The organism is Bacillus sp. SYZHCR11 (assembly GCF_057196865.1).
In genome coordinates this window covers 516509-571744 of the sequence record NZ_JBXUND010000002.1, presented here as the reverse complement: position 1 = coordinate 571744, position 55236 = coordinate 516509, and the positions used below count along the sequence as shown (strand labels likewise).

65 protein-coding genes and 1 pseudogene (2 of these 66 only partly in view) are annotated in these 55236 nt (G+C 46.7%); 44 read left to right on the top strand and 22 right to left on the bottom strand.

The genetic code is table 11. The annotated features are described in order from the left end of the window. From AC2CGA_RS09565 to AC2CGA_RS09530, 8 genes are all read left to right on the top strand, one after another. Positions 1 to 129, top strand: the final stretch of a protein-coding gene (locus AC2CGA_RS09565) for a response regulator aspartate phosphatase (RefSeq protein ID WP_003151195.1). Its footprint begins 1002 nt before the window's first position; only the last 129 of its 1131 coding nucleotides appear in the window; its start codon lies beyond the left edge, outside the window; it ends in the stop codon at positions 127 to 129. Positions 130 to 251: 122 nt separating this feature from the next. After that, positions 252 to 731 (top strand): hypothetical protein, encoded by a 480-nt coding sequence (locus AC2CGA_RS09560; RefSeq protein WP_003151196.1) that lies wholly within the window; start codon positions 252 to 254, stop codon positions 729 to 731. Positions 732 to 804: 73 nt separating this feature from the next. After that, on the top strand, positions 805 to 993 hold the full coding sequence (locus tag AC2CGA_RS09555) for a CsbD family protein (RefSeq protein WP_003151197.1): 189 nt from the start codon (positions 805 to 807) through the stop codon (positions 991 to 993). Positions 994 to 1345: 352 nt separating this feature from the next. Continuing rightward, positions 1346 to 1663 carry an urease subunit gamma gene (gene ureA, locus AC2CGA_RS09550; RefSeq protein ID WP_003151198.1) on the top strand — a complete coding sequence of 106 codons (318 nt, stop codon included), beginning with the start codon at positions 1346 to 1348 and terminating at the stop codon, positions 1661 to 1663. Next, entirely contained in the window at positions 1660 to 2034 is a 375-nt protein-coding gene (ureB, locus tag AC2CGA_RS09545) for an urease subunit beta (protein WP_003151199.1), read from the top strand. The genes ureA and ureB overlap by 4 nt, the downstream gene beginning before the upstream one ends. Next, positions 2031 to 3740 carry an urease subunit alpha gene (gene ureC / locus AC2CGA_RS09540; protein ID WP_024085908.1) on the top strand — a complete coding sequence of 570 codons (1710 nt, stop codon included), beginning with the start codon at positions 2031 to 2033 and terminating at the stop codon, positions 3738 to 3740. Before ureB ends, ureC begins: the two co-directional genes overlap by 4 nt. A 140-nt stretch (positions 3741 to 3880) precedes the next feature. Further along, positions 3881 to 4285: an Rrf2 family transcriptional regulator gene (locus AC2CGA_RS09535; RefSeq protein ID WP_003151203.1), complete on the top strand. Its 405-nt coding sequence runs from the start codon at positions 3881 to 3883 to the stop codon at positions 4283 to 4285. A 37-nt stretch (positions 4286 to 4322) separates the two neighbouring features. Then, positions 4323 to 4634, top strand: coding sequence for a hypothetical protein (locus tag AC2CGA_RS09530; RefSeq protein WP_025853587.1), 312 nt, complete (start codon positions 4323 to 4325; stop codon positions 4632 to 4634). Positions 4635 to 4658: 24 nt separating this feature from the next. Here AC2CGA_RS09530 and xynA read toward each other — a convergent pair whose 3' ends face one another. Beyond that, positions 4659 to 5300, bottom strand: a complete 642-nt coding sequence (gene xynA / locus AC2CGA_RS09525; protein WP_003151206.1) for an endo-1,4-beta-xylanase XynA — start codon at positions 5298 to 5300, stop codon at positions 4659 to 4661. Between the two features lie 293 nt (positions 5301 to 5593). On the opposite strand from xynA, the gene AC2CGA_RS09520 reads away from it, so the two are divergent. Next, on the top strand, positions 5594 to 5773 hold the full coding sequence (locus AC2CGA_RS09520) for a hypothetical protein (protein WP_014305995.1): 180 nt from the start codon (positions 5594 to 5596) through the stop codon (positions 5771 to 5773). Between the two features lie 37 nt (positions 5774 to 5810). On the opposite strand, the gene AC2CGA_RS09515 is transcribed toward AC2CGA_RS09520, so the two are convergent. Together AC2CGA_RS09515 and cls are read right to left on the bottom strand one after the other, a co-directional pair. Further along, on the bottom strand, positions 5811 to 6197 hold the full coding sequence (locus AC2CGA_RS09515; protein ID WP_003151208.1) for a DUF5362 family protein: 387 nt from the start codon (positions 6195 to 6197) through the stop codon (positions 5811 to 5813). Between the two features lie 135 nt (positions 6198 to 6332). Further along, positions 6333 to 7781 (bottom strand): cardiolipin synthase, encoded by a 1449-nt coding sequence (cls, locus tag AC2CGA_RS09510; protein ID WP_003151210.1) that lies wholly within the window; start codon positions 7779 to 7781, stop codon positions 6333 to 6335. A gap of 220 nt (positions 7782 to 8001) precedes the next feature. On the opposite strand from cls, the gene AC2CGA_RS09505 reads away from it, so the two are divergent. Further along, positions 8002 to 8439, top strand: a complete 438-nt coding sequence (locus tag AC2CGA_RS09505; RefSeq protein WP_484480179.1) for a DUF5392 family protein — start codon at positions 8002 to 8004, stop codon at positions 8437 to 8439. Between the two features lie 31 nt (positions 8440 to 8470). On the opposite strand, the gene AC2CGA_RS09500 is transcribed toward AC2CGA_RS09505, so the two are convergent. Both AC2CGA_RS09500 and AC2CGA_RS09495 read right to left on the bottom strand, forming a co-directional pair. Next, positions 8471 to 8920 (bottom strand): DUF5362 family protein, encoded by a 450-nt coding sequence (locus tag AC2CGA_RS09500; protein ID WP_003151216.1) that lies wholly within the window; start codon positions 8918 to 8920, stop codon positions 8471 to 8473. Next, positions 8917 to 9414, bottom strand: a complete 498-nt coding sequence (locus AC2CGA_RS09495) for a GNAT family N-acetyltransferase (RefSeq protein ID WP_014305994.1) — start codon at positions 9412 to 9414, stop codon at positions 8917 to 8919. The genes AC2CGA_RS09500 and AC2CGA_RS09495 overlap by 4 nt, the downstream gene beginning before the upstream one ends. 132 nt (positions 9415 to 9546) lie before the next feature. Here AC2CGA_RS09495 and spoIIQ point away from each other — a divergent pair, with 132 nt between their 5' ends. Together spoIIQ and AC2CGA_RS09485 are read left to right on the top strand one after the other, a co-directional pair. Next, on the top strand, positions 9547 to 10416 hold the full coding sequence (gene spoIIQ, locus AC2CGA_RS09490; protein WP_484480178.1) for a stage II sporulation protein SpoIIQ: 870 nt from the start codon (positions 9547 to 9549) through the stop codon (positions 10414 to 10416). Between the two features lie 91 nt (positions 10417 to 10507). Next, positions 10508 to 10930, top strand: a complete 423-nt coding sequence (locus tag AC2CGA_RS09485; RefSeq protein ID WP_014305992.1) for a VanZ family protein — start codon at positions 10508 to 10510, stop codon at positions 10928 to 10930. A gap of 16 nt (positions 10931 to 10946) precedes the next feature. Here AC2CGA_RS09485 and AC2CGA_RS09480 read toward each other — a convergent pair whose 3' ends face one another. After that, on the bottom strand, positions 10947 to 11522 hold the full coding sequence (locus tag AC2CGA_RS09480) for an undecaprenyl-diphosphatase (RefSeq protein WP_015387585.1): 576 nt from the start codon (positions 11520 to 11522) through the stop codon (positions 10947 to 10949). Between the two features lie 164 nt (positions 11523 to 11686). On the opposite strand from AC2CGA_RS09480, the gene ftsW reads away from it, so the two are divergent. Continuing rightward, entirely contained in the window at positions 11687 to 12841 is a 1155-nt protein-coding gene (ftsW, locus tag AC2CGA_RS09475) for a putative lipid II flippase FtsW (RefSeq protein WP_003151221.1), read from the top strand. A 52-nt stretch (positions 12842 to 12893) separates the two neighbouring features. On the opposite strand, the gene AC2CGA_RS09470 is transcribed toward ftsW, so the two are convergent. Both AC2CGA_RS09470 and AC2CGA_RS09465 read right to left on the bottom strand, forming a co-directional pair. After that, positions 12894 to 13244, bottom strand: coding sequence for a P-II family nitrogen regulator (locus AC2CGA_RS09470; protein ID WP_003151222.1), 351 nt, complete (start codon positions 13242 to 13244; stop codon positions 12894 to 12896). A 17-nt stretch (positions 13245 to 13261) separates the two neighbouring features. Next, positions 13262 to 14473, bottom strand: coding sequence for an ammonium transporter (locus AC2CGA_RS09465; RefSeq protein WP_003151223.1), 1212 nt, complete (start codon positions 14471 to 14473; stop codon positions 13262 to 13264). A gap of 252 nt (positions 14474 to 14725) precedes the next feature. Between AC2CGA_RS09465 and AC2CGA_RS09460 the strand changes: the two genes are divergently transcribed. The 3 genes from AC2CGA_RS09460 to AC2CGA_RS09450 all read left to right on the top strand — a co-directional run bounded on the left by AC2CGA_RS09460 (position 14726) and on the right by AC2CGA_RS09450 (position 18271). Then, positions 14726 to 15292 carry an isochorismatase family protein gene (locus tag AC2CGA_RS09460; protein ID WP_003151227.1) on the top strand — a complete coding sequence of 189 codons (567 nt, stop codon included), beginning with the start codon at positions 14726 to 14728 and terminating at the stop codon, positions 15290 to 15292. Beyond that, positions 15289 to 16653, top strand: a complete 1365-nt coding sequence (locus AC2CGA_RS09455) for an MFS transporter (protein WP_043867498.1) — start codon at positions 15289 to 15291, stop codon at positions 16651 to 16653. Before AC2CGA_RS09460 ends, AC2CGA_RS09455 begins: the two co-directional genes overlap by 4 nt. A gap of 163 nt (positions 16654 to 16816) precedes the next feature. After that, positions 16817 to 18271 (top strand): NCS1 family nucleobase:cation symporter-1, encoded by a 1455-nt coding sequence (locus tag AC2CGA_RS09450; RefSeq protein ID WP_014305990.1) that lies wholly within the window; start codon positions 16817 to 16819, stop codon positions 18269 to 18271. Positions 18272 to 18306: 35 nt separating this feature from the next. Here AC2CGA_RS09450 and AC2CGA_RS09445 read toward each other — a convergent pair whose 3' ends face one another. After that, on the bottom strand, positions 18307 to 19503 hold the full coding sequence (locus tag AC2CGA_RS09445; RefSeq protein ID WP_057080288.1) for an MFS transporter: 1197 nt from the start codon (positions 19501 to 19503) through the stop codon (positions 18307 to 18309). 24 nt (positions 19504 to 19527) lie between these two features. Next, positions 19528 to 19941 (bottom strand): MarR family winged helix-turn-helix transcriptional regulator, encoded by a 414-nt coding sequence (locus AC2CGA_RS09440; protein ID WP_014305988.1) that lies wholly within the window; start codon positions 19939 to 19941, stop codon positions 19528 to 19530. 331 nt (positions 19942 to 20272) lie between these two features. Between AC2CGA_RS09440 and spoIIID the strand changes: the two genes are divergently transcribed. From spoIIID to AC2CGA_RS09420, 4 genes are all read left to right on the top strand, one after another. Next, positions 20273 to 20554, top strand: coding sequence for a sporulation transcriptional regulator SpoIIID (spoIIID, locus tag AC2CGA_RS09435; RefSeq protein ID WP_003151236.1), 282 nt, complete (start codon positions 20273 to 20275; stop codon positions 20552 to 20554). Between the two features lie 179 nt (positions 20555 to 20733). Next, complete coding sequence (mbl, locus tag AC2CGA_RS09430) at positions 20734 to 21735, top strand: cell shape-determining protein Mbl (protein ID WP_003151237.1); 1002 nt, start codon at positions 20734 to 20736, stop codon at positions 21733 to 21735. Between the two features lie 159 nt (positions 21736 to 21894). Further along, on the top strand, positions 21895 to 22692 hold the full coding sequence (gene flhO / locus AC2CGA_RS09425) for a flagellar hook-basal body complex protein FlhO (RefSeq protein WP_484480177.1): 798 nt from the start codon (positions 21895 to 21897) through the stop codon (positions 22690 to 22692). 24 nt (positions 22693 to 22716) lie between these two features. Further along, positions 22717 to 23538, top strand: coding sequence for a flagellar hook-basal body protein (locus AC2CGA_RS09420; RefSeq protein WP_046341500.1), 822 nt, complete (start codon positions 22717 to 22719; stop codon positions 23536 to 23538). Positions 23539 to 23555: 17 nt separating this feature from the next. Here the strand turns inward: AC2CGA_RS09420 and AC2CGA_RS09415 are convergent, their stop codons facing one another. Next, entirely contained in the window at positions 23556 to 24620 is a 1065-nt protein-coding gene (locus AC2CGA_RS09415; RefSeq protein ID WP_003151240.1) for a tetratricopeptide repeat protein, read from the bottom strand. A 195-nt stretch (positions 24621 to 24815) separates the two neighbouring features. Here AC2CGA_RS09415 and fabZ point away from each other — a divergent pair, with 195 nt between their 5' ends. Then, on the top strand, positions 24816 to 25241 hold the full coding sequence (gene fabZ / locus AC2CGA_RS09410; protein ID WP_003151242.1) for a 3-hydroxyacyl-ACP dehydratase FabZ: 426 nt from the start codon (positions 24816 to 24818) through the stop codon (positions 25239 to 25241). 56 nt (positions 25242 to 25297) lie between these two features. Further along, complete coding sequence (mscL, locus tag AC2CGA_RS09405) at positions 25298 to 25693, top strand: large conductance mechanosensitive channel protein MscL (protein ID WP_003151243.1); 396 nt, start codon at positions 25298 to 25300, stop codon at positions 25691 to 25693. 45 nt (positions 25694 to 25738) lie between these two features. On the opposite strand, the gene AC2CGA_RS09400 is transcribed toward mscL, so the two are convergent. Continuing rightward, positions 25739 to 26149 (bottom strand): YwpF-like family protein, encoded by a 411-nt coding sequence (locus tag AC2CGA_RS09400; protein ID WP_003151245.1) that lies wholly within the window; start codon positions 26147 to 26149, stop codon positions 25739 to 25741. Between the two features lie 172 nt (positions 26150 to 26321). Here AC2CGA_RS09400 and AC2CGA_RS09395 point away from each other — a divergent pair, with 172 nt between their 5' ends. The 4 genes from AC2CGA_RS09395 (at position 26322) to AC2CGA_RS09380 (ending at position 28960) form a co-directional block, all read left to right on the top strand. Then, positions 26322 to 26675, top strand: coding sequence for a hypothetical protein (locus tag AC2CGA_RS09395; RefSeq protein WP_003151247.1), 354 nt, complete (start codon positions 26322 to 26324; stop codon positions 26673 to 26675). A gap of 97 nt (positions 26676 to 26772) precedes the next feature. Continuing rightward, a complete protein-coding gene (locus AC2CGA_RS09390) occupies positions 26773 to 27114 on the top strand; it encodes a single-stranded DNA-binding protein (protein ID WP_003151249.1) in 342 nt (113 codons plus the stop codon). Positions 27115 to 27323: 209 nt separating this feature from the next. Further along, positions 27324 to 28106, top strand: a complete 783-nt coding sequence (glcR, locus tag AC2CGA_RS09385) for a transcriptional regulator GlcR (RefSeq protein ID WP_003151250.1) — start codon at positions 27324 to 27326, stop codon at positions 28104 to 28106. After that, positions 28103 to 28960 carry a Cof-type HAD-IIB family hydrolase gene (locus AC2CGA_RS09380; RefSeq protein WP_046341445.1) on the top strand — a complete coding sequence of 286 codons (858 nt, stop codon included), beginning with the start codon at positions 28103 to 28105 and terminating at the stop codon, positions 28958 to 28960. Before glcR ends, AC2CGA_RS09380 begins: the two co-directional genes overlap by 4 nt. A 112-nt stretch (positions 28961 to 29072) precedes the next feature. Here AC2CGA_RS09380 and AC2CGA_RS09375 read toward each other — a convergent pair whose 3' ends face one another. Continuing rightward, the gene (locus AC2CGA_RS09375; RefSeq protein WP_015387589.1) at positions 29073 to 31847 is read right to left on the bottom strand and encodes a DEAD/DEAH box helicase; all 2775 of its coding nucleotides are present in this window, start codon (positions 31845 to 31847) and stop codon (positions 29073 to 29075) included. Next, the gene (locus AC2CGA_RS09370; protein ID WP_003151257.1) at positions 31834 to 33444 is read right to left on the bottom strand and encodes an SWIM zinc finger family protein; all 1611 of its coding nucleotides are present in this window, start codon (positions 33442 to 33444) and stop codon (positions 31834 to 31836) included. The genes AC2CGA_RS09375 and AC2CGA_RS09370 overlap by 14 nt, the downstream gene beginning before the upstream one ends. A 203-nt stretch (positions 33445 to 33647) precedes the next feature. Between AC2CGA_RS09370 and AC2CGA_RS09365 the strand changes: the two genes are divergently transcribed. The 12 genes and pseudogenes from AC2CGA_RS09365 (at position 33648) to AC2CGA_RS09310 (ending at position 43835) form a co-directional block, all read left to right on the top strand. Further along, positions 33648 to 33791, top strand: coding sequence for a YwzD family small protein (locus AC2CGA_RS09365; RefSeq protein ID WP_003151259.1), 144 nt, complete (start codon positions 33648 to 33650; stop codon positions 33789 to 33791). Between the two features lie 215 nt (positions 33792 to 34006). After that, positions 34007 to 34753: a protein-tyrosine kinase activator TkmA gene (tkmA, locus tag AC2CGA_RS09360; protein ID WP_014305983.1), complete on the top strand. Its 747-nt coding sequence runs from the start codon at positions 34007 to 34009 to the stop codon at positions 34751 to 34753. Next, entirely contained in the window at positions 34740 to 35429 is a 690-nt protein-coding gene (locus tag AC2CGA_RS09355) for a CpsD/CapB family tyrosine-protein kinase (protein WP_025853583.1), read from the top strand. Before tkmA ends, AC2CGA_RS09355 begins: the two co-directional genes overlap by 14 nt. 45 nt (positions 35430 to 35474) lie before the next feature. After that, positions 35475 to 36239 carry a tyrosine-protein phosphatase gene (locus tag AC2CGA_RS09350; RefSeq protein WP_139885464.1) on the top strand — a complete coding sequence of 255 codons (765 nt, stop codon included), beginning with the start codon at positions 35475 to 35477 and terminating at the stop codon, positions 36237 to 36239. 199 nt (positions 36240 to 36438) lie between these two features. Beyond that, a complete protein-coding gene (locus tag AC2CGA_RS09345) occupies positions 36439 to 37764 on the top strand; it encodes a UDP-glucose dehydrogenase family protein (RefSeq protein ID WP_015387591.1) in 1326 nt (441 codons plus the stop codon). A gap of 63 nt (positions 37765 to 37827) precedes the next feature. Beyond that, a complete protein-coding gene (locus tag AC2CGA_RS09340) occupies positions 37828 to 38616 on the top strand; it encodes a YwqG family protein (RefSeq protein WP_003151271.1) in 789 nt (262 codons plus the stop codon). Between the two features lie 281 nt (positions 38617 to 38897). Beyond that, positions 38898 to 39332, top strand: a complete 435-nt coding sequence (locus AC2CGA_RS09335; RefSeq protein ID WP_003151273.1) for a coiled-coil domain-containing protein — start codon at positions 38898 to 38900, stop codon at positions 39330 to 39332. Beyond that, entirely contained in the window at positions 39332 to 39592 is a 261-nt protein-coding gene (locus tag AC2CGA_RS09330) for a YwqI/YxiC family protein (protein WP_003151276.1), read from the top strand. The genes AC2CGA_RS09335 and AC2CGA_RS09330 overlap by 1 nt, the downstream gene beginning before the upstream one ends. Before the next feature lie 19 nt (positions 39593 to 39611). Beyond that, positions 39612 to 41588, top strand: coding sequence for a T7SS effector LXG polymorphic toxin (locus AC2CGA_RS09325; protein ID WP_043867492.1), 1977 nt, complete (start codon positions 39612 to 39614; stop codon positions 41586 to 41588). Next, a complete protein-coding gene (locus AC2CGA_RS09320) occupies positions 41585 to 42097 on the top strand; it encodes a hypothetical protein (RefSeq protein WP_043867491.1) in 513 nt (170 codons plus the stop codon). The genes AC2CGA_RS09325 and AC2CGA_RS09320 overlap by 4 nt, the downstream gene beginning before the upstream one ends. A 266-nt stretch (positions 42098 to 42363) precedes the next feature. Next, positions 42364 to 43013: pseudogene (locus tag AC2CGA_RS09315) on the top strand (hypothetical protein). Between the two features lie 105 nt (positions 43014 to 43118). Then, positions 43119 to 43835, top strand: a complete 717-nt coding sequence (locus tag AC2CGA_RS09310; RefSeq protein ID WP_484480176.1) for an endonuclease V — start codon at positions 43119 to 43121, stop codon at positions 43833 to 43835. Between the two features lie 86 nt (positions 43836 to 43921). Here AC2CGA_RS09310 and AC2CGA_RS09305 read toward each other — a convergent pair whose 3' ends face one another. Beyond that, on the bottom strand, positions 43922 to 44803 hold the full coding sequence (locus tag AC2CGA_RS09305) for a LysR family transcriptional regulator (protein WP_015387598.1): 882 nt from the start codon (positions 44801 to 44803) through the stop codon (positions 43922 to 43924). A 122-nt stretch (positions 44804 to 44925) separates the two neighbouring features. On the opposite strand from AC2CGA_RS09305, the gene AC2CGA_RS09300 reads away from it, so the two are divergent. Then, positions 44926 to 45471 carry a flavodoxin family protein gene (locus tag AC2CGA_RS09300; RefSeq protein WP_043867489.1) on the top strand — a complete coding sequence of 182 codons (546 nt, stop codon included), beginning with the start codon at positions 44926 to 44928 and terminating at the stop codon, positions 45469 to 45471. After that, positions 45468 to 45686: a hypothetical protein gene (locus AC2CGA_RS09295; RefSeq protein ID WP_015387600.1), complete on the top strand. Its 219-nt coding sequence runs from the start codon at positions 45468 to 45470 to the stop codon at positions 45684 to 45686. Before AC2CGA_RS09300 ends, AC2CGA_RS09295 begins: the two co-directional genes overlap by 4 nt. Positions 45687 to 45712: 26 nt before the next feature. Here the strand turns inward: AC2CGA_RS09295 and chrA are convergent, their stop codons facing one another. Genes chrA through chrS form a run of 3 tightly spaced genes read right to left on the bottom strand, consistent with a single transcriptional unit; the run spans position 45713 to position 47326 of the window. Further along, entirely contained in the window at positions 45713 to 46249 is a 537-nt protein-coding gene (chrA, locus tag AC2CGA_RS09290) for a chromate resistance efflux protein ChrA (protein ID WP_014305969.1), read from the bottom strand. Further along, the gene (gene chrB / locus AC2CGA_RS09285) at positions 46246 to 46836 is read right to left on the bottom strand and encodes a chromate efflux transporter subunit ChrB (protein ID WP_115996766.1); all 591 of its coding nucleotides are present in this window, start codon (positions 46834 to 46836) and stop codon (positions 46246 to 46248) included. Before chrB ends, chrA begins: the two co-directional genes overlap by 4 nt. Before the next feature lie 13 nt (positions 46837 to 46849). Next, positions 46850 to 47326, bottom strand: a complete 477-nt coding sequence (gene chrS, locus AC2CGA_RS09280) for a chromate efflux transcriptional regulator ChrS (protein WP_003151298.1) — start codon at positions 47324 to 47326, stop codon at positions 46850 to 46852. 207 nt (positions 47327 to 47533) lie between these two features. Here chrS and ggt point away from each other — a divergent pair, with 207 nt between their 5' ends. After that, a complete protein-coding gene (gene ggt, locus AC2CGA_RS09275; RefSeq protein ID WP_063174490.1) occupies positions 47534 to 49111 on the top strand; it encodes a gamma-glutamyltransferase in 1578 nt (525 codons plus the stop codon). A gap of 11 nt (positions 49112 to 49122) precedes the next feature. Here ggt and AC2CGA_RS09270 read toward each other — a convergent pair whose 3' ends face one another. From AC2CGA_RS09270 to AC2CGA_RS09260, 3 genes are all read right to left on the bottom strand, one after another. Then, positions 49123 to 49467, bottom strand: coding sequence for a DUF4181 domain-containing protein (locus AC2CGA_RS09270; protein ID WP_025853574.1), 345 nt, complete (start codon positions 49465 to 49467; stop codon positions 49123 to 49125). A gap of 164 nt (positions 49468 to 49631) precedes the next feature. Continuing rightward, on the bottom strand, positions 49632 to 50252 hold the full coding sequence (locus AC2CGA_RS09265) for a flavin reductase family protein (RefSeq protein ID WP_003151304.1): 621 nt from the start codon (positions 50250 to 50252) through the stop codon (positions 49632 to 49634). A 156-nt stretch (positions 50253 to 50408) separates the two neighbouring features. Beyond that, on the bottom strand, positions 50409 to 50939 hold the full coding sequence (locus AC2CGA_RS09260; RefSeq protein WP_079004926.1) for a CotG/ExsB N-terminal domain-containing protein: 531 nt from the start codon (positions 50937 to 50939) through the stop codon (positions 50409 to 50411). 140 nt (positions 50940 to 51079) lie between these two features. Here AC2CGA_RS09260 and AC2CGA_RS09255 point away from each other — a divergent pair, with 140 nt between their 5' ends. The 3 genes from AC2CGA_RS09255 (at position 51080) to AC2CGA_RS09245 (ending at position 53906) form a co-directional block, all read left to right on the top strand. Next, entirely contained in the window at positions 51080 to 52174 is a 1095-nt protein-coding gene (locus AC2CGA_RS09255; protein ID WP_024085889.1) for a CotH kinase family protein, read from the top strand. Positions 52175 to 52296: 122 nt separating this feature from the next. Then, positions 52297 to 53190, top strand: coding sequence for a hypothetical protein (locus AC2CGA_RS09250; RefSeq protein ID WP_003151310.1), 894 nt, complete (start codon positions 52297 to 52299; stop codon positions 53188 to 53190). Between the two features lie 41 nt (positions 53191 to 53231). Next, a complete protein-coding gene (locus AC2CGA_RS09245) occupies positions 53232 to 53906 on the top strand; it encodes a hypothetical protein (protein ID WP_014305963.1) in 675 nt (224 codons plus the stop codon). Between the two features lie 45 nt (positions 53907 to 53951). On the opposite strand, the gene AC2CGA_RS09240 is transcribed toward AC2CGA_RS09245, so the two are convergent. Further along, on the bottom strand, positions 53952 to 55236 hold the 3' portion of the coding sequence (locus tag AC2CGA_RS09240) for an arsenic transporter (RefSeq protein ID WP_139885369.1). Its footprint extends 50 nt past the window's final position; 1285 of the gene's 1335 nt are visible here — the last part of the coding sequence; its start codon lies off the right edge, out of view; it ends in the stop codon at positions 53952 to 53954.

The following is a 55236-nucleotide window of genomic DNA, read 5'->3' as shown; positions in this document are numbered from 1 at the left end:
GATTTCGCCTTGGAGGCCGCCGTTTACACAAGCGCACATGAGCAATATAAAGAAGCGGCGTATTTTTATGAAAAAGCGATTCGCATGAGAGAAAACATTCAAAAAGAACAGTGTTTATACGATATATAATTTTTCTTAACCATCTGATCAGCAGATGGTTATTTTTTTATGCACATCAGGACGTTTGATCATAGAAAAAATCGGAAAAATCGCAAAAGAGGGAAAAAAGTACGATGGGAAGGAGGGATTTGTTGTTCGGATTTAATGATATGATAAAGTTTTTCGTTTCATTTCTCATCATTCTCCCGATGGTGTCTGTCATCCATGTGTCGGGACACAGCTTTATGGCCATGCTGTTCGGAGGCAAGGCGTCGTTGGATATCGGAATGGGGAAACGTCTTTTAAAAGTAGGGCCGATTCAGGTTCGGCGTATCTACTTCATAGATTCTTTCTGCAAGTTCGGCGAATTGCGGATAGATAACCGTCTGACGAGCGCGCTCGTCTATTCCGGAGGCTGTCTGTTTAATCTCGCTTCTATCTTTTTAATAAATCTGCTGATCATAAAAGATTTCCTAGAGCCAAACTTATTTTTTTACCAATTTGTCTATTTTTCGACTTATTATGTTTTCTTTGCTCTTCTGCCCGTGCAATACGGGGATAATAAGCTGTCAGACGGATTGGCCGTTTACAAAGTGATCCGCTACGGGGAACGCTGTGAAATCAATAATTGAGAGTTGAAATGTTTGCTATCAGGCTGAAAGGGAAGAAAACAAGTACACAAAAACAAAAGGAGCTGAAGAGACCATGAGTGAAGATAACGGTTTAAAAGACAAAGTAAAAGGCGGCATGAACAAAATGAAAGGGGAAGCAAAGGACAAAGCAGGCGACATGGCAAACAAGTCCGACTTAAAAGCGGAAGGGAAAAAAGACAAAGCGAAAGGCAGTCTGCAAAAGGGTGTCGGTAAAACGAAAGATAAACTCAGTGATGATTAATTTGATCGTGAAACACAGCAAAAGCCCAAAATATTTTGGGCTTTTTGTTATGAGAAATGACAAAAATTCCAGTTCGTTTGGTTAATATTCACTAAATTTTTAAATATTCTATAAATTCCCCGGCGATTTCTTTATAATATTCACAAAGAATGTAACCTTTCTTCACATTTAATTAAACGTTTGTTGAAGAAAAAAATGAGAAATCGGTCATTTCTGCAAAAGGAATCGGGCCGTTCACTGTCGAATAACTTTTATCACTTAACATTTCATGAGGTGAAGGGGGTGGCGGCCGCCTGCATCGTTTCGGTTGACCATGCGGATTGTGTTTGACTATCACTAAGGGGGAATACAGATGAAACTGACACCGGTTGAACAAGAAAAATTGCTTATTTTTACGGCGGGAGAGCTCGCTAAGCAGCGGAAGGCGCGCGGCGTTCTGCTGAATTATCCCGAAGCCGCCGCATATTTGACCTGTTATCTGATGGAAGGCGCGAGAGACGGAAAAAGCGTTGCTGAGCTGATGGAATCCGGCCGCAATGTATTGACTGAAAAAGACGTTATGGAAGGCGTTGCGGAAATGCTGGACAGCATTCAGGTGGAAGCGACGTTCCCGGACGGGGTTAAGCTTGTCACCGTTCATCAGCCGATCAAAGCGGAGGTGAAGTCATGAAGCCGGGAGCGATTCAAGTCGCAAAGGGGACCATCACCATTAACGAAGGCCGGAAGACGCTGGAGGTGTCAGTCACCAATAACGGAACGCGGTCAGTGCAGGTCGGATCGCATTTTCATTTTGCCGAAGCCAACGGCGCCCTTTCCTTCAATCGGGACAAAGCCATCGGCATGCGCCTTGATATCCCGTCAGGCACATCTGTCCGTTTTGAACCGGGAGAAGAGAAAACCGTCACGCTCGTGGAAATCGGAGGGCGAAAAACGGTCAGAGGTCTCAACGGCATGGCCGATACGTACATGGATGAGCGGGGAAAAGAGAAGACGCTGTCAAATCTTAAAAAAGCCGGATGGATGGAGGAGGCGATCCGATGAAAATGTCGCGTGAGCAATACGCAGAACTGTTCGGACCGACAACGGGAGACAAAGTCAGACTCGGAGATACGGATTTATGGATTGAAGTCGAAAAAGATTTCACGAATTACGGGGAAGAAATGATTTTCGGCGGAGGGAAAACAATCCGGGACGGCATGGGGCAGAACGGGCGTATCACCGGGAAAGACGGAGCGCTTGATCTGGTCATTACAAACGCCGTCATCCTGGATTATACCGGAATCGTCAAGGCGGATATCGGGGTGAAGGACGGCCGGATTGTCGGCGTCGGGAAAAGCGGCAACCCTGATATGATGGATGGGGTGGACCCGCACATGATTATCGGTGCCGGAACAGAAGTCATTTCCGGCGAAGGGAAAATCGTAACGGCCGGCGGGGTGGATACGCATATCCACTTTATCTGCCCGCAGCAGATGGAAGTCGCGCTTTCTTCAGGCGTGACTACGCTTCTCGGCGGCGGAACAGGTCCTGCGACGGGAAGTAAAGCGACGACTTGTACATCCGGTGCATGGTACATGTCGAGAATGCTGGAAGCGGCCGAGGAGTTTCCGATCAATGTCGGTTTCTTAGGAAAAGGAAATGCATCCGATAAAGCGCCGCTGATCGAGCAGGTGGAAGCAGGCGCAATCGGCCTGAAGCTGCATGAAGATTGGGGATCAACGCCAAGCGCCATTAAAGCTTGCATGGAAGCAGCGGATGAGGCGGACATTCAGGTGGCGATCCACACAGACACGATAAATGAAGCGGGCTTTTTAGAAAATACGCTTGATGCGATCGGCGACCGGGTTATCCATACATATCACATAGAGGGAGCCGGCGGAGGCCATGCACCGGATATTATGAAACTCGCATCTTACGCCAATATCCTGCCGTCCTCTACGACGCCGACGATTCCATATACCGTCAACACGATGGACGAGCATCTTGATATGATGATGGTCTGCCATCATTTAGATTCAAAAGTGCCTGAAGACGTGGCGTTCAGTCATTCACGCATCAGAGCGGCCACCATTGCGGCGGAGGATATTCTGCACGATATCGGCGCGATCAGCATGACGTCATCTGACTCGCAGGCGATGGGCAGGGTGGGAGAAGTGATTATCCGGACATGGCAGGTGGCCGATAAAATGAAAAAACAGCGCGGCGCTCTATCGGGAGAAAACAGCAATGACAATGTGCGCGCCAAACGCTATATCGCCAAATACACGATCAACCCGGCTGTCACTCACGGTCTGAGCCATGAAGTCGGTTCCGTTGAAAAAGGAAAGCTCGCCGACCTCGTACTATGGGACCCGGTTTTCTTCGGCGTCAAACCTGAACTTGTGCTCAAAGGCGGCATGATTGCCCGCGCCCAGATGGGAGATCCGAATGCTTCCATTCCGACGCCTGAGCCCGTGTTTATGCGGCAGATGTACGCATCATACGGTAAAGCAAACCGCAATACCTCTATTACATTTATGTCCCAGGCCGGTATCGCAAACGGTGTGCCGGAAAAGCTCGGCCTTGAAAAAATGATTTCTCCCGTACGGAATATCCGTAAGCTGAGTAAGCTCGACATGAAGCTGAATGACGCGATGCCGAATATACATGTCGATCCGAAAACCTATCAGGTGTTCGCCGACGGAGAAGAGCTGGCATGCCAGCCCGTCAGCTATGTTCCGCTAGGACAGCGTTATTTCTTATTTTAATCCCTCTCCGGCCGGTTTCCCGCCGGCCTGTTTACCCTCTATTGCCAACTTGATTTCATCCTGCCGCCCGTTTTAGTGTATATTAGTAGTTGACAAACAAATGAAATGTAACTATTTTGGTTACAATGGTGGTGAAAAACATGATTAACAGCCGTCTTGCTGTGGCCATTCACATTTTATCGCTGATCTCAACGGATGAACGGGCGTCATCGGACATGATTGCGGGCAGCGTAAACACCAATCCCGTCGTAGTGCGGAGAACGATCAGCCAGCTGAAAAAAGCGGGTATTCTGACATCCCGGGCGGGTGTTCCGGGAGCCAGCCTGAAAAAAGATCCGTCGGAGATCACCCTCTTAGAGGTTTACAGGGCGGTGCAGAATAAGGAAGAGCTTTTTGCGGTTCACGACAATCCGAATCCCGACTGTCCGGTCGGCAAAAATATTCAGCGCGCGCTCGATGAGACGTTCGGAAGCGTACAGCGGGCAATGGAGAATGAACTTGCGAGCAAGTCCCTTTATGATGTAATGAATCATCTCTTTTGTTAAAAAGAGATGGGTTCATGCCGCTAGACGTGTAACGAAAATGGTTACAATGGATAATGAGGAAATCACGGTTTTGGCTCCATATTCAGACAAGCCTGGATGCGGGATTGCGATCTGTTTAATGAAGAAAACCTCCGAAACTAAAGGAGGTGGTAACCGGGATATTTTTATTTTGCTTAAGGCTTATGTGAAGGTGTCTGTTGGAAGCGGGTTACCAAAAAAAGACGGAACTCTTATTTTAATACGCGCTAAAAAAACTGATGGAGAATATCCTGCCTCCGGTAATGCCAAAACCGTTCGCCTCTTCACAATCATTATAAAATTTCTCAAGGAACGATCAGCAGCCCGTTAGCTGCCCCTCATTAGAGATGAGCTGTTACCACACTGTTACATTAGAACTTCCGCTGCTTTTATATCCTTCTGTCGCTAAGACTTGATAAGCCCAATTACTGCCCAGATTCATTCCATGGCTCTTCCATGCGTTAACATGATTGCTGAAAGTGATTGCAGCGTTGCTTCCGGTCGGTCTCTTCGACTGGCGGACACTCCAGTACTGCGTAAAAGTAGTGTTATCGCCATCAATGGAAGGTGCGTTATAACGTGTCGTTGTATATATGTCATATGTACCTCCATCACTCTTTACAGTACCTTTATACGTTCCGGTAGGTCTGTAAGTACCCCATGAATCCACCACATAATATTCGATGAGGGGCGATCTCGTCCAGCCATATAAAGTCAAATATCCATTGCCGTTCGGCGCCCAAACACCGGCATTATAGTTTATTGTTCTAAATGGCGAGCCTGTAGTCCAGCCTTTACCAACAACGAAATTCCCGGTATTAGACCAATTAACACTGTAATTTCCGCCAGAGCCATTGACTGCGTTTACTGTCCCGCCCCCGTCAGTCCAATTTTGCCAGTAATCTGTGCCAGCTGCAGAGGCGGTTGCCGAAAACATGCTGATACTCATGAAAGCTGCCGTTAATCCCACTAAGAATTTCTTTTTAAACTTAAACATATGTTACCTCCTATACTATTTTTTCTGACTTTGACATGAGGCAGCACTCGTAAATATTTAACGAACGCCAACGCTTTTGATCGTTCCTTTCAATATAATAGCATGAATACATGGGTGAATATTAAGAACAATTGTAATTTAATTACAAAGACCCAAAAAATTGTATGATGAGTGGTCTTGTACCGCCATAGCCTTATTTCGCAGAACTGAGTGATTTCAGTTAAAACTCTGAGGAAACGTTTCATCTGAAAAGACATTTTCGATTTGATGGGGACACATGGGCCGAAGCCGGAATGTCCGAAAGAATATCTGCAGACAGCGCTTCAGCAGGCGAGAATTTACAAGACCTTGAGAGCACGGAGTCCATGACCCGAACGGAAAGCGCGCTGGAGCATACAGCGTCAATGCTGTTCGCCGCCGTATTGGCAAATCCGAAGCAGAAAAACTTTACCGTTGTCGGAGAAGCGGAATAAGAAAAAATCCCGGGCGGATGCGCCGGGATTTTCCTTTTTAATATGTATTGGCATCAATATTATTAAACGCGTCGTCCACGATGCCGAGCGTCATGAGGACAATGAAAAGAACGATACCGAGAACGGACAAGCCGACCGTCACGATCAGATAGATCCCCTGCATTTTCACGAACTTTGCATAATTCTCCAGCATATGTTCCTCTGTCAGTTCATTGAACTGCGCCGCCATCTGTCCCGCTTCATTTGCCGAGCGCATCAGAAAAATGCCGGCAATGATCTGCAGAACGCCGGGAATGGCTCCGATTAAAAAGAAAAACGCGCCCGAAAGCGCCGCAAACGCGCCTATAATAATAAACAAAATACCTGTCGCTTTCCCCCATTTCGAAATAGAAATAAGCGAACGATTCACTGATTCAGGTTTCAAACCATGGCACTCCTTTACAAAAAAATACTCACTTTTCATTTATACACTATTCGGTCATTCTTTTGAATATAAAATGTGTTTTTTCAAGCCGTGTCCGTTTTTATATCAGAAAATTCCCGAGAAACATCCCGGGAATTACAAAATCGGCGACAGAAGCCTTGAAATCGATTCTTTAATGCGGATCCGCAGCGAACGCTCCTGATATTCTTCATACGTATATTTTCTGGAGACGAGCAGATCTTCTTTAAATGAGGAAATGAGTTTTTTCGCGATGGTGACGTCATAAATAAAGGCGTTGACTTCAAAATTAAGTCTGAAGCTTCTGACGTCGATATTCGCCGTACCGACTGAAGCCGTCTCATCATCGACGACAATCGTTTTTGCATGAATAAAGCCGTTATCGTAAATGTAGACTGAGGCTCCGGCTTTCAAAAGATCGCCGATGTAAGATAAAGTCGCCCAGTAAACGAAAGCGTGATCCGGTTTGTTCGGGATCATGATTTTGACGTCAATGCCTGACAGACAGGCGATCCTGAGGGCATCCAAAAGACTTGAGTCAGGAATAAAGTAAGGCGTCTGAATCAGGATCGACCGTTTGGCCGTTGAGATCATCTTGATATAGCCGTTTTTAATTTGTTCCCATTCTGAATCCGGTCCGCTCGTGACAATCTGCATCCCGACATTGCCCTTCGGCTCGCATTCCGGAAAATGATTCGGAACGTAAGTGAGCGTATGGTGATGGGAGGCTTGGTTCCAATCGAGAATAAACCGTGTCTGAATGGCGTGTACCGCCGTGCCTTGAAGTCTGAGGTGCGTATCGCGCCAGTAGCCGAATTTAGGATTCAGGCCGAGATATTCATCTCCGACGTTAAAGCCGCCGACATAGCCGGTTTCGCCGTCAATGATGACGAGCTTGCGGTGATTCCGATAATTGAGCCGCAAATTAATCGGACGAAGCCTGGAAGGAAAAAAGACTTCCACATGGCCGCCGGCGTCCCGCAGCGGTTTGAAGAATTTTTTTCTGAGTGATCTTGAACCGAGTTCATCATATAACACTCTGACCTTTACGCCTTCCCGTGCTTTTTTCACTAAGGCATCGCGCAATTTTTTTCCCAGTTCATCACCTTTATAAATATAGTATTGAAGGTGAATGTGATCTTTTGCGTTGGAAATGTCCTTCATTAAGCGTTTGAACTTATCGCGCCCGTCCGTTAAAATCTCCACCGAATTATCCTCTGTAAAGACTGCGTGGTTGTTCATGACAAGCATATAGATGAGGTCTTTATTATCCACAGTCGCCCTGTTGTTAAATTGGAATTGCCTCGACTTCAGATCTTTCAGCTGAAACTTCAGCAGCTTTTCTATTCCGATTTTTTTACGGTCTTCCCATTGAAACAGGTGCTTGCGTCTCAGGTTATGGCCGAATAACAGGTATAAAATAAACCCTAAAATGGGAATAAAAAAAAGAACCAAGAGCCAAGCCCATGAAGCGCTGGCATCGCGTCTTTCTTTGAAAATCATGATGACGGCCAAAAGTATATTTAAAACGAAAAAAAATCCGAATAAAATAAATGAAATGCTCACTTTGCAACCCCGCTATATCATATTTATCAAGACTGTGCCCATTAGTATTCCGACAAGTGCAGCAATCTGATTCCCATTTCAAATTATAACATTGACATTTTGAAAGAATAAAGAGCCGGAATCAAAGATGAATGCAGTTTTCTTTCAAAGAAAGTTCCGGGTGCGGTAAAATATGCATATATGAAAAAGAAGACAAAAATGACAGCAAAGGGGAGAGGGCATGAAGCTGGAGCATGCGGAACAATTGCCGGGATTCATAAAAAAAGAAATTCAGAAAATACAAATCGCCATCGCGCCGCTGATGAAAAAAAGCATCATTTACCGTTTTCTTGCTTTCCCGATCGCCGCTTTTAGTCTGTTTCATCTGGCATCGCTTTTGATTCAGGCCCCTTCCGGGAGAGGAGCTCTCGTATCGGCCGGCATTTTTGCCCTCCTTGCGGCTTTGGGTCTTGCGTTTTTTAATGAAGCCGGCTATCAGCGGAAACAGGTGCAAAAAACGATCCGCCTTTATATGCTGAACAGAATCAGAAAAAGCGATATTCTGTCCGAGGAACGGAAAAGCGCCTACACCCGGCTGATTGCCGAGGAGCCGTCTGCGATGAAGAGCTTTATTGAATTTTTAACGGAAGAAGACCGGAAAAAAGAAATGCTGTATTAAAAAAGAGCTGACGCGCGATCAGCTCTTTTTGTCATTCAAACACAGGGTCGTTCTCATAGTAATATGAATCAGGCGTGTCATACGTATCAGTGCTGTAATAAGCCATAATTCCGATGACAGCGAAGATGACGACTAAAATAAAAGCGAGAATGCCCAATACCACACTGGATGCCGCGTAAAAAAACTGCATTTTGATAAATGACGCGTAATGTGCAAGCATATTTTCTTCCGCGTTTTCTTCTAGTCCTTCCTGAAGGGCGGCAGCCGCTTTTGCCGAGCGCATCAGCATGACGCCGGAAATGATGAGCAGAACACCCGGAATGGCTCCGAGCAGCGTTACAATGGCTGACAGAGCGGAAAGAGAACCTGTGATGATCAGAAACACGGCGGTGATCTTTCCCCATTTGGCGATGTCGGCAAGGGAACGGGCTTTTTTATTGAGCGGCTGGTTTTCGTCTTTGTCTTTATCGATGGTGATCATGACAGTTCTCTCCCTAAAATGTTCAAGTCATATCGTTTTCCGTCCATTTCGGCGATACCCGGGAATACGCCCCATTCGGTAAAACCGAATTTTTCAAACAGCTTAATGCTCGGCACATTATGTCCGAAGATAAAAGCCATCAGGCTGCGGATGCCGATTGCCGGAGCGAGTGCCAGGGCTTCTTTCAGCAGAAAGCTTCCTGCTCCTTTGCCGCGGCAATCCTGATGCAGATAGATGCTGATCTCCGCCGTTTTGTCATAGGCCGGACGGCCGTAAAACGTTTCAAAGCTGATCCAGGCCGCCACTTTGCCGGTTTCATCTTCCGCGACCATCAGCGGGCGCCGGTCCGTGTGCCGTAAAAACCAATCCATCCGGTCTGCGGGCGTCACTTCTTCCGTATCAGCCGTTACCATTCGTGAGGCAATCGTCGAGTTGTATATGGCCACCACCGCATCTAAATCCTCCAATACGGCTTTGCGCAGGGTTAAATTCATATTCCGGGATCTCCCTTCACATTTCATTACATAATTAAGTGCAATCTGCACATACTACTTCCAAAAAAGTTTTTTATGGATGTGTATATATTTTCAGAAAAGTGTTCAGAATGTTGCTGAGGTGATGAACAAATGAGAGAGGAAGAAAAGAAAACTTCTCAAGTCAAAAAACTTCAGCGGTTTTTTCGCAAACGCTGGATATTCCCTGCAATCTACTTAGTCAGTGCGGCCGTCATTTTAACAGCTGTCCTTTGGTATCAATCCGTTTCGAATGATGTGAAGGACAATCTGACGAACAACAGCGGAAACTCCGCGTATGACAGCGGCAAAGACGATGCCGTCGAAGTAGGCAAGTCAATGGAAAACGTCGCAATGCCGGCTGCTCATTCTGAAAATGTTTCTGTTGTGAAAAAGTTTTACGAATCTGATGCCGCAAAAAAAGAGAAAGAAGCAGCACTTGTTAACTATAATAACACGTACAGCCTCAGTAAAGGAATTGACTTAGCTGAGAAAGACGGAAAATCATTTGATGTTTCTGCTTCTCTGAGCGGTACGGTTGTTAAAGCTGCTAAAGACCCGGTACTGGGGTATGTGGTTGAAATTGAACACTCAGACGGCCTGTCTACTGTCTATCAGTCTTTATCTGAAGTCAGCGTGGATCAGGGCGACAAAGTAAAGCAGAACCAGGTCATCGGTAAATCCGGAAAAAATCTTTACAGTGAAGAAAGCGGAAATCACGTGCACTTTGAAATCCGCAAGGACGGCGTAGCGATGAACCCGCTCAATTTTATGGACAAGCCGGTAACATCTATTGAAAAAGCGGCGGCTGAAGAGAAAAACGCTGTGACAGAAGAAACGGAAGGGTCAATTCAGCAGTCTTCCGAGAAAAAAGATGTGACGCCTAAAAAAGAAACCGAAGAAAAACCAGGTGACAAAGAAGACGGCACAAAAGACAAGACAGATGGTAAAGATGACGGCTCAATGAAAGATTCGGGCAAGTAATCTTGATCCCAAAGCGTCTATCAGCTCTGATAGGCGCTTTTCATATTGCTGCATGTGCCTTTATACTAATAGAAAACGAAGGAGATTCTGAATGAATAAATGTCTGGCGGCCGGGTGGCTCGTCTTTGTTTTCGTTTCTGCTTTGACTGAAAGCTTTCACGACATGATTGTGTCGCAGACGGTGTCCTTCCGTTTCACGTCCCATCCGGATGTGTCCGGTTTCTTTGTGTTCGATATGGCGGAGCTCGCCATACCGGAAGCGGCGATTCAAAAGCTCGGGCACGCGTTTTCATTTTTTGTGCTCGCCTATTTGTTTTTCAGGGAGCGCAGGCGCATGAAGAGGGCGGTGCTGTATGCATTGGCCGCCGCTTTCCTGACAGAAATCGTCCAGCTCTTTTTCGGCAGAAACGGATGCCTCCGCGATGTGCTGATTGACAGTCTCGGCATTGCCGCATTCTGTGCTTTACAAAGGAAAAAGCATACAGCCAAACATACAAAAACCGGCAGTCTGTGACAGATGCCGGCTTTTTTTATATATTATGGTTTGTCGATTTGCTTTTATGAACGATACTTTCATAGATTCGCACGATCAGATCGACAATCGGACGAAGCACATTTGAAAATCTGAACAGCAGGAATCCGACAATGAGGGAAACGATAATGCTTCCGAGCACATCGATCGGATAATGATGGCCGACCCAAATTCTTGAGAAGCCGGTCAAAAGGCCGAAAATCACAAGCGGCCAGCCGAGTTTTTTGTTGCGGAACAGAATCGCAATTGAAATCGCCAAAGCGCCTGTCGTATGGTCACTCGGAAATGAAGCATCCGCGGCATGAGGGATCAGCGTATGAACCGTATGCTCGACAAAGGGGCGCTGCTCGACATAGACTTTCGTGATGAGGTAGTTGATGATAAGCGCCGCAACACCCGTGAAGCCCGCGTACAGGGCGTTTTGTCTGCCTTTTGTGCTTCCGAACAGCCACATGGCAAGCAGGAAAAGGGCGTAGGCGTAAATGGCGTATTCCGTTATAAATACCATGATAGAGTCGAGAATAGCACTATGGTGCGACAAACCATTGATCGCTTTAAATAGTTCGTAATTCACAAATATCACCTTTTATCTTTATTTTATATGAACAGTGTAATGCTTTTTTCTATGAGACACAATTGGTATTAAAAATAATCATAAAAAAGTAAACAGAATGAAACGTGACTGTATTACTGTGCGTCAAGTATGCGGGAAAAGAATAGCCGAAGGAGTTTTGTCCGTTGCTGAAACGTTTGAAAAACGCCGATCTGCCGCTTGTGTTTGTCATTATGCTGCTTTGCGGATTCGGCTTGTTAATGGTGTACAGCGCCAGTGATGTGATGGGGTCTCAGCGGTACGGAGATCCATCCTATTTCTTCCATAAACAAAGTGCCTCTTTACTGATAGGATTATGCTTATTTCTATTTGCCGCCTGTCTGCCGTATAAGCGGTATGCGCGGCTTGTACCGCTGTTTGTGGTCGGTTCGCTGGTATTGCTGCTGCTCGTATTGATACCGGGAATCGGGCTGGAGCGGAATTTTTCCCGCAGGTGGCTGGGAGCGGGCCCGCTTGTCGTACAGCCGTCTGAATTGGCGAAGATCGCCATGATTTTGTATTTCGCTTCGATTTATACGAAAAAGCAGCCGTACATTCATCAATTTGTGAAAGGGGTTCTGCCGCCTTTAGTAATTTTGGGGACCGCTTTTCTGCTCACTTTGGCGGAGCCTGATTTAGGGACGGCTTCCTTAATCCTGGCGGCGTGCGGGTCGATTTTATTATGTGCCGGCTTGAAAAAGCGCCATCTTTTCGTGCTCGGCGCGACGGCGGTGTCGGGGGTTGTTTATCTCGCATTTTCTGCATCCTATCGTGTGAAGCGCCTCGTTTCCTTTACCAATCCGTTTGGTGACGCGAACGGGGACGGCTATCAGCTGATTCAATCCTATTTTGCTATTTCCGGAGGCGGGTTTTTCGGAAGAGGGCTTGGAAACAGTGTTGAAAAAATGAACTATCTGCCTGAGGCGCATACCGATTTCATTATGGCCGTGATCAGTGAAGAGCTGGGGATATTCGGTGTTCTGATCGTTTTGGGATTATATTTTGCGTTAATGCTTCTCGGCGTAAAAACGGCCGTGCGGGCTGATGACCCGTTCGGGAAGCTTCTTGCCATCGGAATTACGTTTCAATTAATGTTTCAGGTTGTCTTGAATTTGGGAGCGATGAGCGGACTCCTCCCGGTTACGGGTGTGCCGCTTCCGTTTATCAGCTATGGCGGTTCTTCATTGATTATGACGCTGTTTTTGTGCGGCATACTGGTCAATATCAGTACATATGCGAAAAAACAAACCGTACGGCATAAGCGTCCTGCCCCGCATGAAAAAAAGGCTTCTTCTTTTTAATGAAGCGAGAAAAAACGCCCGGGATATTTCTGTCTCCGGGCGTTCTGTCTGTTTATAAAGCTCCTGGTCCTTCTTCTCCGGTGCGGATATTAATCGTGTTTCCGATTTCATAGACGAATATTTTTCCGTCTCCGGGCTCTCCCGTTTTCAGCACTTTTTTCGCCGTTTCCACGACTTGATCAACGGGGACCTTGCTGACAACGATTTCCACTTTCAGCCGTTCATACACATTGCTTTCAATTTTGACTCCGCGGTACAGTTCGGTGTGAGCTTTTTGAAGGCCGCAGCCGTGTACGTTGGAGAAGGTCAGCGATGTGACTCCGATTTTACCGAGTTCCTGTTTCAATGTTTCAAACTTAGCCGGACGCGTAACGATTTCTACCTTGAACATTTGACCGCTCATCTAAGCCACTCCTCACTTTATAAGTCCTGATATGCTTTTTCCCCGTGCATCGTTAAATCAAGCCCAAGTGACTCTTCTTCTTCGCTGGCGCGGAGGGGAATGAACAGACCTACAATTTTAATGATAACGAAAGTGACAATAAATACAAATACATAGGTTGCCGCAATGGCTGCAATCTGCTTCCAGAGCAGTCCCGGATCGCCGTAAAACAGTCCGTTTGCCCCGCCGTCATTGACGGAAGTGGTGGCGAATAAACCGGTCGCGATGCCGCCCCATGTCCCGCCGATTCCATGCAGGCCGAAAGCGTCAAGCGCATCATCGTATCCGAAAGTCTTTTTGAGCCAATACACGCCCCAGAAGCAGACAAGCCCGCCGATGAAACCGATTACGATGGAAGAGAACGGCGTAACGAACCCGGCAGCCGGCGTAATGGCGACAAGCCCGGCAATAGCGCCTGACACAGCACCCAGCATGGTCGGTTTTTTATTCAGCATCCATTCGATTAAAATCCAGCCGATAATTCCGGCTGCAGCCGCGGTGTTTGTGTTAATGAAGGCAAACATCGCGATACTGTCAAGCGTGAGGGCGCTGCCGACATTGAAGCCGAACCATCCGAACCAAATGAGCGCCCCGCCCAAGAACGTGTAAATTAAGTTGTGAGGCGAAGCCGCCGTGCCGTCCTTGCGTTTCCCGAGCACAATCGCCAGCACGAGCCCGGCGACCCCGGAAGAAATGTGGACGACGTTTCCGCCTGCGAAGTCAAGAGCGCCCATTTGGCCGATCCAGCCGCCGCCCCATACCCAGTGCGCAACGGGCGTATATACGAGGGAAGCCCATAAAAAGGAAAATACAAGAAAAGCACTGAATCTCATGCGTTCAGCAAATGCTCCGGAAATAATGGCCGTCGTCAGTACGGCAAACGTCATTTGGAACATCATGAATAATGAATGCGGGATCGTATCACTATAACTTCCGGGTTCAAAGCCGACCCCCTTCAGTCCGGCCCATTCAATCCCGCCAAGCCATGTATTCCCGGGGGCAAAAGCAAGTGAATATCCGTACAAAACCCAAACGACGGATACGATGGCGAGGGAAGAAAAACTGTGCATCGCCGTGCTGAGCACGTTTTTGCTTTTTACCATTCCGCCGTAAAACAAAGCCAGCCCGGGGGTCATCAGCCACACGAGTAAAGCGCAAAAGAACATAAATACTGTATCGCCCATCTGCATGTTGTATTCCTCCGTCTCATTCAAAATGTAATCGTGATTAATTCATTATTATAGAGAAAAAAGGACGATAAAACATTTTCGTGTAAGGTTATCTGACATGGTTTTTTGCGTTCATAATGTCGCTTTTTCAAGGGGGTGTCATGCGACTTTATATCCATAAAAAGAGCGCCGGAGCATGGCGGAAGAAATCCTGTCCGGGAAAGAGTAAAATAAACGGGGTGAGAAACACTAACTGCATCAGGAGGAATCATTATGACAACATCATTGAATCTGCAATTTGAAAAAACGGCTTTGGTCCTTATTGATTTACAAAAAGGCATTGTGCCGATGGATAAAAGCGGTACCGTTGTGCCGAACGCGAAAAAATTAATTGATGTGTTCCGGGAAAAAGGCGGATTTATCAGCTTTGTGAACGTAGATTTTCATGACGGAGCGGATGCACTGAAGCCGCTGACGGATGAAGAGGCGGCGGGCCATTCGGCTCCGCCGGCGGATTGGGCTGAATTTGTGCCTGAAATCGGAGTGAAAGAAAACGATTATACGGTAACAAAACGGCAGTGGGGCGCGTTTTTCGGCACGGACCTGGACCTTCAGCTCAGAAGACGGGGAATCGACACGATTGTGTTATGCGGGATTGCGACAAACATCGGTGTGGAAAGCACGGCGCGGGAAGCTTTTCAGCTCGGGTATCAGCAAGTTTTCGTAACTGACGCGATGGCGACATTCAGCGATGAACAGCACGAAGCGACACTCAAGTTTATCTTCCCGAAAATCGGCAGAAGCCGGACGACGGAAGAATTTATCGCACAGACAAAATGACAATCTCCAAAAAAAGCCGCGTCCTGTTCTTGACGGCCGTGGCTTCGGGGACGATGCTGAACCCATTGAACTCGTCGATGATTTCTCTTGCGCTTCACAGTATTCAGCATGAATTTCACCTGTCGTTTACAACGGTGTCCTGGCTGATATCGTCCTTTTATCTTGCCAGCGCGGTGGCGCAGCCTGTTACCGGGAAGCTCGGTGATATGCTCGGCAGGAAGAAGCTGTTTTTGATCGGGCTTCTGCTTGTTGCCGTCTCGGCGGTCGGCGCACCGTTTGCGCCGACTTTTATGACATTGCTGATCATGCGGCTTTTTCAATCGATCGGAAGCAGCGCGATATATCCGTCCGGCGTCGGATTGATCCGTTCAAATATACAGGAGAAGCAGGCTTCGGCGCTGGCCGTCCTGTCAATCTTTGCATCAGCCATGACGGCGCTCGGTCCGACTCTCGGCGGTTTTCTGATCGTTTGGGGAGGGTGGCCGGCGATCTTTTTCGTCAATCTGCCGTTTATCATCCTCAGCTTTTTTCTCGGAATGTATATGTTTCCGAAAGATGAAAAACGCGAGATCGGCGGCTTGAAAGGCGTGCTCCGCCAGCTTGATACAATCGGGATACTTCTGTTTGCCGGAGCGATTATCCTTCTCCTGTCGTTTTTATTGTCCTTCGGTACGAAGCCTCACTATACAGAAGGCGTATTCGGGCTTTTGTTCGTCGGGCTGTTTATCTGGCGCGAGCTGAAAACGGAGAAGCCGTTTATTGATGTCAGGCTGTTTAAAACGCATCGGAAACTATCGTCGGTGTATATTCAATTTATTTTGCTGAATATATTCTTTTACTGCATCTTTTTCGGGCTTCCGAGCTATTTTCAGGATGAAATGCATTTGTCCGTTCAGACAAGCGGATTGATTATGCTGTTTATGTCGGGCATGAGTATTCTGGTGTCGCCTTTGACCGGAAAATGGATAGATAAAAAAGGGCTTCTTCAGCCGATTGTTGCCGGAACCTGCCTGACCGCGATCGGAGCGGTGCTGTTAACGTTTTTCTTCCTTCAGGCGCCCATGATAGGAAAAGGGATGATCCTGTCCGTGCTTGGTGTCGGCTACGGCTTCGGAAATGTCACGTTTCAGGCGGCCATGCTGAAAACGAGTCCCGCCGACATGGTCGGAACAACGTCCGGCTTGTTTCAGACCTGCCGGTATCTCGGTTCGATTTTGTCTTCTGTCATTTTGGGCATTCTTTTCGGGAAAGAAATTACCGCCGCCCATTTTCATATGCTTGGGACGATTCTTATCGTTGTCGGCGCCGTAAGCCTTTTGATGGCGTTCCGGTTTTCGGTTCTCCTCAAAAAAGCCTCTTAACAGGCGCGAAAAAAAGAGACGGGCTCTCCCTGTCTCTTTTTTTGTGTAATGTGCTCAAAAATCAAAACGATTATTGTCGACAGCGACCAATGTTATTTGCGGAATTTTCAGTTATATTTTTTCACATGTGATGTAAGGAAAACGTACATGCGGGAGGGAGAAAATGACAAAAATAACGAGTGATCGGCTGAGCAACAAAGATTTACTGCCTTTAGAAGACGGCGAACGGACATGGAAGGCGGTGAATTTTGCATCCATCTGGATGGGTTGTATTCATAATATCCCGACCTACGCGACTGTGGGCGGGCTCATTGCGATCGGCCTTTCTCCGTGGCAGGTGCTCGCCATTATCGTGACGGCGTCACTGATTTTGTTCGCCGCTTTGGCCTTGAACGGCCATGCCGGAACGAAATACGGCCTGCCTTTTCCGGTCATTATCAGGGCTTCTTACGGAATATACGGCGCTAACATTCCGGCGCTTCTCAGGGCATTTACAGCCATCATGTGGCTCGGAATTCAAACATTTGCCGGGAGCACTGCCTTACACATTCTGCTTTTGAACATATGGCCGGGCTGGGGGAGTCTCGGCGGAGATTGGAATATATTCGGGCTTCATCTGCCGGGCTTTCTGTCGTTCATTTTCTTTTGGGGCATTCATCTGCTTGTGCTGCGGCACGGCATGGAATCGATCAAAAAATTTGAAGTGTGGGCGGGCCCGCTTGTTTATCTCGTCTTCGGCGGCATGGTCTGGTGGGCGATAGATATTGCCGGCGGGCTCGGTCCGATTTACTCACAGCCGGGAAAGTTCCATACATTTTCTGAAACGTTTTGGCCGTTTGCCGCCGGAGTGACGGGCATTATCGGAATATGGGCGACGCTGATTCTGAATATCCCTGACTTCACCCGGTTCGCCGCGTCGCAAAAAGAACAGATTCGCGGCCAGTTTTACGGGCTGCCGGGAACGTTTGCGCTGTTTGCGTTTGCAAGCATCACGGTGACATCCGGATCACAGGTAGCATTCGGAGAACCGATTTGGGATGTGGTGGAGATTTTGGCGCGGTTTGATAATCCTTTCGTTATCGCTCTTTCGGTCATCACACTTTGCATCGCCGCCGTCTCGGTTAACGTGGCGGCAAACATCGTGTCACCGGCCTATGACTTGGCGAATGTCCTGCCGAAGTATATTACATTCAGAAGGGGAGGGTATTTGACCGCCGTTTTGGCTCTGTTCACAATACCGTGGAAGCTGATGGAGAGCGCCACGAATGTATATGCGTTTCTCGGACTCATCGGCGGGATGCTCGGACCGGTGGCCGGGGTGATGATGGCTGATTATTTTATCATCAGAAAAAGGCAGCTCTCAGTTGAAGACCTTTATTCAGAAACCGGACAGTACACTTATTACAAAGGCTATAATTACCGGGCCTTTGCCGCGACGTTTCTCGGCGCGTTTATTTCTTTAATCGGAATGTACGTCCCGGCGTTCGCCGGCATCTATGATATCTCCTGGTTTGCGGGTGTCATTTTGTCATGTCTCGGTTATACGGCGCTTATGTACATTCATCCTCCTTATGCAAAAGCGGAGGGACGAATCGTGCGGGAAAGAGCGGCCGAATAAAAAAAGCCGGGGGCTGCCCCCGGCTTTTTGTCATATCAGTCTGCGATTGAAACGTTTCCGTCCGCTTCAAGCGGCGTTCTTTTTTTCTGGCTCCAGCCATACAGGAGCAAAGCAATCAGGACGAACAGCCCCGCTGCCAGATAAATCGAATGGAATCCGGCCGAAGCGACGAAGAGGCCGAATACATATGACCCGCCGGCAATCCCGCTGTCAAAGAAAGTGAAGAAGGTCGCCGTCGCAAAGCCTGAACGGTGTCCGGGCGAATTTTGAATCGCCAGCGTCTGCATACACGGTACGATAGAGCCGTATCCGAGACCGATTACGGCACCGGACAAGAGAAGCATGAAGGCGCTGTTTGTCATCGCCAGCATGCAAAGCCCCGCGGAGAACACGATAATCGACGGATAGATGACGATTCCCGGCCCCACTCTGTCAAACAGCTTTCCTGTGAAAGGACGGGCGGCCATCATCGTCACGGCGAAACAGACGAAGAAATAGCCGCTGACATCCAACAGGTGGATCGTCTTTGCATAAACGGATAAATATGAAGTCACACTTGAATAACAGAAAGAAATGGACAACCCGACAATCGCGATTTTAAGCGCGCCTTTTTCAAACATGTCGGAGAAAGAAAAACGGAACACAGTCGTTCCGCTGTTGTTTTGATCCGGCACACGAATCATAAAAGCAATCAGCAAGCCTAAAGAAACAAATACAGCAAAAAGCGTAAAGAACACCGGGAACGATATGACTTTCACAAGGCTCAGTCCGAGAAACGGACCGATCGCCATGGCAAGGTTCATAGACATCGCAAAATAACCGAGCCCCTCGCCGCGCCGCTTGGCGGGAATAAGGTCAGCGGCAATTGCGCCTGTGACCGTCGTTAAAATGCTGAACCAGATGCCTTGGAAAAAACGCAGTCCGAGCAGCAGATAGAAATTGTGTATCGGCAAATACAGATAAGAAGACAGGGCGAACAGCGCCAGAGATACAATCGTCATTCTTTTCTTACCGAACCGTTCAATAATCGCCCCTGAAAAAGGACGGGTGATAATAGCAGATAACAGGAACAGGCTGATCAAAAGCCCTCCTTGCGATTCACTGCCGCCAAGCTCCTGAATCATATAGATAGGCAGCACGGCCAAAAATGTATAAAAGAACACAAAGACAAATAAATTTACGAGTACGACCATAATAAAATCTTTGGTCCAGATCGAGTCAGATTTACTCAAAAGTACAGCACTTCCCTTTCTTTATTATTTCGTTAAAAACACATTCAGAAACTCAGAAAAAGCTTCCTTATCTCCATCTTGGAAATCCGCAAGCATGTCTTCCTCGAACTTCAGCATCTCTTGATTGATGCTGTTGTATTTCAATTCAGCTTCCTTCGTCAGGACGACGAGCTTTTCCCGCTTGTCTTCTCCCTGTTCCCGCTGAATCCAGCCGTTTTCTTCAAGGCGTTTGATCGTTCTGGTAACGGTCGGCGCCTCTACGTTCAGATAGGACCAGATTTCTTTTTGGGTCATCGGTCCGATCGTTTTTAAGCAATATAGGATTGACCATTGAGAGGAGTACAGGCCGAATGGTTCCAGCCGTTCATTGGCTTTCTTCGTAATCAGGCGGGCGCATTGATTGATTTGGTGAATGAGGCGTCTGTTGACGTGGATCATTTCCGTTCTCCTTTTCAAAAAACTTACCTAAGTAACTAATTGTGCTGTTTCATTCTACAGCAGGATCGCGCGGATGTAAACCCCCCGTTCAAAAAGCAGAAAATTATGACCCGCCCCTTGTCCTTATTGAGTTTTTAGCATATTCCCAATTCATTGCTAATACACTGTTACAAACCTATCAAAGAGAGTGTTTGAGGTGAGGGATCGTGGGCATATTTCTAAAACCTTCTTATATAATCGGACAACGAAGAAGCTGCATCATCAGTGAATCTGTTACAGAATACGGATCTCATTTCACACTTCTCACATCCAACTGGGGAGGTCGAGTGGTGTGCACGATTACATCAAAGAGCGAACAATCAAGATTGGTAAGTATATCGTGGAGACGAAAAAAACCGTTCGTGTCATTGCGAAAGAGTTTGGTGTTTCCAAAAGTACCGTACACAAAGATCTGACAGAACGCCTGCCTGAAATCAATCCTGACTTGGCGAATGAAGTAAAAGAAATACTCGATTATCATAAATCCATCAGACATTTAAGGGGGGGCGAGGCGACAAAATTAAAGTACAAGAAGGATGAAATTCTTGAAGGGGAGCCCGTTCAGCAGCCGTAGCGCCTGACGTCTGCCGGGCCCTTTTTTCTCCTCCGGGCGGTTTCGCGAATATCCGCAAAATTTTGTCAAGAACTTATATCGTTCAGCAGCTTTTTTTTGATAAATTATGATAATATATATAATTAGGGCACAATGTGGATATTTTACTGTGAAACAGATATCAAGGAGGATATAAATAGATGTTTGCAAGGGATATTGGAATTGACCTCGGTACTGCAAATGTACTGATCCATGTAAAAGGAAAAGGAATTGTTCTGAATGAGCCTTCCGTTGTGGCACTTGATAAAAACAGCGGCAAAGTGCTGGCTGTCGGTGAAGAAGCCAGACGAATGGTTGGACGTACACCTGGGAATATTGTTGCGATCCGTCCGCTGAAAGACGGCGTAATCGCAGACTTCGAAGTAACTGAAGCTATGCTGAAACATTTCATTAATAAGCTGAATGTAAAAGGACTTTTCTCAAAACCGCGCATGCTGATCTGCTGCCCGACGAATATTACATCCGTTGAGCAGAAAGCGATTAAAGAAGCAGCTGAAAAAAGCGGCGGAAAGCATGTGTACCTTGAAGAAGAACCGAAAGTTGCCGCTATCGGCGCGGGTATGGAAATCTTCCAGCCGAGCGGTAACATGGTTGTTGACATCGGAGGCGGTACGACAGATATCGCAGTTATTTCTATGGGCGATATTGTCACCTCCTCTTCTATTAAGATGGCTGGGGACAAGTTTGACATGGAAATCTTAAATTATATCAAACGCGAGTATAAGCTGCTGATCGGTGAACGTACCGCTGAAGATATTAAGGTGAAGGTCGCAACGGTTTTCCCAGACGCACGTCATGAAGAAATCACCATCCGCGGCCGTGACATGGTTTCCGGTCTGCCGAGAACGATTACAGTAAACAGCAAAGAAGTGGAAGAAGCCCTTCGTGAATCAGTTGCCGTCATTGTGCAGGCCGCCAAGCAGGTTCTTGAAAGAACACCGCCTGAATTGTCCGCTGACATCATCGACCGCGGCGTTATCATTACCGGCGGGGGAGCGCTGTTAAACGGGCTTGACCAGCTTCTTGCCGAAGAGCTGAGGGTGCCTGTTCTTGTCGCTGAGAACCCGATGGATTGTGTTGCGGTCGGAACCGGCGTCATGCTGGATAACATGGACAAGCTTCCAAAACGCAAACTGAGCTGATGATAAAACCTCATTCTGAAAAAGAATGGGGTTTTTTTCTGTCAAACCCTTCACGAACGGGAATGTAAATCCGATAATAAGAAAAAATGCTGATTTTCATTATAGAACAAATGTTCCGGTGAGGCAACTGGAAATAATGCTATTTCAGAGGTGGAAGACTTGTTAAAAGGATTATATACCGCAACGTCCGCAATGATTACACAGCAGAGAAGAACGGAAATGCTGTCAAATAACATCGCAAACGCGAATACGTCAGGATACAAAGAGGATCAAGGTTCAATCCGCGCCTTTCCCGAGATGCTTCTGAGCCGAATAGAAGGCGATAAAAAAACGAAAATCGGTTCCGTCAACACAGGCGTATACATGCAGGAGCTGAAACCGTTGTTTACGCAGGGAAGCCTGAAAACGACCGATCAGCCGACGGATATCGCGCTTATGGAGAATCAGGTTCCCAAGAATGCCGAAACGAATGAAAACGCCGAGCTGTTTTATCCCGTGCAGACTGCGGGCGGCGTCCGTTATTCAAAAAGCAGCACTTTCTCATTAAATGAAAACAATCAGCTTACGATAAACGGAAACCTTGTTTTATCAACAAACGGACAGCCGATTACAGTCGACAATGAAAAATTCACGGTAACAGAAAACGGAACGGTCACGACAAACGGCCGGCCGGCGGGGCAGATTGACATCAGGGTGGAAGAAGACGTGCGCAATCTGAAACGGGACGGCAATGACCTATACAGCACGGCCGACGGCACTGAACTGCCGAGCGCGGCGGCGAATCCCCAGGTCTCGTATTCATTAAAGCAAGGCGTCTCGGAGCTTTCGAACGTGGACGTGACGAGCACGTATACAGAAATGACGGAAGCATACAGATCATTTGAAGCCAATCAGAAAGTCATTCAGGCTTACGATAAAAGCATGGATAAAGCCGCAAATGAAATCGGCAAAGTGTAACAAAATGGGGGACGTTCAATTATGATGCTCAGATCAATGCTGACGGCTTCAACAGCCTTAAATCAGCTTCAGCAGCAGATGGATACAGTCAGCAGCAACCTTTCAAACAGTGATACGACAGGCTATAAAGCGAGGGACTCCCGCTTTTCCGAGCTGATCAGACAGCAGTATGACCATATAGATGACAAAAAGGAAAATTCGCCGAACATGCGGAAAACGCCGCCCGGCCTTCGTCTCGGCGCCGGAACGGTCATGACTCCGCAGCTGGACTCAGGTCAGGGCAGCATCAAAAAAACCGACCGTGACCTTGATATCGCGTTCACCTCACCTTATCAATATCTTCAGGCAGAAGCGGACGGACGGCGGGTGTATACAAGGGACGGCTCACTTTCCCTCAAGCCGGCCGGCGGAAATGACCGGGTGCTTCAGCTGATGACAGCGGGAGGCAATCCCATTCTCGATGAGAACGGCCAGCCCATACAAATTGACAGTTCGCTGAATCAGCTGAAAATCAGCAAAACCGGAACGCTGACTGCTTCAGACCAGGCAGGAACCCGTTCGCAGACGTTTAATCTCGGCATCGTCAATGTCAATAATCCTCAGGCGCTTCATGCGGAAGGGGATAATCTGTTTTCCGTAAACGGTGCGGGGGCTTCAGCGATTGAAGAGCTTACCGGCGCAAACCGGCAGGCAATCGGCATGGAGCAGGGCGCGCTTGAAGGTTCAAATGTCGATATGTCAAAAGAAATGACCGACCTAATCGTGTCTCAGCGTTCCTATCAGCTGAACAGCCGCACGATTACATTGGGAGACCAAATGCTGGGCTTAATCAACTCAGTCAGATAAAAGAAGGGGCGTTTTGATCAGCCGCGCATGATAAAAAATGCGGCTTTCTCAAAATCGCCCTTTTTTTTGTAGTAATCAGTAATATCCTGAAGCAGCACTTCCAAATCCACCCACGCTTCAATTTTCTGCAGCTCCAGCACGAGCTTCTGCAATCGGTCGTACGGGTCCTCCTGAGCGGTGTACAGTATGTTGAGCGCGGTCAGCTTCAATTTCATAATCTTGTTCTGCACTTTTTCAGATATATATAAACCTTTCTGCAGCACGGTTTGTCCTTCGGCGGCATATCCGGTTTTAAAAAGTGCTCTGACCGCTTCGTATACACAATGCAGGTAGGAAACGGGAGACTCTTTCTCGAAACGCTGATTGCCCAATACCTTTTTGTAAAAAGGGAGGGCCTCTTTATCTTTTTTCTGGGCGGTCTTTAAAAAACCAAAATTATAATAGGCGTGGCACAGCAGGTTATTGTCATTGATCCGGTCCGTTATCTTTATGGATTCATTAAAGAGCTGTTCTGCGTCTTCATAGCGTGCCTCGTCTATGTAATTCACGGCGAGAAGCAGACGGCAGCTGAGCGTTTTTTTGATGTAGCCGAATTCACCTTGATAGATTTCCAGCGCTTTATTGACATATTGAATGGAGAGCGCAGGCGACTTCATCATGTAATATGCACCCGCTGTTTTATAATAAAATTCAGCGGCTTCGAAACGGTCCTGAATGGCCGGCAGGTACTGTTCAGCTTCTTTAAAGCGGCAGACAGCACGGTTCGGAGCGCCATTCACCATATGGAATAACCCTTTGAAAAAATAGAAATAATAAGTTAATTCATGATCCATCTCATCTTTGCGCCGCTTCAGCTCGCAGAACAATTTAGTCAGACCGTCTTTTTTCTCAAACAGCAGCTGAAACCGTGCGAAAAACAGCTGATATCTGAGTTTGAGCTTTGCATTCTTTTGTAATTTGGGGAGATGCTGATTGATTTGTTCGTGAAGGGAACGGGCTAGATCGAATTGGCGTTTTCCCATGGCGTCATACCACTCATTCAGCATCACCAGCGTACGTTTTTCAGTAAACTTAGCAATCATCTTCCAACCTCTTTGCATAGGGTAAAAATCTTTATTTATCATAACACATTAATGGACGAGGCTCATTGCCAGCTGGTTACAGTTTACAGCGCGGTTGAAAAAGAAATTGATTCATAATATACTTCCAAATGTACAGATTGGTTAGCGCATATACCTTCTATACATACTATTGTCGATGAAGGAGATGTCAAGAAAATGCTTGATACTCAGCAAATTAAAGAAATTATTCCCCATCGCTATCCGTTTCTTCTGGTAGACAGAATTACAGAAGTCGAAGAAGGAAAACGGGCGGCGGGATATAAAAATGTGACGGCGAATGAAGATTTTTTCAACGGCCATTTTCCTGAATACCCTGTTATGCCGGGCGTCTTAATCGTAGAGGCTTTGGCGCAGGTCGGAGCGGTTGCGATGCTGATTAAAGAAGAAAACCGGGGCAGACTCGCATTTTTTGCGGGGATTGATAACTGCCGTTTCAAAAAGCAGGTAAAACCGGGTGACAAGCTGGAGCTTGAGGTTGATATTACCCGCGCGCGCGGTACGATCGGACGCGGCAAAGGCGTTGCCAAAGTTGACGGCGAGCTCGTGTGTGAAGCTGAATTAACATTTGCGCTCGGAGAATAAAAACAAACGAATGGGCTTATAAAAAAGCCCATTTTGTATAGAAAGGGGTGAATGTAATGTGGTCAGAATTTAAAAGCTTTGCGATGCGGGGCAATATCATGGATCTGGCAATCGGTGTCGTCATCGGCGGCGCTTTCGGCAAAATTGTGACGTCGCTCGTTGAAGACATCATCATGCCGCTTGTCGGCCTGCTTCTTGGCGGTCTTGACTTTTCAGGGCTGGCCGTGACATTCGGCGATGCTCATATCAAGTACGGAAGCTTCATTCAAACGATTGTGAACTTCTTCATTATTTCATTTTCTATCTTTATCGTGATCCGCACAATAGGGAAGCTGAGACGTAAAAAAGAAGCAGAAGAAGAGGCTGAAGAAGCAGAAGAAACAGATCAGCAGACAGAACTGCTGACTGAAATCAGAGATCTGCTGAAACAGCGGGCTCCTCACAATGACTAAGGCACAAAAAAAGGCTGGATGATTAACGTCCGGCCTTTTTTATGATTATAATTTTTGTTTAAACGCTTCAATCAGCCGGCTGCCCGAGTAGCCTTCTTTCACGAGCGACTCCAGAATGCTTTCTGATCCGGGGTGGTTTCTTGACACCATTTGACCGTAAATTAAAACTTGTATACTCTTTTCCAGCTCCACGATATTTTTGATGCTTCCCGTCAGCTGGGCGGGGCGGTTGCTTTTTTTCGTAATCGTTACAAACACCTTCGCTTCTTTCTGGCTTTTCATCAGCATGTCAAAAAAAGAAAAGTGTTCGGCCGGGACCAGTGCTTCAATTAACCAGTGGTTTTCTCCGTCCTCTTTGTTGATAATCAATCCGTCTAAAAGGGGAAACTGTTCAATCGGCTGATCGTCTTTATCTAAACGTTCCACATTCAGATCAACCAGTTTAAAGGTTTTCATCTCTTATTTTCACCCCTGTTGTCCATGTTTTTCGTTCATTTATTATAACACATATCATTTTTCCCGGGAAAATGCTGTAAGACATGCTTCATCATTTTTGTAGGCGGTCAACATTTAATCATTTCTATTTTTTCATTATAATGTAAAAGAATATGGTCATGGAGAGATGCTTATGAATCAATTGCGCCTGAAGGAAATCTATATAGAAGACGGTTCAAGGCGAAAAGACGATCATTCCTACTTGGTATGCAAAAAGGAAGATTGTGAGGTGCATCTTAACAGAAGGGGAAATGTCGTCTTTTTATATGAAACAAAAGACCGCATGGAACAGTATAAAATTCAGCTTTCATTGACTGATAAAAAGCTGAGTTTTTACTGGTTCGCATGGGACGGCGGAAAGTTTGTCCGCATGTTTGAGAAAGACTGGCTCAAAACGAAACTTTTCTCGCGGCTGCTCAAAAATACATATTACATAAGCGGTCAAAAACAAAAGTTTTTTTTATCAGAAAGAAAAACAAAAACATAAAAGCAGCCTAAACGGATAACGGCTTTTTCCGCTTTTTGCTTTCATGAGCCCTTGTACTACAATGAAGCCAGCCTCGAAAAAGAGAGGAGGATACGGCTTGTTTAACCACGTTATGCTTGTCGGCCGGCTGACGAAAGATCCGGAGCTCCGTTTTACATCAGCGGGCATTCCCGTCGCGCATATTACGTTGGCGGTAAACCGCAATTTTAAAAGCGCGTCGGGTGAAACCGGAACCGACTTCGTCAACTGCACCATCTGGAGGAAAAACGCTGAAAACACGGCATTGTACTGCCAAAAAGGGTCAATGGTCGGTGTAAGCGGCAGAATCCAGACGAGAAGCTATGAAAAGACAGACGGCGTAAAAGTTTATGTGACCGAGGTCATGGCTGATACCGTTCGGTTTATGGATCAGAAACGGAAAGAGCCGCTGGCTGAATAGCATGCTTTTTTCCTCGATTTCCCGCCTTTCAGCGGGCCCCGCAATACCTCCTTCCCACTCGCCAGTCGAAAGACTGGTTTTTTTGTGCGGAAGCTGAAAAATGGTTAAAAAGAAGTGATTTTGCTTATAAATACTTAAAAACATTGAATATATTGGGATAAAAACTTATAATTACTTACAGATAAGTGACGAAAAAAGGGAATGAGGACGTGTATCAAGAAGAAAGACTGATTGCGATAATGGAATATTTGAAACAGCACCGGCGGATCACCGCAGAACAGATATGTTCGCTGCTTCATATTTCAAGAGATACCGCAAGAAGGGACCTTGTAAAGCTGAAAGAGCGAGGGGCCATTATCAGAACACGGGGCGGCGCGATTCTGCCGTCAGTGAATCAGGAAGTTCCAGGCTATTCGGGCCGGCTGAAAACCGTTTCTGAAGAGAAAAACAAAATCGGCAAGCTGGCCGCATCCCTGATCCATAAAGGGGACCGGATCATCCTGGACACCTCGACAACCGTGCAGGCCTGCGCGGAGCATTTAAATGTCACCGGCTGCACTGTTATTACAAATTCGATCAATCAGGCCGATATCCTTTCCGCAAAAGAGGGAATTGATATTCACCTGCTCGGCGGAAAGCTCCAGAAGGAACACCGGTTTTTATACGGGGCTTCCGTTGTAGAAAAACTGGGGGATTATCACGCTGATAAGGTGCTGATCGGCGTTGTCGGCATCTCGGAAAACGGCCTGACGATTCCGCATGAAGAAGACGGCATGGTAAAGCGTAAAATGATCCGACAGGCTGAACAGGTGATTGCGCTGAGCGATCACTCGAAGCTTGGCCGTACGAGTTTTTATCAGTATGCAGACCTGCACGAGGTTGACCTGCTGATTACCGATCGGCTGCCTGATCAGGATTTTTGCGATCTGCTCGACCGGCACGGCGTAGAATTGCTTGTAACTGAATCTGAAGAAGAGGATGAGGACATGTGAAACTGATTGCCATAGATCTGGACGGCACACTGCTGAACAGCAGTCATCAAGTAAGCGATGAAAACAAGCGGGCTTTAAGGGAAGCCCGGCAAGCGGGAATTGAAATCGTGGTTTCCACTGGACGCGCGCATTTTGATGTGCACTCCATATTCGAACCGCTCGGCATAAAAACATGGATTATCAGCGCAAACGGAGCCGCCATTCATGCTCCTGACGGCAGCCTGTACCATTGTGAAGCGATTGAAGAATCAAGAGCCCGCGGCATTTTGTCATGGCTTGAAGAGAATCAATATTATTATGAGGTGTTTACAAACAAAGCCATCTATACGCCTGAAACCGGCAGGCAGCTGCTCGATATCGAAATGGACCGGGTGAAAAGCGCCAATCCGGAAATCGATCTTTCCGTTTTGGAACAGGCGGCTTCAGTGCAATACAGCCAGTCCGGCTTTGCTTACATTCATTCATACCGTGAGCTCTTTGAGAAAGAAGAGCATCTGGATTTTTATAATATTCTCGGATTTTCGTTTGATGAGCGGAAGCTGAAAGCGGGCTGGGACCGATTCAGCGGTCAGAAAGATCTCACCCTTGTCAGCTCTGCCGATCACAACTTTGAAGTGGCGTCTCGAAACGCCTCAAAAGGGCAGGCGCTCAAACGGCTGGCGCAAAAGCTCGGCATTCCGATGGCTGAAACCGCCGCGGTCGGTGACAGCTTAAATGACTATTCAATGCTTCAGGCGGCCGGAAAAGGCATAGCGATGGGGAATGCGAGAGAAGATATTAAAGAGATCGCTGATGCCGTTACATTGACAAATGATCAAAACGGCGTTGCGTATATGATCAGGAATTTACTGTGAAAGGTATGGCGATACTGTTCATGACTGGCGTGACGCATTCATGGCAAATGCGGCGTAACAGTAAGGACGACATAAAAGACCGGCTCTTCCGAGAGAGCCGGTCTTTTTGCGTTTAATGTGATTGCGCCGATGCGCTGAGGGTGAATAATTCTTCAAGCTCATCGGATGACAGCTCGGTAATCCAATTTTCACTTTGGATAATCTGATCGTTCAAAGTTTGTTTCGTTTCGAGCATGGCATCAATTTTTTCTTCAATCGTTCCCGTCGTAATGAGTTTGTGAACGTGGACGAACCGTTCCTGGCCGATTCGGTAGGCGCGGTCGGTCGCCTGGTTTTCCACCGCCGGATTCCACCACCTGTCATAGTGAATGACATGATTGGCAGCCGTCAGATTCAGGCCGGTTCCGCCCGCTTTCAGTGACAAAATCAGCGTCGGGTATTCTTTCTTCTGGAACCGTTCGACGAGGGAATCGCGTTCCTGCTTGGACAGGCTTCCGTTTAAAAACTGAACCGGTTCTCCGAATGTTTTTTCCAGGAGGCGCTTCATCATGTTGCCCATCTGAATGTATTGGGTGAAAATGAGGCAGCTTTCCCCTTGTCCGCGGATCGCCGCCATTAAGTCAAGCAGCTTTTCCAGTTTGACGGATCTCCCGTTTAACAGCTCTGTCTGTTCTTCCTTCAAATAGAGCGCAGGATGGTCGCATATTTGCTTCAAGCGGCCGAGCATGCTCAGAATCAGCGCTTTCCGCTGCATCCCGGTCAGAGAAGCCATATGTTCAAATGTATCTTTGACAAGCTGTTCATAAAGGGATGCCTGTTCGGCTGAGAGCGGGATAAACTCTTTTTGTTCCAGCTTGTCAGGAAGATTAAGCGCCACTTCTTCATCCCGTTTTGTCCGGCGCAGTAAAAACGGCCGGATTAACTGCTGAAGCTGGTTGATTCTTTTTTCGTCACGGTCTTTTTCAATCGGCAGCACATAGCGTTTATGAAAGCCGGTCAGACTGCCGAGATAGCCTTTGTTCATAAAATCAAAGATCGACCAAAGCTCTGTCAGGCGGTTTTCCATCGGTGTTCCGCTCAGCGCGATATGATGGACGCCTTTCAGCTTTCTGATTGCGCGGGACTGCTTCGTATGCGCGTTTTTAATGTTTTGCGCTTCATCAAGGCAGACGGTGCTCCATGTCACGGAAGAAAGCTCTTCCTGATCGGCGTGCGAGAGGCCGTAAGAAGTAAGAACGACATCCGCGTCCTGATAGGCCGGGACAAATGCTTCCCCCTTCGGCCTGCGGGGGCCGTAATGAAGCACGGCCTTCAGCTGCGGCGCGAAGGTCTGGAGCTCACGCTGCCAGTTGCCGAGCACCGATGTCGGCGCAATGATTAAGGCAGGCGCTTTTTGCCGGCCGCTTTCCTTCACATGGAGAAAATAAGCGATCATCTGAATCGTCTTTCCAAGTCCCATGTCATCTGCGAGACAGGCGCCGAAGCCGTTTTCCCGTAAAAACAGAAGCCAGTTCATGCCGTACATCTGATAAGGGCGGAGCTGGCCCTGAAACGCGGCGCTGACTTCATGCTCCGGCAGATCCCCGGCATCCGTCAGTTTGCGGATCAGGCTTCTGAGATGCTTTGATAATTCGATCTTGATCCCGGCAAATGCCGATGAGTCAATGATGTCCGTGTCCTCGGCTCCGTTTTCCCCGTGATCCATCAGTTCGCGCGCCAGCACGTCGGACATGTGGAGGCCCTCAGATTCCGCTTTTTCCATCAGTATTTTCATCTGTTTAATAAATTGCGGATCAATTTTCACCCATTGGCCGCGGATGTTGACGAGACGTCTGTTGTTTGCGACAAGCTCATTGAATTCATCCTCTGTCAGCTCAATCCCGTTCGTGGCGAATCTCCAGTTGAAATCAAGCAGAGCGTTCATGCCGACGAAGGACTCGCCCCGCGGGGAGGATGACACTTTCGCCTTAAGCATCATATTGCTGTCCCGGACAATCTGCCACCATGATGGGAGAAGAATCTCCACACCCATATCGACAAGCGTCTCACTCGCTTCCGATAAGAAGATCCAAGCCTCTTCTTCAGATATCAGCGTCGTTCCTGAATCAAACGAAAGCCAGGGAACCGTTCTGCGGAAGCGGTCCTGTTCACGCGCGATTTTTCCGCTGTATGCCTGCCACGCTTTTTTCAGCCCTTTCAGTCCGTCGAAAAAGGTGATGGAGCCGGTTTTTTTCTCACGTAAAAACATCTCGATTTTCCAGTCGTCACCGTCGAAATCAGGCTCGTTTAATCGGAGGCCGACGGTAAACGGCGTCAGATCGTCATGCCAGCCGATTCCCTCCAGAAAATCCTCTTCATCCAAAAAGGAGCCTTTAAACGTATGAACGGCCGGCGAACGGGTTTCGATCCGCCGCCATTTTTCCAGCAGGTCATCATTGTACTGAATGTAGTCCTGTACCGCGGCTGAGAACCAGTCTGCCGTAAAGCCTTCCAGCAAAAGCTCGCGGTCTTTGAAGCGCAGGAGGCCATTTTGCCATGCGTCATAATCCGGAAGAAAATCGCCGTCGGCAATAAATTCGTATATCGTCGAAGCCGCTTCGATTAACGGTTCCGTTTCCTTTGTCAGCTGCACGGTGCTGAATGAATTGAACGAGTTTTTTCCAAGCAGCTCGACGGTCATCCAAGGGCTGAGCAGAACGGCCGGAGTGCCGATGAAGCTGACGTCTTCAAGAAACGTTCCGTAAAAGGTGGACTCATGCCATTGGAACAAATGAGTCTTCATCTGACTGAGAGTAAGCGGCTGCTCCTTCTCATCATGGCTTGACAGCGTAAATGTCCAATCTTCCATTTGTTCTACATGAATGAAAATTTCCTTAAGACTCGCCATCAATCAACTTTCCTTTCTGCAATTCTTCTTGAAGGGCGCGCAGCCTCTTGTAGCTTGCGCTCAGCCGGCTGATATAACGCTCCCATACCTGCTGTTTTTTTGCCTTTTTATAAAGCGTCCGCAGTTTTTTCAGATGGCGCGCAGCCTCTTTATAGGCGCTGCGGTTTTTTTGGTCGATAAAAAAGGCCGCCGCCCGGTGATAGGAGGGGATGAGCGCTTCCGGATCACTGGCGGCAATTTCCTTCAGGATGTCCTTTTCAATTTCCCAGACGGAAAAACCGACGAGGCTGTGAATCTCCACCCATTCCGCGTACCGCCGTTTTTCGTACAGGTACTGGCTGTATTCGGTAAAGGTATAGGGAAGGCAGCCGGAAGCAAACCGTTCAAACAGCTGATCATCCCGTGAGTGCCGCGCATAATCCGCCAACAGTGCAAACAGCTCTCCGATGATGTCGCGCATTTCTTTAAACGGCTTATCAAGCTTCGTATAGTTCACGGCAAGCGGTTCGATCCGGCCATACCATGTTTTCAGCCGTTTCCAGTCTTTTTTCGCGGTGAGTTCACCGAGCCATTGAAAAGTGTACGGCAGCGCTTCAGGAGGGAAGCGGGACATATCTTCAAAGACCGCTTCATCATCTTTTTGCAAAAAGGCCAGATGAAGCCGTCCGAACCGCACTTCCGGCGAAAAACGGCGCCCGCTTTCCTGTTCGAGAATCTCCTGTTCACGCGCGACCCATTTCGGCCGGTTCAAAAGCGCGCTCCACATTTCACCGAATACCCGGAGGCGTTCGTATTGAAAAAGCTCTTCTTTCACAAGCAGTCTGCGGAGCACCGGGGGCGTCCGGTCTAAAAAAGGATCGAGTGAAAAAGACAAGGCGTACGTTTTCAGTCTGTCAATGGAGGAATAAATCGTATCCATCAGCTGTTCCACGTATGGATTAATGCTGTAATAATCTTTTTCGGCATCCAATCTGCCTGACTCAATCAAAGTGAACATGTGAAGCCAGACGGCAAGCGCCGAATGAATCTGATATAAGCTTTTAAGCTCGGGTTTTTTCGGGGCGTGTTTTTTGAGCGCTGACAGATAGCCGTAATAAAGGCCCTGCATCGTCTGGCTTCCGGCCGGCGTCCGCGCCTCCCACAGCGAGAATTCCGAATCAAAAAAAGCGAGCCAGCTTGACAGCGACTCTTCATTCGGCAGCACTTTTTCCTGAAACTGCCGGCGGACAAGCTCCCTGCTTTCCTCAAGCTTTTCTCTTTCCAGCCAATGTTCGGTAAAGGTACCGACCCGCTCGAATTGGGCATATACGTAAAGAAAAACGGCGAGCACGTGGCGGCAGATCGCCTCAGACGGGCATGCGCAGCCGCTTTTCACCATGAAAAATAAGTTCAGCGTGACCCTTACAGGCACAACATCCTGCACATATGCGGAAATCTCTGTCGGGGTTTGAACCTGTATACGATAGACGGAATCCTGCCGATATAAAATGAGTGCTTTCTTCATCAGCTGAACATTGTCTTCATTGTAAGGAAGAAGTTCTTTAAGCTGTTCAGCCGCTGCGAGCACATCTTCTTTAGCAATCATATCCTGAAGCATGATTATCGCTCCTAACGAGTCACAAAATAAAAAGATTCCAATTCCTCTATTATATCGCAACACATGGCCCGGAAAAAGTTTTTCCTAAAAAAGGACATAAAAACCCGAATGTGTCGAATGATGTATTAGAGATTGCAAAACAGCACCCGACAGCATATAATAATCTTGTTTTCAATTTAATGGAAGCCGAAAGGAAACGAATGATGAAGAAAACGAAGTTAGATCAAGAGGAGTTTCTGAAGATTTTAATGCATGCGCACGACATCGGTGAGCAGTCCTCTGAGATGACCACAAAAGAAATGCTTGAGAATTTGATTTCTTATATTAAAAATGGATATGCAACATAAAATCCCGCAGCCTCCTGGCCGCGGGATTTTTTAATCTTCCTGTGACACCAGTATTTAAAGCGCTTACAAATATAAATCAGATTGAAGTGATTGTCTATTTTTGTCGAATTTTGTCATTTGAAAAGGTTAGAAATGACAGTTTAAAGCTGTATAATCGTAATTGGAAAAGATCATTGGAGGGAATGGGAATACACGGAAAGTGATATGGAGGTTATATGGGAGAATCTGCAAGCATAAAGGAAATATTCGCAATACTGAGAAAGCGTCTGCTGTTTATACTTATTATTACCGCGGCGGCATCTTCCGCAGGCGGTCTCATCAGTTTCTTCGCTCTTACGCCGGTCTATGAAAACTCAACTCAAATTTTGGTCAGCCAATCCAAAAACAATCAAAAAGAAGTCCAATTCAATGACGTTCAAACCAACCTCCAATTAATCAACACGTATAATGTCATCATCAAAAGCCCGGTCATCCTCGATGAGGTGATTAAACAGCTGCATCTGTCCATGACTTCGAAAGAGCTGGAATCGAAAATCACGGTATCCAGCGAGCAGGATTCACAAGTCGTGACGATTGCCGTTCGGGATACGGATGCTAAGCGGGCGGCCGTTATGGCAAATGCGGTTGCATCCGTTTTTCAGGACAAGATCACCGCCATCATGAACGTGGATAATGTCAGCATCCTTTCAAAGGCCGAAGCGTCGGACAGCCAGTCACCGGCAGAGCCTAACCGTAAGCTGAACATCGCGATTGCGTTTGCCGCCGGACTTTTGGGCGGAATCGGTCTCGCCTTTTTGCTGGAACATCTGGATAATACGATCAAATCGGAAGAACAGCTGGAAGCGCTGCTCGGCATCCCGATCCTGGGAACGGTTACTTCAATCAGTACTAAAGACAGCGTTGCCAAAAGCTTGAGGATGGCGGAAACCAAACAAGCGGGAGGCGGACATGTTGACGCGTAAAAAAGACAAACCCGGAAAACGAAGCGTGATTGCGATGTCTGAGCCGAAATCCATCAACTCAGAACAATATCGCACGATTCGCACAAACATTGAATTTTCTTCCGTTGATACGGAGGTGAAGTCCCTTTTGATCACATCCGCCGGTCCGGAAGAAGGAAAATCGACAACCGCGGCCAACCTTGCCGTCGTATTTGCACAGCAGGGGAAAAAAGTGCTTTTAATTGATGCGGATCTGCGCAAACCGACGGTTCATTTCACCTTCAAATTGGATAACGGAACCGGATTAACGTCGCTGCTGTTAAAACAGCTGCCGTTTCAGAAAGCCGTCCTGCCGGCTGATGAAGCAAACTTGGATATTTTAACGAGCGGGCCGATCCCGCCCAATCCGGCGGAGCTTTTATCGACGGGTGCGATGAAAGATCTTCTGTCAGAAGCAGCCACAGTTTATGATAAGGTGATTTTGGATACGCCTCCCGTTTTGGCCGTAGCCGATACGAAAATATTAGGCAGCTACACTGACGGGGCCATTATGGTGATCTCAAGCGGGAAAACGGACAAAGAAAAAGCGGCCAAGGCGAAAGAAGCGCTCGATTACTGCCCGTGCAAGCTCCTTGGGGCCGTTATGAACGGGAAGAAACAAACGAAACATTCGGACTACGCCTATTACGGACAATAATGTCACAATGGGCGCGGTCCATTCTTTTTAAGGAGGGATTGAAATATGATAGATATCCATTGTCACATCCTTCCTTCCATAGACGACGGCGCGGCGGATGATACAGAAAGCCTGAAGATGGCGAGAGAAGCGGTCAGACAGGGGATTGATACGATCATCGCGACGCCGCATCATGTGAAATACCGCTATGACACGGATCGGCATACGGTCAACGAAGCGGTCAGCCTGTTAAACAAACGTTTGAATAAGGAAGGCATTCCGCTGACTGTTCTGCCAGGCCAGGAAATCAGAATAGACGGAGATCTGCTGGCAGGTCTTCAAAGCGGCTCGCTTGCCCCGCTCCATAATACAAAGTATGTGCTGGCGGAATTTCCGGCGGATCATGTCCCGGCCTATGCTGAAAGGCTGTTTTATGAACTGCAGCTGAACGGATATGTCCCCGTCATCGCCCATCCGGAGCGGAACAGGGAAATTCGCGAAAATCCTTCCGTCCTTTACAGTCTTGTGAAGAAAGGGGCGGCCGCCCAAGTGACGGCCGGCTGCATTGCCGGAGCATTCGGGCGGAAAGCGAAATCCTTTTCGCTGCAGCTGATGGAAGCGAATTTGATCCACTTTCTCGCATCTGACGCCCATAATCTCAGACCGAGAAATTTTTATTATCAGGAGGCGATCAGCGTTCTGAAAAAAGAAGCAGGGGCGGAGCTGATTTACATGCTCACGGAAAATGCGGCGCTTCTCGCTGAAAACAAAGCCGTTTATAAGGAACCTCCGCTGCCTGTGGCCCGCCGTAAGCGCTGGGGTCTTTTTTAATCGTCGTCTCCATCCCGTTTAAATGAAGCGTAAGCGGCTGTTTTGCAAGATGGTTCTTTTATGCTTATGCTATTATCAGCGGCCGGCGCCGTTTTTTCCTATCATGACCTCAGGCTCCCGGCATTCCGCCGGCGCCGGGATCATATGATAATAGCGGTAAGCTGCCCAGCAGCAATTTCTAAACGGTTGGGGGAACACGATGAAAATAACAGTGATCGGAACAGGCTACGTCGGTCTTGTGACAGGAGTGTCTCTTTCAGAAATCGGCCATGACGTAACATGCATAGATATTGACGAACGTAAGGTTGAGCAGATGAGAAAGGGATTGTCCCCTATCTTTGAACCGGGCCTTGAAGATATGATGAAACGAAATATCGGCCGGCATCGGCTGGCATTTGAAACGAGCTACGAAAAAGGGCTTGCGGAAGCGGACGTTATTTTTATAGCGGTCGGAACGCCGCAAAAAGAAGACGGGCACGCAAACCTTACTTATATTGAAAATGTCGCCGAACAGATTGCCGAACATATTTCTAAAGATGCGATCGTCGTGACAAAAAGCACGGTTCCCGTGGGAACGAATGACAGAATCAGCGAAGTTATTCATTCACGGCTGAGAGCGGACGTGAACATTTCAATCGCTTCGAATCCGGAATTTCTCCGTGAAGGTTCGGCGATTCACGATACCTTTCACGGCGACCGCATCGTGATCGGGGCTGAAGACCGGCAGACGCGGGAAACGCTTGACCGCGTTTTCGCGCCGCTTGCGATTCCGGTATATCATACGGACATCAGAAGCGCTGAGATGATCAAATATGCGTCAAACGCATTTTTAGCGGCAAAAATCAGTTTTATTAATGAAATTTCTCATATATGTGAAAAAGTCGGTGCGGATGTGGAATCAGTCGCACACGGAATGGGATTGGATAAACGGATCGGCAATCAATTCTTAAGAGCCGGCATCGGTTACGGCGGTTCCTGTTTTCCGAAGGATACAAACGCCCTCGTGCAGATCGCGGGACATGTGGAGCATGATTTTGAATTGCTGAAGTCCGTCATTAAAGTCAACAATAACCAGCAGTCCATGCTGGTTGATAAAGTGCTGAACAGGCTGGGCGGTGTGACGGGGAAAACCATCGCGTTATTAGGGCTGTCTTTTAAGCCGAATACAGATGATATGCGGGATGCCCCGTCCATTGTCATTGCGGATCGTCTGGCGGCTCTTGACGCCCGGATGACAGCGTACGATCCGATCGCTTCATTCCGGGCTTCCGGGCTGCTTCCGGCTGCGGTTTCCTATCGGGAGTCCATAGAAGAAGCCGTCAGGGGAGCGGATGCCGTCCTGATTCTGACAGATTGGGAACAAATTAAACACTTCCCGCTTGAAGCGTACAAAGAGCTGATGGAAACCCCGGTTATTTTCGACGGGAGAAACTGCCACTCGCTTGAGGAAGCGGAACAGGCCGGCGTGGAATATATCTCAATCGGAAGAAGAGCCGTCGTGCCTCAGACTGATTCTGTCACTTGAAAGGCCGGCGGTCCGCGCCGGCCTTTTATCATACAATCATTAGAGACGAAGGAGATATTAATCGTGGAAAACACATGGAAATTGCCGAAGCAAATGGAATCATCCCGCGGTCTGCTGGAAACGTCAGCACGGCCCTTTATCAAACTGCACGTCAAAAAAGCTGAAACGGGACGGTATGACAGTAAAATTGCCGGAGACCCCTATTTTCCGAAACATGAACCATACCCTGAAGATGAAAGCGGCAGGCCGATGAAGCTTCTCGCCCAAATCAATTTTGCGGATATGCCCGGACTACCTGATTTTCCGGACACCGGCATTCTTCAGTTTTACATATCGGTCAGTGATGACGTATACGGTTTGAATTTTGACGACGGGTGCGCGCAAACGGGTTTCTGCGTCAAATATTTTGAGCACGTGACAGATCGGGAAGAGGAGCTCATGGATGATTTTTCTTTCGTTCAGGTTGAAGAGGAGTACGATTTTCCGATTCAATCCGAAGCGCTGATCACCCCTGAGCTGTCTGCTGAATGGGTGCTCCCGTCTGATTTTCAATTCAGGCAGTATGCCGGGATGGATGCCTTCGGCTATTTCGAGCAGTTTGACGATGAGGTGTATGACGAATATACGGTGAACGCATTCGGCCATAAAATCGGCGGCTATGCGTCCTTCACCCAGGAAGATCCGCGGTCTTATTCCCATCAAAACCATACGATTCTGCTCTTGCAAATTGATTCAGATGATGACATTGATTCGATGTGGGGAGATGTGGGAATCGCCAATTTCTTTATCAGACCGGAAGATTTGAAGAAAAAAGATTTCTCAAACGTTTTGTACAACTGGGACTGCAGTTAACGACATTATTAGAATCATGATACAAGGCAAAGGAGACGGTTAATCACTGTCTCTTTTTTTTTTAGGGAATTTATCATGGATACATAGAGGAGATCAATGAATGGATATGCCGTTTGTGTGAGTCTTTTGGCGTTAATGATGAGCATTTCGGCTGCTGAAAATAAGTCATTTAACCTATTTAAGCTGCTTTCTGTCTATTTTAAAATATAATATATGGAAATATAGTATGGAAAAGTCTGTGCTTTTTGTACGACTTTTTGCGTAAGACGAGGTGAAAACAGATGAGCCATTCAAGCACATTAAGCCATATTAACAGCACCATCAGCCATAAACTGGGCGAGATCGAACACCAAATTGATAAATTAAAAGAAGCGAAAAGAGAGATAGAATCTCTGCAGGAAGAGGGCGTGTCTGAAATCAGGGACATCCTCAGGCCGCACCTGGATCATCATTGGACCGGCACTTTTGCTGAAGAATTTGATGACCGGCGCGATCAGGCCCATACAGAAGCATACAGAATCGTCACAGACAAATACGACGGTTATATTTACAGAATCGGCTTAAAGATGACACAGCTTGAAATTGAAAAAGGAGGGCTCCTTGCCGCCAGAAGCATCGCGAGAGAGGCAGAGCACCTGCTGACGCTGGGAGAAGAAGCCCTTGACACGGTCGGAGAAAAAATACAATCAATCAAAAAAAGCTGGAGTTGGTTTTAATGGCAGAAATAAAACTCAAATACGGAGCCGTCATGAAGCAGCTTGAATCCGTCAGCAGCGCTTTGGAGGCCGTTTCTATCGGGAACGCCGGTACAAACGGAAAAAACAAGCTCGACTATACCTCCAAATACCAATCCCGCGAGGCAAAGCTTGTATCGATGATCAGCGAATACAAGCAGGCCGTTCATAAGAACATCGCGGACGTTAAAGACAACGTAGATTCTTTGAAGGAACAGGACGAGGCGATCGCTGTAAAATAACGAAAGAAAGGACTTGCCGATGAGCAAAGTGTTTGAATCACAATCGTTAACGGACGAAGCAGATAAGAGAAAGAAACAATACGAAGCCCTTGAAGAACAGCTGCGTGCGCTCAAACAAGCCTTTCAAGGCGTGGCCGATCTGGGTGATGCTTTGAAAGGGAAAGGCGCAGACAATATAAAAGATTTTTTTCAGGGACAAGCGGAAATCGCCGACAGCTGGCTGACGCTTGTCTCTGCTCAAATTGCGTTTTTAAATGGCATTTCAGGTGACATTAAAGATCAAGAGCTCAGTGATTCATATGCGGAGACTTCATTTTTAGAGCATGAGCTGCCCAATGCGGATTTGAGAGCTTCAGAGATTGTCTCCGCTCATAAAGCAGAAATCGATTCAATTTTGTCTGGCATCAGTGATATTATTCATCTCGATACATATACGCTGGATGATTACGCAGATAAAATGGGTGATGCCCAGAAAACCAGACGCGACACGATCACGGCAGTCGATACGCTTGATGAATCCCTGACCGCTGAATATCAAAACTTAGAATCTCTGGACAACGCAGTGCTCAGCAAATATTCCCTTCTCATGCAGGCCACCAGCAACGGGAAAAGCGCCTCCCCTATGTACTATGACAAAAAAGCCTTCCACAGCAATGAAATCTACAAAAGCGTCATGGCGACAGAAAAACAGGGCACGGACTATATTGACGCAAAAGCCCAGCAGGCCGAAGCAAGACGGCTTCAGGAAAAGGCTGAAGAAGAAGCCAATAAACCATGGTACGAAAAAACATGGGACGGCATCTGCAACTTTACCGGCGAAGTCACCGGCTATTATGATTATAAAAGAGCAGCCGAAGGCGTTGATCCGGTGACCGGCGAAAAACTCTCCACCGCAGAACGCGTCACAGCAGGAGCGATGGCCGCCGCCGGATTCATACCGGTCGTCGGCTGGGCGGGCCGCGCTTTCAAAGGCGGAAAAGCCATTTACAAAACCGGAAAAACCGTCATTGCCGCAGAACATGCTTTAGATGCCTATAAAACCGGAAAATCCTTAGACATTCTCAAAATGACAGAAATGGGCGCATACGGCCTCGTCGCCTCAAACGGATTCACAGAAGCCGTCACAGGACGGGATATGTTCGGAAACAAAGTGTCTGAGGAAAAACGGAAGCAAGGGGCGCTGGAAGCTGCGCTGAGTTTGGTTGGAGCCGGCGCATTGGCGAAGCATGTAAACAAAGGCATACCGCTTGCAAAATCGCCACAAGCATCAAAAGTTGAAAAAGGGAAAAAGATTCTAGACCAACTGAAAGAATTCAAAGTACCGACGAATGTAAAAATTCGTGTCCAAAAGACTGTTACACCGGATGGCGCAACTTTCCCAATCATTCATGCTGATGTGAAAACCAAAGCTGTGAAAGATCTTGGGATTGTGAAGATGGTGGGTAGTGGTAAAGGCACTAAGGGTCCGATGATAGAGCAGAAGAGGAAAATACCAGGACGACCGGGTCATACAACAAAAAGCGATTCAACTGAACTTGGGAAAAACTTGTTAGAATCTATGGGATTACCGCGGTCATCAAAATGGACTGGATACCAAGCCCAACATATTATTCCTGGAGAGCTATATAACCATCCTATAATTAAAAAAATAGGAATGGAAACAAATCATGCATCGAATGGTATTTTCTTACCAATACCTGCAGAGGCAATAAGTACTTTGTCTAGACATAGAGGTTATCATAGTGTTTATAATAATGTTGTAAAAAAACAGTTGAATAAAATGGACATTAATGAAAGTGTTGAAGTTTTAGAACAACAAGTTTATGAATTACAGCAAAAACTAAAATTAGGGGTAGAAAAGGGAATACCTCTTTATAAATCGAAAATCAAAAATATGGGAAAGTTTTATAAAAAAGGTCAAAACAAAAAGCTCCCTATCTGGCAAAGAGGCGGGGGAGCTACAGAGGAATTATGGGAAAGGTGGTTAAATAAATGAGTAGTTTCGGTGAATATAGCGATTTAGTGGAAGAGGTAATTGACTTTATTAAGCATGGAGAATTATTTAAAAATAATAATCGGAATTTGTCTGATATTACAGTTACAGACGATTTTGAGATTGCACAACAATTAGCATGGTCTCAAGATACTGATGAAGTTGAAGTAATTTGGCAAGATGTCAAATCAAATGAAACCGGACAGTTGCTGGGTATAATTTTAAATAATGATCACTTAAAAACAATAGATGAAGAATTATCGAATATTTTCAATTCTGATGATAACTATTCTGAAGATTTCATTCCTATGGATTTTTGGGATATTGCTGAAGAAGTAGAGTCAGATCTGTATAAATGTGCAATCAATCGTCTGGTAAACGGTAATAAAGACAATCTTTTTGAGAAAATGTTTCAAGTATATAAATCCGGCGGATGGCCTTGTGGATGGAAAGGTATATATCCTGAAGGTCAATTAGTCGCTTTTATACCCCCGAAAGCTATGAATGATTAGTATATTTATTTGGGTTGTACCGATAAGGAGATTGAACCTTATTAAAATTAAAGATTAGGAAATGAATAGTTACTAACAGAGGTTCTCATGGTAAGAAAACATAATAAATTAGATGTTCCAAAAGCGAATATACATCCCAGAGAATAACATTAGGAGATGCCTTGTTTACTGATGTATTAGAATTGCTATAGTTAAGAGCTTGCCGTGTTGTTATCGGCAAGTTTTTTTATAATAATTTAACAATGTGGAATACAAGGAGAAGCAGGATGGACAGAGATCATATTTCTCAATCGCAGCCATTAAAAATCTGTAATGGCTGGTCTGTAGTACAGAACAATTTAAATTCAGAAAAAAGGATGGAAGAAAAATATGAATTACTAAAACTACAAAATGAAAAACGTAATGCTGTTATTAAGGTAATATTTGAAAATGATTAATACCATGTCATAGTAGCGGGCTTAAAAACAGATAAGATTTATAAAGAAGACTCTTTTAATGAAATAGAACAATTATTGGAAGAGTTGGAATATCAAATCTGGACTGTGGGAAGTGGGGTTTTAGAGGGTTTGCAGCACCTAAGCCAACATGTTCCCAATTTCTTAAGGCTTAAGATACCAGCGGGGTGGACTGTTGATTATATTACATTAAAAGATACTGACCCTAAAACTCTAGAGGAAAATGATGATGCTTGGTTATTTGACTTTAATCAAGATCTCCTGCAGTTTCTCATAAAACTAAAAATTTGCTGCTTGTAGGGTGGTACCCAGAAGGGGATCCAACCGGCAGTTATGGCATTGAACTGATAAAAAACAAAGATTGGGAAAATCCTTTAGAAGATATTATGTGTACTGAACTTAAAGAATTACTTAAACAATTGGATCTTATTTTTATGAAAGAAATGAAAAATGAATATTAATAAAAAGCAGATTATACTATCTGCTTTTTTCAATGATATAATTTGGAGTCATTGCTAGAATCGACATGCAGGACAATTGAGCGCGAAGAGAGGAAAACAAGTGAAATGAAAATACATCAAATTCACGATTTTGATCTAAAAGATGAATCGGATTTTGTTCGAACACAACAATCCCTAATACATAAAATCAACCTATCCCCCGTCATCCATCCAGACTCCGTCAACACCAGCGCAGGCGTCGACCTCGCTTATTGGGAGCAGGACGGGGAACCGTACGGGGTGTGCAGTATCATCGTGATTGACGCTGATACAACAGAGGTGATTGAAAAAGTGCACAGCATGGGGAAAATCAGCGTGCCGTATGTGTCCGGTTTTCTTGCGTTTCGCGAGCTGCCGCTGATCATCGAAGCGGCCAAAAAGCTGGAGACGGAGCCGGATGTGTTTTTGTTTGATGGCAACGGGTATCTGCATTACAATCATATGGGCGTTGCCACCCATGCGGCTTTTTTTCTGGGGAAGCCGACGATTGGGATTGCGAAAACCTATCTCAAAATCAAAGGCTGCGATTTTGAGATGCCTGAAAATGAAGTCGGCGCCTACACCGATATTCTCATTGACGGCGAGGTATATGGCCGGGCGCTTCGGACACGGCGGGACGTGAAGCCTATCTTCTTGTCTTGCGGACATAACATTGATTTAGAAAGCAGCTATCAGATCACAATGAAAATGATCAATCGAGAAAGCAGGCTGCCGATCCCTGTCCGTCTGGCTGACCTTGAAACGCATGTTTTGCGAACGTTTTATCGGAAAAATCACATGTAACACTTGGAGCTCTAAGCCACCAAGTGTTTTTTTTGTATGCCTGGTGTCTGCTTTATTAAAAACTTTGTCGTCCTTGCAGCAGGTTTTTATTTGAATGTTTTTCGCGTCAAATCGATAAATGCCTTTAATGGCGCAGACATCCACTTGTCCTTATGCCATGCTAGTTGAGTAAAAACGGGGCATTCATTCTGCCAGTTGAGTTCTTTCATCCGTCCTTCGGCAATATCGTCTTTTACTGTCATTTCAGGCAATAGTCCGATTCCGAGTCCGGCCATCACGCATTGTTTGATGGCTTCTATGCTGACGAATTCTAATTTATTAGGGTAGACTCCGGCGTCATGTAAAGTGTTCTCAAAGAGCGTGCGATATGAACAGCCGTCCTCTGTCAGCAGAAGGGTTTCATTTTGAAGATCCTTCAATGCTGCTGGTGAGTCTGCTGGAAAAGGATGGTCATTGGCGGCTACCATTTTGATTTCATCCTGAATCAGAGATTCAACGTGCAGTGCGTCTTCCGACCGATTCACATCCAAAATGAAAGTGATATCAAGCTGGCCCTGCAAGAGCTGTTCTTTCGCTTGTTCGTTGGAAATATACGGTTTGAATATAAGCTTTACTTGAGGAAAAGCCTGTTTGAATTCTTTTATGATAGGCGGAAGGCGGTATGTGCACTGGCTTTCCGTCGCGCCGATTTTCAAGGTTCCGGTTGTTTCTCTTGCTTGATTTGCGGCCATTTTTGCTTCTTCTGTTAACGCAATGATCTTCTCCGCATAGGATTTGAACGTTTTGCCGGCTTCTGTCAGGAAAAGCCGCTTGCCCAGCCGTTCAAATAAAGGAGTCCCGATTTCTTCTTCCAGTGATTTGATCTGAGAGGTAACACTTGATTGTGCATAGTTAAGCATCTTGGCGGTTAGGGTGAAGTTTACATGTTCTGCTGCGGTAATAAAGGTGATCAGCTGCTTCAATTCCATTTGATCTCGCCCTTTCTAAATCGGTTTTATCGATTGAAACAATCGAAATAATCATCTGTATTGATTGATGAATCCATTATATGATGAAGAAAATCATTCGTAAACAAAGGAGCAGATGCATCATGAAAATTGCGGTTATTAATGGCGGAACTCGTTCTGGCGGAAATACGGATATTCTTGCGGAGAAGGCTGTTCAAGCATTCGATGCGGAGCACATTCATTTGCGGAAATATCGGATCCGGCCAATTGAAGATCTGCGCCACGCCCAAGGCGGCTTTCGTCCTGTTCAAGATGACTACGATTCTATCATTGAGCTGATATTACCGTGCGATATTCTTGTATTCGCCACCCCAATTTATTGGTTTGGCATGTCAGGGACATTAAAGCTGTTTATTGATCGCTGGTCACAGACGCTGAGAGATCCGAGGTTTCCTGATTTTAAACAGCAAATGTCAGCGAAGCAGGCATATGTAACAGCAGTGGGCGGAGACAACCCTAAACTAAAAGGGCTGCCGCTGATTCAGCAATTTGAACATATTTTTCATTTTATGGGGATGTCCTTTAAAGGCTATGTGCTGGGAGAAGGCAATCGTCCGGGTGATATTCTTCATGATCAACAGGCGCTGTCCGCTGCGAGCCGTTTATTGAAAAGAAGTGATGCGATATGAAGCTGCTGCTGGTTATCTCTGGTATGTTGATTCTTGCACTCTTTCTAGCTTGGAAAGCGCCGACTTCTGTTTGGATACAGGCTGAAACCAATTCACCTCAGGTTCAGCAATCTGTGAGAATGGCAGGCGCAACGCTGCAAGTCAAGCAAATCATCAAGAGTGATGCAGGCGAAGAAACAGTTGTCATATCAAATGGTATTTCCGGGCCAAAATAAAAAAGCACCTGTCCAGGTGCTTTTCTTTATAAATGAGGAATCACAAGCCCTCCATACAAAAACGCCGCGATAATCAGAAAGGCCGGATGCATCTTGAATTTTGTCAAGACAAGGAGGGAAATCCCCGCAATCACTATCGCTTGAACCCAGCCGATCGCTTTGATGCCGTCTGCGCCGATTTGCCAGGTAAGAATGAGCATCATGACGGCGATGACAGGCTGGACGGACAGCGTCATACCTTTGATGACGGGGGATTGGCGGAAGCGCTGAATGATGCGCAAGAGGACGATCAATGCGAGCGCCGACGGTACGACGGTGGCGATCAGCGCAATCAGGAATCCGGGCCATCCGCCTGCGCTGTAGCCGACATACGCCGCGATTTTGGTTGCGATCGGGCCCGGCAATGCGTTCGCAAGTGCGAGCATATTTGAGAATTGATCGTTTGAGAGCCAGCTGTATCTGTTGACGACTTCTTCAAACATCAGCGGGATCGACGCCGGTCCGCCTCCATATCCGAGTACGTTTGCGACAAAAAACGCCATAAATACATAAATCAAGATCATGAGGCCGGCATGCCTTTATCTTTTGAACGTTTATTTGTGATTTTGTCCTTTAATTTAAAATGAAACGCGCCGTATGCCAAGAAAATGATAATGACAAAGCCGGGATTGATCTGTAACGTTTGCAGGCCGATAAAAGCGATGATAAAAAACAGGATGCCCGTGACCCAGCCGAAACCTTTAAGCGCTTTTTGGCCAAACTCGTACGCCATGATGCCGAGCATGACGGCGATCACCGGTGTTACGGCGCCAATCATGCCGGCAACGATTGCTGAGCGGCTTAAGACATTGACAGCCGCAAACAAGCCCGCCATAGCGAGACATGTAGGCAGAATATGTGCGAGGGTTGCCGCGATTGCGCCTAACGTGCCTTTCAGCTTGAAGCCCAGATACGCCGCCATTTTTGTGGCAATCGGTCCGGGAAGCGCATTAGCGATCGCTAATATTTCTCCGAATTCATCATCATCTATCCATTTGTATTTATTGACGGCTTCATGGCGGATGAGCGGGATCACCGACGGGCCGCCTCCGAATCCGAGAATGCCCGTTCGGACCATCGCCGCCGTAATGTCCCAATAGGGATGTTTCATGGCTATGTCCTCCTTACAGCTTCATGCCCGTTCTGCTTTTATACCGTTTAATCAGCATTTGGCAGTCGACGCTGACGACGCCTTTTTGCGTATAGAGCCGTTTTGTCAAAAACTCTTCCATCTCCTGATCATTTGCGAAAATGCCGTGCATATGCAGCTTGCTCGGTCCGGTCATATGATAAAGGCTTGTCACCGCCGGCTCCTTTTCAAGCTTTAATGCGGTTTCCTCCAAATACTGCGGCTCCACCTCCACGTTAAAAAACACGGACACATGACGGCCGATTTTCGCCGGGTTGATGACAGCGGTGAATTTTTCAATCACACCGGCATCCAGTAAATGCTGAATGCGGTGCTGAACCGCCACTCGCGACAGGTTAACCCGCTTTCCTAAGTCTGTATAGGAAATCCTCCCTTCCTCGTGCAAAATCGAGAGAATCTGTTTATCCGTTTCATCAAGGACAAGATTCGGAATGCTGTACTCATGTTCCAACCGGCTTCACCTTCCTTCATTTGGTAGACATTATTGTATCATGAAATGTTACGGTATGAAGGGGAGATTTTTTTATTGTTTTCGTTACGTAATAACTTAGGATTATTTCTTATCGGAAAGTAAATAGTGTGTGAGCTTTTCTTTCAGGAAGGTGGATACCGGTGAAGCCGCTTTTTATACTTAGGAAAATTTGTAAAGGGGCTTGCCATGAATACTTCAACCATCGGAACGAAACAAATGGTCGTCAGTCCGCATTATCTTGCTTCTCAGGCGGGGGCCGGCATTCTGGAAAAGGGAGGAAACGCGTTTGACGCGGCAGTGGCGGTCAGCGCCTGCCTGGCAGTCGTGTATCCGCATATGACGGGTCTTGGCGGGGATTCATTTTGGCTCACTTACCATAAAGAAACGGGACGAATCAAAGCTTATAACGGGAGCGGCCGTTCAGGGAAGCATGTGACGAGAGACTTGTATCGGGGCAGAGAAGCGATCCCTCTGCGCGGGCCAGAAAGCGCCATTACCGTTCCGGGAATGGCGGACAGCTGGGATGCCGTGCTTTCGGCGTACGGGCGTCTTTCGCTCGCTGAGGTGCTGAAGCCTGCTCTTGATTATGCGGCAAACGGATTCCCCGTGTCCGCCGACCAGTGCGCCCACACAGAACGCAATCTCGCTCTTTTAGCCTCGATGCCTTACACCTCGGCCATTTTTACGAGAAACAAAAAAGCGCCCATGCCCGGTGAACGGTTTGTCCAGAAGAATCTGGCGGCCAGCTTGGAACAGCTTGCCGAGAAGGGCAGAAGCGCTTTTTATGAAGGAGACCTCGCTCAAAGCATCACATCCTTTCTGCAAAACAACGGCAGCCGTCTGACACTTGATGACTTTAAAGCCCACCGCGGCGAGTGGACGAACCCGGTATCCTCTGATTACCGCGGATACCGCATCTATCAGGCTCCGCCGAATTCACAGGGCTTTACAGGCTTAATGACGCTCAATATATTGGAAAACTATGATTTTTCTCAGATTGAACACGGCTCCTTTGACTATTATCATCTGCTGATCGAGGCGCTGAAGAAGAGTTTTCAGCACCGGAATGAAGTGCTGACTGATCCGGCATTTTCTCATATTCCGCTGGATCGGCTGCTTGATAAACGGTATGCAAAGCAGCTGGCGGAAGAAATCGGTGACACGGCTGCGCCGGCGCTAAGCCGTCCGGTCGGAAGCGACACTGCTTATGCCGCCGTCAGAGATGCGGAAGGAAATGCCGTTTCCTTTATACAGAGCCTTTATTTTGAATTCGGGTCAGCCGTTACGGCGGGGGAGACGGGCATTCTGCTGCAAAACCGCGGGTCATTTTTTTCGCTGGATGAATCCCATGTCAATACACTTGAACCCGGCAAGCGGACGTTCCACACCCTCATGCCGGCGATGGCCTGTAAAGAAGGAAAGCCGCACATCCTGTACGGAACCCAGGGAGGAGAGGGCCAGCCGCAAACTCAGACAGCGATGATTACGCGCATCATTGATTACAAAATGGACCCGCAGCAGGCGATCAATGAGCCGCGCTGGGTCTGGGGGCGGACATGGGGAGAGGAGTATGAAGGGCTGAGGGTTGAAAGCAGAATCAGCCCTGAAACGAGAGAAGCCCTAAGGCAGAGCGGCCACCGCGTCGAGACCGTTGGTGATTTTGACGGGCTTATGGGCCATGCGGCAGCGATCGTCATTGATGAAGAAGGCTTTCTCCAAGGCGGGGCCGACCCGCGCGGCGACGGAGCGGCCGCAGGAGTATAGAGCATGATACGCTAACTGATGAAAAAAATAAGCACGCCAAGAGCGGCAGAAAGACCTGCGTAAAACGAATCGTACACATATTGCTTTTCCTCCCGCCGGTGCCGCCATTCCATTAAGCCGCTGCAGCAAAATAGCATGAAAACAACTCCCGCAAATACGTACATTTCATTGAAAAAAGTCACCGCTGCGATGCCCGTAATAAGCAGTGTGATTTCGATTAATCGATGTGTGCCGTTTATCGGCTTCTGCTTTTTAACAGCCTTTGGAAAATGAAGAACTTTGACGGCAAATACTTGAAACATAAGGCTGAGCAAAATAAATACGGCTGAAAAAATCAGTAACTGAATGAAATCCATCGTCTCCTCCTAAAAATGTGTCACTCGTTTCATACGGGTGAGGGCCTTGTAAGTTTCAGCATTCTATAAGACATTAGGCTGAGTTTAATGGTAAAAGACTCAAAAAAGACCCCTTTCGAAAGGGGTCTTTTTGACTAGTTTCTTCTATTATAATGGTTCCTGCTTCAGGTCGGGCGGACAAGCGTATATGTCTTCCCGAGTCTGACGTATTCATTCCCCGCGAGCCTTGCCGCAGGCTTCAGCTCATCTGTCCGTATGTAGCCTTTATCGGCGTCATATACTTGGTCATTCAAATGAAAACAAACGACTCTGCCGATGATGAGGTCTGTCGTCGTTTCTCCGCTGTCATTTTGAAACGGAAGATGGCGTTCGAGTATACATTCAAACCTGACTTTTGCTTCTTTTATACCGGGAACGCTGATGCAGGCGCTGTCTGTCACAGAAAGGTCTGTCATGCCAAGTTCACTGACATCAGGATCAAGCCTTGCCGCCGTTTTGTTAATGTCTTCAATAATGGACTCATCACTGACGTGCACCACGAATTCCCGATGAGCGATTGCGTTTCTCGCGGTGTCTTTCTGCCGTCCGTCCGCGCGGCTGACAGAGATGGCCAGAAGCGGCGGTTCTGCGGAGACAACGTTATAGAAACTGAAGGGCGCCGCGTTTACGGCGCCATTGATGGATGACCGCGTCGTGACAAATGCGATCGGCCGGGGAACGACTGTGCCCGAAAGCAATTTGTAGGTGTCTTTTGCGTTCAGTTCGTCTGCTCGTAAGATATGCATGATTTCGGCCGCCTTTCTTTATCGTATGACCTGATTATACAGAAAGAAAATTCGGAAACACAACAAAAGAAAACCGGCTGCATATCTTATCACGTGGCATATATCTGATTGAGGAAAAAGGCTTCCGTTTAGCCGGCAGCCTATTTACAAATGGCGTTACTTGTAGTTTTTCTTTACAACCCAGATGTTCCCGTCTTTCCAGTACTCTGTTTTGCTGCAGTAATCGTCTTTTTTGCAAGGGTCTTTTTTATGAGGACGGTAAGGTTTTTTCTGCGTGCGTTTTTTCTTGCGGCGGCATGATTTTTTGTGGCTGCGAGATTTTTTGTGAGAACGGGATTTTTTATGACTGCGAGATTTTTTGTGAGAGCGGCGCGATTTTTTATGGCTGCGAGATTTTTTGTGAGAACGGGATTTTTTATGACTGCGAGATTTTTTGTGAGAACGGGATTTTTTATGGCTGCGAGATTTTTTGTGAGAGCGGCACGATTTTTTATGGCTGCGAGATTTTTTGTGAGAGCGGCACGATTTTTTATGACTGCGAGATTTTTTGTGAGAACGGGATTTTTTATGGCTGCGAGATTTTCTCTTCTTACTGCTTTTTGGTTCTTGGTACAAATAATCTTCCAATCCCTCGGTGCTTGCGGACTTTACTGCTTCTTCGATATCAGAATGGGAATAGTGGCCCATTTTGAAACCTCCTCATGATATATGTTTTAAGGATGCGATCCTTACTACCACATAGTACGCATGAATGAAAAAAGTGTATGTGTGATTCGCTGAGTTTTATATAAATAGCACAGCCTAAATTAATACAGGGAGGGTTACTGATGAAAGACCAATCAACATTGCCTCTGTACCAGCTGTTTATTCACCCGAAAGACTTAATGGAGCTGAAAAAAGACATTTGGGATGATGATCCGGTGCCCGCGGTGCTGAGAGTGAATCAAAAACGGCTTGACATTGATCTGGCGTACCGCGGCTCTCATATAAGAGATTTCAAGAAAAAATCGTATCACATCGCTTTTTATTCGCCGAAAACATTTCGCAGGGCGAAAGAGATACATTTAAACGCTGAATACAAAGATCCGTCGATGATGCGGAATAAGCTGTCTCTCGATTTCTTCGCGGAGCTTGGGACGCTGTCACCAAAGGCGAATTTCGTAACCCTGCAAATCAATGGCAGACATGAGGGGGTGTATCTTGAGCTGGAGTCAGTGGATGAATATTTTCTGGCGAAACGGAATTTGGCGGACGGGGCTGTTTTTTACGCGGTTGATGACGACGCCAATTTCTCCCTTGTCAGTGATCTGGAGCGGGATACGAAAACATCGCTCGAACTTGGTTATGAAAAGAAAACGGGAACGAAAGAAGACGATTTATACTTGCAGGACATGATCTATAAAATTAATACCGTTCCGAAGTCAGAGTTCAAGGGGGAGATCGTCAAACACTTGGACGCCGATAAGTATTTGCGGTGGCTTGCGGGCATCGTGTTTACCTCAAACTACGATGGATTTGTTCATAATTACGCTTTGTACCGGAATCATGAAACGGGACTTTTTGAAGTCATTCCGTGGGATTACGATGCGACGTGGGGAAGAGACATTCACGGTGATCGGATGGACGCCGATTATGTCAGAATACAAGGGTTTAATACCTTGACTGCAAGGCTTCTGGATGAACCGTATTTCCGCAAAGCGTACAAACAGCTTTTGGAAGAAACGCTTCAGACCCGGTTTACCATTGAACATATGAAGCCGAAGGTCATGTCACTGTATGAGCAGATCAGGCCGCATGTCGCAAAGGATCCTTATAAGAAAGAGGAGATTGATTGCTTTGACCGGGAGCCTGATGTGATTTGCGAATACATTAAGGAGCGGTCCGCCTTCATCAGCAGTGAGTTAGAGCGGTGGAATATCTGATTTGGAAATGAAGAAAGATTTTTTACAAATAGGCTGGTGAATCAGTTCCCGAAAATAATCGTGATACGTATATATGCATTATGCTTTTTACATTATGAGAAAAATGACTAGGAGGACAATAGATGAAACGCAATACGAAGCGGCATCGGTCTGATGACAACTTTTTGCATGCGATGGAAGGAAAAGTAATTACTGTCTACCGGGGAGGCCCGGAGTCCAAGACAGGGAGATTAGCAGACATTCAATCGGATTATATCGCTCTTCAGGTTGATAATAAAATCGTTTATTATCAATGGAAACACGTGAAAAGTGTGACGGAAAATACGAGTGAAACCGTATCGCCGGCCGAAGCGGCAGAATGTGAAAAAGCTGATGATTTTCAAGATCTGATCAGCCGGATGACCAATCGCACGGTGCAATTGAATCAGGGAGGTCCGGAATCGAAAAGAGGAAAGCTTCACGAAACAGGGGATGATTTTCTCGTGCTGGAAACAGAAGATGACGGAATCGTATATTTTAACGCCGACCATGTCAAAAGCATCAGCGCGGAACAAGAAGAGGACGGCCAGGAGGAGGAGCGCCCGGAATTTGAAATGGCTGATGATTTTCACGGCATATTTAAACGCCTGATCCACAAATGGGTATCCATCAACCGCGGAGGTCCTGAAGCCGTTGAAGGTATACTTGTGGATAATTCCGACGGCCACTACACTCTTGTGAAAGATAAAGAAGTGCTGCGGATCTATCCTTTTCATATCAAGAGCATCAGCGAAGGGGCAAAAGGAGCAGCCAAAAAAGAGGAGAATAAAGACGACGAGAATAAAGGCGGGAAAGAGAGCGCCGAAGAAGAAAAGTCACATGAAGAAGAATCACGCGAAGAGCAGCGTACTTCCTCTAAAAAGTCGAAAAGATCGTCAAGATCCGTTCGATCCTCAAAACGGGAGGAAGAGAACTCTTATAGCTACGCCACTGTATTAAGGACAATAGATTATCGGTGGAAACACGGCCGTAAATGATTCGGAAAGATTGTCCGTAAACGCGGGAGAGGGGGAATGAAATGGCTGGATTAAGCAGATTTCTGGATAAACAAGTCGATATTGAGATATCGGGGAATACGACATTTTCAGGAACTCTTTTGGATATCGGTCAGGATATCATTGTGATTCATGACGGCCGGACGTTTCTTTATATTCCGCTGCTGCATCTTCAGCGGATGACATTGACGCTCCCGGACGAAGAGAATAAAGAACCGTACGCAAGAAAAAAAAGTCCGCATCCCGAAAAACAGGAACATTCCTTTTCTTACCGGAATACCCTCCAGCATATAAAAGGCAGATTTACAGAAATTTTCGTTACGGGAGACCGTTCCATTCATGGGTATGTGACAAGTGTTTTAAATGATTATTTTGTTTTCTTCTCTCCGGTTTATAAGACTCTTTTCATCTCGATGCATCATTTGAAATGGCTGACACCCTATTCCGATGAGCAGACGCCGTATACATTAAACAGTTCAGAGCTGCCGGTTGTTCCCGCTAATGTGCCCCTTGTCCGGAATTTTGAGGAGCAATTAAAAAGATATGTCGGGAAGCTGATTATTCTGGATTTAGGAGATATACCGAATAAAGTGGGGCTGTTACAGGACGTCTCAGATAATATTCTTGAATTGACCAATGCAGACGGGGATACTGTCTTTTGGAAATTGAATCATTTAAAAACCATGCACCTGCCATAAATGATAAAACTGCCTCTCTTATACAGCAGGCAGTTTTTTTCATAGCTAAAGGTAAATCCAGCTAATCCAAACATATAAAACGGTAATGGTAAACACGACGGTGAGAGGGACAACGACAATGGTCGTTTTGATATATTCTGACCAAGAAACTTTTTCGCCGTGCTGTCTGATGATATGCATCCAGATCAGTGTGGCTAATGTCCCGATCGGCAGAAGCAATGATCCGATATCACTGCCGATAATATTAGCCAGATAAATGATTTTTACGGTTAATGGGTCAATGGACATTTCAGTTAATGTCAAAGTGCTGATCATTAAGGCGGGATGGTTATTGAACAAATTAGAGAGGACGGATGTAGCAATGCCCATAATAGATGCAGCGTGGGCAATGCTTTGTGAGACATAAGGCTCAATAGACTGAACAAGCAATGCCGTCAGTCCGATATTATGCAGTCCGTAAATGATAATGTACATCGTGAAGGCAAAAATAAAGATATGCCAAGGCGCTTTCCTTAATAAGTCCGCCGGTCCGGTTTTTAAATAAAACCATCTCCAGCAAAGCAGGATGACTGAACTGATGACAGCCACGAGCGAAACGGATATGCCGTTGTAAGAAGCTGCAAACAGACTGATCCGGACAAACAATACAAATACCAAAACACAAAACATGATGTTCGTACGGCTGTTTTTTTGGGACAACTCTGGCGGAGGCTGAAGCGGATGATATCGTTTGTGTTCCAGCGATTCAAAATGAACCGGAATATCGGGGAGCTGTTTCGGCAAACGGCGGTAGAAAACGGCAAACAGCAGAAAGGCCATAAACACCAGTCCCAGCGTGCCGGGGATAAACATCATATTGGTGTACAAATAAAGGTCCATGCCTATCATTTTGAGAGAAATTAAATTGACGATATTACTGACGCCGATCGGGGTGCTTGCCGCCGTCGCAATTAATACGCCGCTTATTAAATACGGTGTTTTCTGATGTCTTTTAAGTCCGAGATATTGTAAGACCAATAGTAAAATAGGAGTGGTGATTAAGACGCTGCCGTCATTATTCAGAAAGAGCGTCATTGAAAAACAGAGCAGGTTGGTCAGCCAAAAAAGCCGGATGCCTGATCCCTTGGCGCGGTGAAGCAGTTTGGCCGCCGCCCAGTTAAAAAAACCGAAGCTTTCCAGCGCGATCGCCATTATCATTGTGGAGATAATGGTTATTGATGCTCCGGTGACTTTTGACCCTATATCCCCCAAATCATGAAAGGAAACGGTTCCGCATAACAAAACGAGAATGGCGCCCAGCGACGCCGGAACGGCTTCATTTAATCCCCCG

Excerpts from the sequence above, each read along its gene's own strand:
- AC2CGA_RS09555 (WP_003151197.1), top strand. The coding sequence starts at position 805 with ATGAGTGAAGATAACGGTTTAAAAGACAAAGTAAAAGGCGGCATGAAC.
- ureA (WP_003151198.1), top strand. The coding sequence starts at position 1,346 with ATGAAACTGACACCGGTTGAACAAGAAAAATTGCTTATTTTTACGGCG.
- ureB (WP_003151199.1), top strand. The coding sequence starts at position 1,660 with ATGAAGCCGGGAGCGATTCAAGTCGCAAAGGGGACCATCACCATTAAC.
- ureC (WP_024085908.1), top strand. The coding sequence starts at position 2,031 with ATGAAAATGTCGCGTGAGCAATACGCAGAACTGTTCGGACCGACAACG.
- AC2CGA_RS09535 (WP_003151203.1), top strand. The coding sequence starts at position 3,881 with ATGATTAACAGCCGTCTTGCTGTGGCCATTCACATTTTATCGCTGATC.
- AC2CGA_RS09530 (WP_025853587.1), top strand. The coding sequence starts at position 4,323 with ATGGTTACAATGGATAATGAGGAAATCACGGTTTTGGCTCCATATTCA.
- xynA (WP_003151206.1), bottom strand. The coding sequence starts at position 5,300 with ATGTTTAAGTTTAAAAAGAAATTCTTAGTGGGATTAACGGCAGCTTTC.
- AC2CGA_RS09520 (WP_014305995.1), top strand. The coding sequence starts at position 5,594 with ATGTCCGAAAGAATATCTGCAGACAGCGCTTCAGCAGGCGAGAATTTA.
- AC2CGA_RS09505 (WP_484480179.1), top strand. The coding sequence starts at position 8,002 with ATGAAGCTGGAGCATGCGGAACAATTGCCGGGATTCATAAAAAAAGAA.
- AC2CGA_RS09500 (WP_003151216.1), bottom strand. The coding sequence starts at position 8,920 with ATGATCACCATCGATAAAGACAAAGACGAAAACCAGCCGCTCAATAAA.
- AC2CGA_RS09495 (WP_014305994.1), bottom strand. The coding sequence starts at position 9,414 with ATGAATTTAACCCTGCGCAAAGCCGTATTGGAGGATTTAGATGCGGTG.
- spoIIQ (WP_484480178.1), top strand. The coding sequence starts at position 9,547 with ATGAGAGAGGAAGAAAAGAAAACTTCTCAAGTCAAAAAACTTCAGCGG.
- AC2CGA_RS09485 (WP_014305992.1), top strand. The coding sequence starts at position 10,508 with ATGAATAAATGTCTGGCGGCCGGGTGGCTCGTCTTTGTTTTCGTTTCT.
- AC2CGA_RS09470 (WP_003151222.1), bottom strand. The coding sequence starts at position 13,244 with ATGAGCGGTCAAATGTTCAAGGTAGAAATCGTTACGCGTCCGGCTAAG.
- AC2CGA_RS09465 (WP_003151223.1), bottom strand. The coding sequence starts at position 14,473 with ATGCAGATGGGCGATACAGTATTTATGTTCTTTTGCGCTTTACTCGTG.
- AC2CGA_RS09460 (WP_003151227.1), top strand. The coding sequence starts at position 14,726 with ATGACAACATCATTGAATCTGCAATTTGAAAAAACGGCTTTGGTCCTT.
- AC2CGA_RS09455 (WP_043867498.1), top strand. The coding sequence starts at position 15,289 with ATGACAATCTCCAAAAAAAGCCGCGTCCTGTTCTTGACGGCCGTGGCT.
- AC2CGA_RS09450 (WP_014305990.1), top strand. The coding sequence starts at position 16,817 with ATGACAAAAATAACGAGTGATCGGCTGAGCAACAAAGATTTACTGCCT.
- AC2CGA_RS09440 (WP_014305988.1), bottom strand. The coding sequence starts at position 19,941 with ATGATCCACGTCAACAGACGCCTCATTCACCAAATCAATCAATGCGCC.
- mbl (WP_003151237.1), top strand. The coding sequence starts at position 20,734 with ATGTTTGCAAGGGATATTGGAATTGACCTCGGTACTGCAAATGTACTG.
- AC2CGA_RS09420 (WP_046341500.1), top strand. The coding sequence starts at position 22,717 with ATGCTCAGATCAATGCTGACGGCTTCAACAGCCTTAAATCAGCTTCAG.
- AC2CGA_RS09415 (WP_003151240.1), bottom strand. The coding sequence starts at position 24,620 with ATGATTGCTAAGTTTACTGAAAAACGTACGCTGGTGATGCTGAATGAG.
- fabZ (WP_003151242.1), top strand. The coding sequence starts at position 24,816 with ATGCTTGATACTCAGCAAATTAAAGAAATTATTCCCCATCGCTATCCG.
- mscL (WP_003151243.1), top strand. The coding sequence starts at position 25,298 with ATGTGGTCAGAATTTAAAAGCTTTGCGATGCGGGGCAATATCATGGAT.
- AC2CGA_RS09400 (WP_003151245.1), bottom strand. The coding sequence starts at position 26,149 with ATGAAAACCTTTAAACTGGTTGATCTGAATGTGGAACGTTTAGATAAA.
- AC2CGA_RS09395 (WP_003151247.1), top strand. The coding sequence starts at position 26,322 with ATGAATCAATTGCGCCTGAAGGAAATCTATATAGAAGACGGTTCAAGG.
- AC2CGA_RS09375 (WP_015387589.1), bottom strand. The coding sequence starts at position 31,847 with ATGGCGAGTCTTAAGGAAATTTTCATTCATGTAGAACAAATGGAAGAT.
- AC2CGA_RS09370 (WP_003151257.1), bottom strand. The coding sequence starts at position 33,444 with ATGCTTCAGGATATGATTGCTAAAGAAGATGTGCTCGCAGCGGCTGAA.
- AC2CGA_RS09365 (WP_003151259.1), top strand. The coding sequence starts at position 33,648 with ATGAAGAAAACGAAGTTAGATCAAGAGGAGTTTCTGAAGATTTTAATG.
- tkmA (WP_014305983.1), top strand. The coding sequence starts at position 34,007 with ATGGGAGAATCTGCAAGCATAAAGGAAATATTCGCAATACTGAGAAAG.
- AC2CGA_RS09355 (WP_025853583.1), top strand. The coding sequence starts at position 34,740 with ATGTTGACGCGTAAAAAAGACAAACCCGGAAAACGAAGCGTGATTGCG.
- AC2CGA_RS09350 (WP_139885464.1), top strand. The coding sequence starts at position 35,475 with ATGATAGATATCCATTGTCACATCCTTCCTTCCATAGACGACGGCGCG.
- AC2CGA_RS09345 (WP_015387591.1), top strand. The coding sequence starts at position 36,439 with ATGAAAATAACAGTGATCGGAACAGGCTACGTCGGTCTTGTGACAGGA.
- AC2CGA_RS09335 (WP_003151273.1), top strand. The coding sequence starts at position 38,898 with ATGAGCCATTCAAGCACATTAAGCCATATTAACAGCACCATCAGCCAT.
- AC2CGA_RS09330 (WP_003151276.1), top strand. The coding sequence starts at position 39,332 with ATGGCAGAAATAAAACTCAAATACGGAGCCGTCATGAAGCAGCTTGAA.
- AC2CGA_RS09325 (WP_043867492.1), top strand. The coding sequence starts at position 39,612 with ATGAGCAAAGTGTTTGAATCACAATCGTTAACGGACGAAGCAGATAAG.
- AC2CGA_RS09320 (WP_043867491.1), top strand. The coding sequence starts at position 41,585 with ATGAGTAGTTTCGGTGAATATAGCGATTTAGTGGAAGAGGTAATTGAC.
- AC2CGA_RS09310 (WP_484480176.1), top strand. The coding sequence starts at position 43,119 with ATGAAAATACATCAAATTCACGATTTTGATCTAAAAGATGAATCGGAT.
- AC2CGA_RS09305 (WP_015387598.1), bottom strand. The coding sequence starts at position 44,803 with ATGGAATTGAAGCAGCTGATCACCTTTATTACCGCAGCAGAACATGTA.
- AC2CGA_RS09300 (WP_043867489.1), top strand. The coding sequence starts at position 44,926 with ATGAAAATTGCGGTTATTAATGGCGGAACTCGTTCTGGCGGAAATACG.
- AC2CGA_RS09295 (WP_015387600.1), top strand. The coding sequence starts at position 45,468 with ATGAAGCTGCTGCTGGTTATCTCTGGTATGTTGATTCTTGCACTCTTT.
- chrA (WP_014305969.1), bottom strand. The coding sequence starts at position 46,249 with ATGATCTTGATTTATGTATTTATGGCGTTTTTTGTCGCAAACGTACTC.
- chrB (WP_115996766.1), bottom strand. The coding sequence starts at position 46,836 with ATGAAACATCCCTATTGGGACATTACGGCGGCGATGGTCCGAACGGGC.
- ggt (WP_063174490.1), top strand. The coding sequence starts at position 47,534 with ATGAATACTTCAACCATCGGAACGAAACAAATGGTCGTCAGTCCGCAT.
- AC2CGA_RS09270 (WP_025853574.1), bottom strand. The coding sequence starts at position 49,467 with ATGGATTTCATTCAGTTACTGATTTTTTCAGCCGTATTTATTTTGCTC.
- AC2CGA_RS09265 (WP_003151304.1), bottom strand. The coding sequence starts at position 50,252 with ATGCATATCTTACGAGCAGACGAACTGAACGCAAAAGACACCTACAAA.
- AC2CGA_RS09260 (WP_079004926.1), bottom strand. The coding sequence starts at position 50,939 with ATGGGCCACTATTCCCATTCTGATATCGAAGAAGCAGTAAAGTCCGCA.
- AC2CGA_RS09255 (WP_024085889.1), top strand. The coding sequence starts at position 51,080 with ATGAAAGACCAATCAACATTGCCTCTGTACCAGCTGTTTATTCACCCG.
- AC2CGA_RS09250 (WP_003151310.1), top strand. The coding sequence starts at position 52,297 with ATGAAACGCAATACGAAGCGGCATCGGTCTGATGACAACTTTTTGCAT.
- AC2CGA_RS09245 (WP_014305963.1), top strand. The coding sequence starts at position 53,232 with ATGGCTGGATTAAGCAGATTTCTGGATAAACAAGTCGATATTGAGATA.